The sequence below is a fragment of the Amycolatopsis coloradensis genome, from assembly GCF_001953865.1.
In the GTDB taxonomy this organism is placed as follows: Bacteria; Actinomycetota; Actinomycetes; order Mycobacteriales; family Pseudonocardiaceae; genus Amycolatopsis; species Amycolatopsis coloradensis.
Window position 1 is genome coordinate 220,687 of record NZ_MQUQ01000010.1, and the last position, 54,699, is coordinate 275,385.

General features: G+C 69.2%; 60 protein-coding genes and 2 pseudogenes (1 of these 62 only partly in view). 31 read left to right on the forward strand and 31 right to left on the reverse strand.

The features are described 5' to 3' along the window. Positions 1–36: 36 nt before the first annotated feature. Positions 37–1,377: a crotonyl-CoA carboxylase/reductase gene (ccrA, locus tag BS329_RS19325; RefSeq protein ID WP_076162618.1), complete on the reverse strand. Its 1,341-nt coding sequence runs from the start codon at positions 1,375–1,377 to the stop codon at positions 37–39. Between the two features lie 202 nt (positions 1,378–1,579). Here ccrA and BS329_RS19330 point away from each other — a divergent pair, with 202 nt between their 5' ends. Together BS329_RS19330 and BS329_RS19335 are read left to right on the forward strand one after the other, a co-directional pair. After that, positions 1,580–1,948 (forward strand): SPW repeat protein, encoded by a 369-nt coding sequence (locus BS329_RS19330; protein ID WP_076162619.1) that lies wholly within the window; start codon positions 1,580–1,582, stop codon positions 1,946–1,948. 16 nt (positions 1,949–1,964) lie between these two features. Then, positions 1,965–2,543 carry a TetR/AcrR family transcriptional regulator gene (locus tag BS329_RS19335; protein WP_076162620.1) on the forward strand — a complete coding sequence of 193 codons (579 nt, stop codon included), beginning with the start codon at positions 1,965–1,967 and terminating at the stop codon, positions 2,541–2,543. A gap of 34 nt (positions 2,544–2,577) precedes the next feature. Here the strand turns inward: BS329_RS19335 and mce are convergent, their stop codons facing one another. Next, complete coding sequence (gene mce / locus BS329_RS19340; protein ID WP_076162621.1) at positions 2,578–3,021, reverse strand: methylmalonyl-CoA epimerase; 444 nt, start codon at positions 3,019–3,021, stop codon at positions 2,578–2,580. Positions 3,022–3,152: 131 nt separating this feature from the next. On the opposite strand from mce, the gene BS329_RS19345 reads away from it, so the two are divergent. Then, a complete protein-coding gene (locus tag BS329_RS19345) occupies positions 3,153–4,334 on the forward strand; it encodes an acetyl-CoA C-acetyltransferase (RefSeq protein ID WP_076162823.1) in 1,182 nt (393 codons plus the stop codon). 5 nt (positions 4,335–4,339) lie between these two features. Then, positions 4,340–5,305 carry a methylmalonyl Co-A mutase-associated GTPase MeaB gene (gene meaB / locus BS329_RS19350; protein ID WP_076162622.1) on the forward strand — a complete coding sequence of 322 codons (966 nt, stop codon included), beginning with the start codon at positions 4,340–4,342 and terminating at the stop codon, positions 5,303–5,305. Positions 5,306–5,447: 142 nt separating this feature from the next. Here meaB and BS329_RS19355 read toward each other — a convergent pair whose 3' ends face one another. Both BS329_RS19355 and BS329_RS19360 read right to left on the reverse strand, forming a co-directional pair. Further along, positions 5,448–5,801 carry a beta/gamma crystallin domain-containing protein gene (locus BS329_RS19355; RefSeq protein ID WP_076162623.1) on the reverse strand — a complete coding sequence of 118 codons (354 nt, stop codon included), beginning with the start codon at positions 5,799–5,801 and terminating at the stop codon, positions 5,448–5,450. 131 nt (positions 5,802–5,932) lie between these two features. After that, entirely contained in the window at positions 5,933–6,520 is a 588-nt protein-coding gene (locus BS329_RS19360) for a hypothetical protein (protein ID WP_076162624.1), read from the reverse strand. A 145-nt stretch (positions 6,521–6,665) separates the two neighbouring features. Between BS329_RS19360 and BS329_RS19365 the strand changes: the two genes are divergently transcribed. Continuing rightward, complete coding sequence (locus BS329_RS19365; protein ID WP_076162824.1) at positions 6,666–7,346, forward strand: peptidylprolyl isomerase; 681 nt, start codon at positions 6,666–6,668, stop codon at positions 7,344–7,346. Between the two features lie 85 nt (positions 7,347–7,431). On the opposite strand, the gene pdxR is transcribed toward BS329_RS19365, so the two are convergent. Further along, positions 7,432–8,811: a MocR-like pyridoxine biosynthesis transcription factor PdxR gene (gene pdxR / locus BS329_RS19370; protein WP_076162625.1), complete on the reverse strand. Its 1,380-nt coding sequence runs from the start codon at positions 8,809–8,811 to the stop codon at positions 7,432–7,434. A 46-nt stretch (positions 8,812–8,857) separates the two neighbouring features. On the opposite strand from pdxR, the gene BS329_RS19375 reads away from it, so the two are divergent. Both BS329_RS19375 and BS329_RS19380 read left to right on the forward strand, forming a co-directional pair. Further along, the gene (locus tag BS329_RS19375; RefSeq protein WP_076162626.1) at positions 8,858–9,322 is read left to right on the forward strand and encodes a carboxymuconolactone decarboxylase family protein; all 465 of its coding nucleotides are present in this window, start codon (positions 8,858–8,860) and stop codon (positions 9,320–9,322) included. Then, entirely contained in the window at positions 9,319–10,062 is a 744-nt protein-coding gene (locus tag BS329_RS19380) for an isocitrate lyase/PEP mutase family protein (RefSeq protein ID WP_076162627.1), read from the forward strand. The genes BS329_RS19375 and BS329_RS19380 overlap by 4 nt, the downstream gene beginning before the upstream one ends. A 66-nt stretch (positions 10,063–10,128) precedes the next feature. On the opposite strand, the gene BS329_RS19385 is transcribed toward BS329_RS19380, so the two are convergent. The 6 genes from BS329_RS19385 to BS329_RS19410 form a co-directional block, all read right to left on the reverse strand. Next, positions 10,129–11,592, reverse strand: a complete 1,464-nt coding sequence (locus BS329_RS19385) for a solute symporter family protein (protein ID WP_076162628.1) — start codon at positions 11,590–11,592, stop codon at positions 10,129–10,131. Continuing rightward, a complete protein-coding gene (locus tag BS329_RS19390) occupies positions 11,589–11,930 on the reverse strand; it encodes a DUF485 domain-containing protein (protein WP_076162629.1) in 342 nt (113 codons plus the stop codon). The genes BS329_RS19385 and BS329_RS19390 overlap by 4 nt, the downstream gene beginning before the upstream one ends. Before the next feature lie 121 nt (positions 11,931–12,051). Next, positions 12,052–13,731, reverse strand: coding sequence for a sodium/solute symporter (locus BS329_RS19395; protein WP_076162630.1), 1,680 nt, complete (start codon positions 13,729–13,731; stop codon positions 12,052–12,054). After that, on the reverse strand, positions 13,731–14,078 hold the full coding sequence (locus tag BS329_RS19400) for a hypothetical protein (RefSeq protein WP_076162631.1): 348 nt from the start codon (positions 14,076–14,078) through the stop codon (positions 13,731–13,733). Before BS329_RS19400 ends, BS329_RS19395 begins: the two co-directional genes overlap by 1 nt. Next, positions 14,075–14,845 (reverse strand): LytR/AlgR family response regulator transcription factor, encoded by a 771-nt coding sequence (locus tag BS329_RS19405; RefSeq protein ID WP_076162632.1) that lies wholly within the window; start codon positions 14,843–14,845, stop codon positions 14,075–14,077. Before BS329_RS19405 ends, BS329_RS19400 begins: the two co-directional genes overlap by 4 nt. Continuing rightward, positions 14,842–15,888, reverse strand: a complete 1,047-nt coding sequence (locus BS329_RS19410) for a sensor histidine kinase (RefSeq protein WP_076162633.1) — start codon at positions 15,886–15,888, stop codon at positions 14,842–14,844. Before BS329_RS19410 ends, BS329_RS19405 begins: the two co-directional genes overlap by 4 nt. 71 nt (positions 15,889–15,959) lie before the next feature. Between BS329_RS19410 and BS329_RS19415 the strand changes: the two genes are divergently transcribed. Then, on the forward strand, positions 15,960–16,415 hold the full coding sequence (locus tag BS329_RS19415) for a hypothetical protein (protein WP_084749935.1): 456 nt from the start codon (positions 15,960–15,962) through the stop codon (positions 16,413–16,415). Positions 16,416–16,586: 171 nt separating this feature from the next. Here BS329_RS19415 and BS329_RS19420 read toward each other — a convergent pair. The 3 genes and pseudogenes from BS329_RS19420 to BS329_RS19430 form a co-directional block, all read right to left on the reverse strand. Continuing rightward, positions 16,587–16,918: pseudogene (locus BS329_RS19420) on the reverse strand (ATP-binding cassette domain-containing protein); the annotation flags it as partial. A gap of 8 nt (positions 16,919–16,926) precedes the next feature. Continuing rightward, positions 16,927–17,997, reverse strand: a complete 1,071-nt coding sequence (locus tag BS329_RS19425; RefSeq protein ID WP_076162634.1) for a class I mannose-6-phosphate isomerase — start codon at positions 17,995–17,997, stop codon at positions 16,927–16,929. Further along, positions 17,994–18,980, reverse strand: coding sequence for a LacI family DNA-binding transcriptional regulator (locus tag BS329_RS19430; RefSeq protein ID WP_076162635.1), 987 nt, complete (start codon positions 18,978–18,980; stop codon positions 17,994–17,996). The genes BS329_RS19425 and BS329_RS19430 overlap by 4 nt, the downstream gene beginning before the upstream one ends. Positions 18,981–19,152: 172 nt before the next feature. On the opposite strand from BS329_RS19430, the gene BS329_RS19435 reads away from it, so the two are divergent. The 3 genes from BS329_RS19435 (at position 19,153) to BS329_RS19445 (ending at position 22,574) form a co-directional block, all read left to right on the forward strand. Further along, positions 19,153–19,518: a hypothetical protein gene (locus BS329_RS19435; protein WP_076162636.1), complete on the forward strand. Its 366-nt coding sequence runs from the start codon at positions 19,153–19,155 to the stop codon at positions 19,516–19,518. A 93-nt stretch (positions 19,519–19,611) separates the two neighbouring features. Then, positions 19,612–22,005, forward strand: a complete 2,394-nt coding sequence (locus BS329_RS19440) for a GH92 family glycosyl hydrolase (RefSeq protein ID WP_076162637.1) — start codon at positions 19,612–19,614, stop codon at positions 22,003–22,005. A 203-nt stretch (positions 22,006–22,208) separates the two neighbouring features. Then, a complete protein-coding gene (locus BS329_RS19445; RefSeq protein ID WP_076162638.1) occupies positions 22,209–22,574 on the forward strand; it encodes a DUF3817 domain-containing protein in 366 nt (121 codons plus the stop codon). A gap of 80 nt (positions 22,575–22,654) precedes the next feature. Here the strand turns inward: BS329_RS19445 and BS329_RS19450 are convergent, their stop codons facing one another. Beyond that, complete coding sequence (locus BS329_RS19450) at positions 22,655–23,155, reverse strand: MarR family winged helix-turn-helix transcriptional regulator (protein ID WP_037341773.1); 501 nt, start codon at positions 23,153–23,155, stop codon at positions 22,655–22,657. 199 nt (positions 23,156–23,354) lie between these two features. Between BS329_RS19450 and BS329_RS19455 the strand changes: the two genes are divergently transcribed. Beyond that, positions 23,355–23,654, forward strand: coding sequence for a thiamine-binding protein (locus BS329_RS19455; RefSeq protein ID WP_076162639.1), 300 nt, complete (start codon positions 23,355–23,357; stop codon positions 23,652–23,654). Position 23,655: 1 nt separating this feature from the next. Here the strand turns inward: BS329_RS19455 and BS329_RS19460 are convergent, their stop codons facing one another. Beyond that, on the reverse strand, positions 23,656–24,039 hold the full coding sequence (locus tag BS329_RS19460) for a hypothetical protein (protein WP_244197221.1): 384 nt from the start codon (positions 24,037–24,039) through the stop codon (positions 23,656–23,658). A gap of 132 nt (positions 24,040–24,171) precedes the next feature. Here BS329_RS19460 and BS329_RS19465 point away from each other — a divergent pair, with 132 nt between their 5' ends. Then, positions 24,172–25,149, forward strand: a complete 978-nt coding sequence (locus tag BS329_RS19465; RefSeq protein ID WP_076162641.1) for a tetratricopeptide repeat protein — start codon at positions 24,172–24,174, stop codon at positions 25,147–25,149. Between the two features lie 251 nt (positions 25,150–25,400). Here BS329_RS19465 and BS329_RS19470 read toward each other — a convergent pair whose 3' ends face one another. After that, a complete protein-coding gene (locus tag BS329_RS19470) occupies positions 25,401–26,864 on the reverse strand; it encodes a neutral zinc metallopeptidase (RefSeq protein ID WP_076162826.1) in 1,464 nt (487 codons plus the stop codon). A gap of 144 nt (positions 26,865–27,008) precedes the next feature. On the opposite strand from BS329_RS19470, the gene glgP reads away from it, so the two are divergent. After that, positions 27,009–29,549, forward strand: a complete 2,541-nt coding sequence (gene glgP, locus BS329_RS19475) for an alpha-glucan family phosphorylase (protein WP_076162642.1) — start codon at positions 27,009–27,011, stop codon at positions 29,547–29,549. 137 nt (positions 29,550–29,686) lie between these two features. Then, positions 29,687–30,511 carry a hypothetical protein gene (locus BS329_RS19480; RefSeq protein ID WP_076162643.1) on the forward strand — a complete coding sequence of 275 codons (825 nt, stop codon included), beginning with the start codon at positions 29,687–29,689 and terminating at the stop codon, positions 30,509–30,511. A gap of 40 nt (positions 30,512–30,551) precedes the next feature. On the opposite strand, the gene BS329_RS19485 is transcribed toward BS329_RS19480, so the two are convergent. Next, positions 30,552–30,947: a rhodanese-like domain-containing protein gene (locus BS329_RS19485; RefSeq protein WP_076162644.1), complete on the reverse strand. Its 396-nt coding sequence runs from the start codon at positions 30,945–30,947 to the stop codon at positions 30,552–30,554. Beyond that, positions 30,944–31,492 carry a cysteine dioxygenase gene (locus tag BS329_RS19490; protein WP_076162645.1) on the reverse strand — a complete coding sequence of 183 codons (549 nt, stop codon included), beginning with the start codon at positions 31,490–31,492 and terminating at the stop codon, positions 30,944–30,946. Before BS329_RS19490 ends, BS329_RS19485 begins: the two co-directional genes overlap by 4 nt. A 346-nt stretch (positions 31,493–31,838) precedes the next feature. Between BS329_RS19490 and BS329_RS19495 the strand changes: the two genes are divergently transcribed. From BS329_RS19495 to BS329_RS19515, 5 genes are all read left to right on the forward strand, one after another. Then, complete coding sequence (locus BS329_RS19495; protein WP_076162646.1) at positions 31,839–32,651, forward strand: ABC transporter ATP-binding protein; 813 nt, start codon at positions 31,839–31,841, stop codon at positions 32,649–32,651. Positions 32,652–32,750: 99 nt separating this feature from the next. Beyond that, the gene (locus tag BS329_RS19500; protein WP_076162647.1) at positions 32,751–33,530 is read left to right on the forward strand and encodes an enoyl-CoA hydratase/isomerase family protein; all 780 of its coding nucleotides are present in this window, start codon (positions 32,751–32,753) and stop codon (positions 33,528–33,530) included. A gap of 4 nt (positions 33,531–33,534) precedes the next feature. After that, positions 33,535–34,497, forward strand: a complete 963-nt coding sequence (locus tag BS329_RS19505) for a class I SAM-dependent methyltransferase (protein WP_076162648.1) — start codon at positions 33,535–33,537, stop codon at positions 34,495–34,497. A gap of 1 nt (position 34,498) precedes the next feature. After that, positions 34,499–35,668 carry a class I SAM-dependent methyltransferase gene (locus BS329_RS19510; protein ID WP_076162649.1) on the forward strand — a complete coding sequence of 390 codons (1,170 nt, stop codon included), beginning with the start codon at positions 34,499–34,501 and terminating at the stop codon, positions 35,666–35,668. Between the two features lie 158 nt (positions 35,669–35,826). Continuing rightward, a complete protein-coding gene (locus BS329_RS19515) occupies positions 35,827–36,201 on the forward strand; it encodes a DUF427 domain-containing protein (protein WP_076162650.1) in 375 nt (124 codons plus the stop codon). Positions 36,202–36,329: 128 nt separating this feature from the next. On the opposite strand, the gene BS329_RS44645 is transcribed toward BS329_RS19515, so the two are convergent. Then, on the reverse strand, positions 36,330–36,650 hold the full coding sequence (locus tag BS329_RS44645) for a hypothetical protein (RefSeq protein WP_244197222.1): 321 nt from the start codon (positions 36,648–36,650) through the stop codon (positions 36,330–36,332). Next, positions 36,593–37,048, reverse strand: coding sequence for a hypothetical protein (locus BS329_RS44650; RefSeq protein ID WP_244197223.1), 456 nt, complete (start codon positions 37,046–37,048; stop codon positions 36,593–36,595). The genes BS329_RS44645 and BS329_RS44650 overlap by 58 nt, the downstream gene beginning before the upstream one ends. Before the next feature lie 66 nt (positions 37,049–37,114). Between BS329_RS44650 and BS329_RS19525 the strand changes: the two genes are divergently transcribed. The 4 genes from BS329_RS19525 (at position 37,115) to BS329_RS19545 (ending at position 41,126) form a co-directional block, all read left to right on the forward strand. Continuing rightward, positions 37,115–37,891: a helix-turn-helix domain-containing protein gene (locus tag BS329_RS19525; protein WP_076162651.1), complete on the forward strand. Its 777-nt coding sequence runs from the start codon at positions 37,115–37,117 to the stop codon at positions 37,889–37,891. A gap of 28 nt (positions 37,892–37,919) precedes the next feature. Further along, positions 37,920–38,348, forward strand: coding sequence for an acyl-CoA thioesterase (locus BS329_RS19530; protein WP_076162652.1), 429 nt, complete (start codon positions 37,920–37,922; stop codon positions 38,346–38,348). 490 nt (positions 38,349–38,838) lie between these two features. Beyond that, positions 38,839–39,702 carry a nitroreductase/quinone reductase family protein gene (locus BS329_RS19540; protein WP_076162653.1) on the forward strand — a complete coding sequence of 288 codons (864 nt, stop codon included), beginning with the start codon at positions 38,839–38,841 and terminating at the stop codon, positions 39,700–39,702. A gap of 437 nt (positions 39,703–40,139) precedes the next feature. After that, positions 40,140–41,126 (forward strand): acyl-CoA desaturase, encoded by a 987-nt coding sequence (locus tag BS329_RS19545; protein WP_208619233.1) that lies wholly within the window; start codon positions 40,140–40,142, stop codon positions 41,124–41,126. Here the strand turns inward: BS329_RS19545 and BS329_RS19550 are convergent. Genes BS329_RS19550 through BS329_RS19565 form a run of 4 tightly spaced genes read right to left on the reverse strand, consistent with a single transcriptional unit; the run spans position 41,077 to position 44,395 of the window. Next, positions 41,077–42,045, reverse strand: coding sequence for a DMT family transporter (locus tag BS329_RS19550; RefSeq protein ID WP_208619234.1), 969 nt, complete (start codon positions 42,043–42,045; stop codon positions 41,077–41,079). The genes BS329_RS19545 and BS329_RS19550 overlap by 50 nt on opposite strands. A gap of 35 nt (positions 42,046–42,080) precedes the next feature. Further along, positions 42,081–43,109 carry a sigma-70 family RNA polymerase sigma factor gene (locus BS329_RS19555; protein ID WP_076162655.1) on the reverse strand — a complete coding sequence of 343 codons (1,029 nt, stop codon included), beginning with the start codon at positions 43,107–43,109 and terminating at the stop codon, positions 42,081–42,083. A 17-nt stretch (positions 43,110–43,126) separates the two neighbouring features. Continuing rightward, a complete protein-coding gene (locus BS329_RS19560) occupies positions 43,127–43,783 on the reverse strand; it encodes an enoyl-CoA hydratase-related protein (protein ID WP_076162656.1) in 657 nt (218 codons plus the stop codon). A gap of 3 nt (positions 43,784–43,786) precedes the next feature. Beyond that, a complete protein-coding gene (locus BS329_RS19565) occupies positions 43,787–44,395 on the reverse strand; it encodes a TetR/AcrR family transcriptional regulator (protein WP_076162657.1) in 609 nt (202 codons plus the stop codon). A gap of 153 nt (positions 44,396–44,548) precedes the next feature. Here BS329_RS19565 and BS329_RS19570 point away from each other — a divergent pair, with 153 nt between their 5' ends. Further along, the gene (locus tag BS329_RS19570) at positions 44,549–44,896 is read left to right on the forward strand and encodes a DoxX family protein (protein ID WP_076162658.1); all 348 of its coding nucleotides are present in this window, start codon (positions 44,549–44,551) and stop codon (positions 44,894–44,896) included. A 2-nt stretch (positions 44,897–44,898) separates the two neighbouring features. Here BS329_RS19570 and BS329_RS19575 read toward each other — a convergent pair whose 3' ends face one another. From BS329_RS19575 to BS329_RS19585, 3 genes are read right to left on the reverse strand one after another with little or no spacing between them, the layout of a single operon-like run. Further along, positions 44,899–45,240, reverse strand: a complete 342-nt coding sequence (locus BS329_RS19575; RefSeq protein WP_076162659.1) for a VOC family protein — start codon at positions 45,238–45,240, stop codon at positions 44,899–44,901. A 37-nt stretch (positions 45,241–45,277) separates the two neighbouring features. Further along, positions 45,278–45,934, reverse strand: a complete 657-nt coding sequence (gene lexA / locus BS329_RS19580) for a transcriptional repressor LexA (protein ID WP_076162660.1) — start codon at positions 45,932–45,934, stop codon at positions 45,278–45,280. Further along, entirely contained in the window at positions 45,912–46,373 is a 462-nt protein-coding gene (locus tag BS329_RS19585) for a nuclear transport factor 2 family protein (RefSeq protein WP_244197224.1), read from the reverse strand. Before BS329_RS19585 ends, lexA begins: the two co-directional genes overlap by 23 nt. 129 nt (positions 46,374–46,502) lie before the next feature. On the opposite strand from BS329_RS19585, the gene BS329_RS19590 reads away from it, so the two are divergent. Further along, positions 46,503–46,937, forward strand: a complete 435-nt coding sequence (locus BS329_RS19590; protein ID WP_076162661.1) for a hypothetical protein — start codon at positions 46,503–46,505, stop codon at positions 46,935–46,937. Positions 46,938–47,006: 69 nt separating this feature from the next. Here the strand turns inward: BS329_RS19590 and BS329_RS19595 are convergent, their stop codons facing one another. Further along, a complete protein-coding gene (locus BS329_RS19595) occupies positions 47,007–47,462 on the reverse strand; it encodes a MarR family winged helix-turn-helix transcriptional regulator (protein WP_076162662.1) in 456 nt (151 codons plus the stop codon). Positions 47,463–47,519: 57 nt separating this feature from the next. Here BS329_RS19595 and BS329_RS44655 point away from each other — a divergent pair. Next, a pseudogene (locus BS329_RS44655) lies at positions 47,520–47,810 on the forward strand (VOC family protein); the annotation flags it as partial. Here the strand turns inward: BS329_RS44655 and BS329_RS19605 are convergent. Continuing rightward, entirely contained in the window at positions 47,766–48,734 is a 969-nt protein-coding gene (locus BS329_RS19605; RefSeq protein ID WP_076162664.1) for a helix-turn-helix domain-containing protein, read from the reverse strand. The pseudogene BS329_RS44655 and the gene BS329_RS19605 sit on opposite strands and share 45 nt — an antisense overlap. 102 nt (positions 48,735–48,836) lie before the next feature. Here BS329_RS19605 and BS329_RS19610 point away from each other — a divergent pair, with 102 nt between their 5' ends. The 4 genes from BS329_RS19610 to rox all read left to right on the forward strand — a co-directional run bounded on the left by BS329_RS19610 (position 48,837) and on the right by rox (position 54,129). Next, positions 48,837–49,742: an MBL fold metallo-hydrolase gene (locus BS329_RS19610; protein WP_076162665.1), complete on the forward strand. Its 906-nt coding sequence runs from the start codon at positions 48,837–48,839 to the stop codon at positions 49,740–49,742. An 11-nt stretch (positions 49,743–49,753) separates the two neighbouring features. Next, positions 49,754–51,046 (forward strand): carboxylesterase/lipase family protein, encoded by a 1,293-nt coding sequence (locus tag BS329_RS19615; RefSeq protein ID WP_076162666.1) that lies wholly within the window; start codon positions 49,754–49,756, stop codon positions 51,044–51,046. Positions 51,047–51,148: 102 nt separating this feature from the next. Further along, positions 51,149–52,270: an FAD-dependent oxidoreductase gene (locus tag BS329_RS19620; RefSeq protein ID WP_076162667.1), complete on the forward strand. Its 1,122-nt coding sequence runs from the start codon at positions 51,149–51,151 to the stop codon at positions 52,268–52,270. 434 nt (positions 52,271–52,704) lie between these two features. Continuing rightward, positions 52,705–54,129 carry a rifampin monooxygenase gene (gene rox / locus BS329_RS19625; RefSeq protein WP_208619235.1) on the forward strand — a complete coding sequence of 475 codons (1,425 nt, stop codon included), beginning with the start codon at positions 52,705–52,707 and terminating at the stop codon, positions 54,127–54,129. Between the two features lie 312 nt (positions 54,130–54,441). On the opposite strand, the gene BS329_RS19635 is transcribed toward rox, so the two are convergent. Continuing rightward, on the reverse strand, positions 54,442–54,699 hold the 3' portion of the coding sequence (locus tag BS329_RS19635; protein ID WP_076162670.1) for a MerR family transcriptional regulator. 153 nt of this gene lie beyond the right edge of the window; only the last 258 of its 411 coding nucleotides appear in the window; its start codon lies beyond the right edge, outside the window — the gene reads right to left on this strand; its stop codon occupies positions 54,442–54,444.

Consider the following 54,699-nt stretch of genomic DNA (forward strand, 5'->3'; position numbering starts at 1 on the left):
CCCACGCAACGCGCGGCGAAAGCGCGTTCTGGCGCGCTAAACGTTCCTGAACGCGTTGATCCCGTCGATGTGCTTCGCCCGCAATTCGTGGTTCCGGACACCCAGACCTTCTTCCGGCGCAAGGGCGAGCACGCCGACCTTGCCCTGGTGGGCGTTGCGGTGCACGTCCAGCGCGGCCTGCCCGGTGTCTTCCAGCGAGTAGGTCTTCGACAGCGTCGGGTGGATCAGACCTTTCGAGATCAGCCGGTTCGCCTCCCACGATTCGCGGTAGTTGGCGAAGTGGCTGCCGATGATCCGCTTCAGGTTCATCCACAGATAGCGGTTGTCGTACTGGTGCATGAACCCGGACGTCGAGGCGCACGTGACGATCGTCCCGCCCTTGCGCGCGGCGTAGACCGAAGCGCCGAACGTTTCGCGGCCGGGGTGCTCGAAGACGATGTCCGGGTCCTCGCCGCCGGTCAGCTCGCGGATCTTCTTGCCGAACCGCTGCCACTCCTTCGGGTCCTGGTTGTGCTCGTCCTTCCAGAACCTGTAGTCCTCGGCGTTGCGGTCGATGATCAGCTCCGCGCCGAGCTTGCGGCAGATCTCCGCCTTCTCGGGGCTGGAGACCACGCAGACCGGGATCGCGCCGCCGTTGAGCGCGTACTGCGTCGCGTAGGAGCCGAGGCCGCCCGAAGCACCCCAAATCAGCACGACGTCGCCCTGCTTCATGTCGGCGCCGTTGCGCGACACGAGCTGCCGGTAGGCCGTGGAATTCACCAGACCGGGGGACGCGGCCTCTTCCCAGGTGAGGTGGTCCGGCTTCGGCATCAGCTGGTTCGCCTTGACCAGCGCGATCTCGGCGAGTCCGCCGAAGTTCGTTTCGAAGCCCCAGATCCGCTGCTCGGTGTCGAGCATCGTGTCGTTGTGCCCGTCCGGGCCCTCGAGTTCGACGTTGAGGCAGTGCGCGACGACCTCGTCGCCCGGCTTCCAGTTGTGCACGCCGGCGCCGGTGCGCAGCACGACGCCGGACAGGTCCGAGCCGACGACGTGATAGGGCAGGTCGTGGCGCTTCGACAGCGGCGAGAGCCGCCCGTAGCGCTCCAGGAATTTGAACGTCGAGACCGGCTCGAAGATCGAGGTCCAGACGGTGTTGTAGTTGATCGCGCTCGCCATGACCGCGACCAGCGCCTCACCCGGGCCCAGCTCGGGCGTGGGGACGTCGTCCACGTGCAGCGACTTTCGCGGATCCTTGTCCCGGCTTTCGAGGCCCTGGAACATGTCGGCCTCGTCCTTGTGCACGGTGACGCCGCGGTAGGTCTCCGGCACGTCGAGCGACGCCACGGCGCCGAGGTCATCGTTCAGAATGGCCTGCTGGATTTCGCCGAGCTGCGTCATCGGAACCTCCGCGATTGGGTGACGGCGTAGGCGCAACAAATTACTCACCGGTAACCAGGTCCACAACTGTACGAGACGTGGAGCACGTACACCTCCCGAAGTGTTACCGATCAGCCTTGACCGGCTGGCCAATCAAGCGGAGCATGGGTGGTGGAGATCTCTCCGACCTGCAGGTTCAGCCGATTTTCGGAGGTGAGCACGCATGAATGAACCCACGACGCGCCCTTGGAGCCGTCCCCATGACTGGGCGGAGGTGGCCATCGGTGTCGTGGTCGCGCTTTCACCCCTCTGGATGACCACGGACAACACCGCGATGTGGACGCTCGTCGTCCTCGGCGCGCTGATCGCCCTCGACGGCCTCGCGTCGCTTGCGATGCCTGGCATGGTTTACGGCGAAGGCGTCCAGATCGTCCTGGGCGCGCTGCTGTTCATTTCGCCATGGGTGATGGGCTACGCCGGCTTCATGGGCGCGTCCTGGACCGCCTGGATCGGCGGCGTCCTGACCGTGGTGGCCGGGGCGGCGGCGATGCCGATCGCCCAGGCGGCGCACAAGACAGCGGGACAGCACTGACGCGCAAGGAGACCGCGTGAAAGAGGATTCGGCGAAACAGCGCATCCTGCGGGCCGCGGAGGCGCTTTTCGCCGAATCCGGTTTCGACGCCACGCCCACGTCCCGGATCGCCGAACAGGCAGGTGTGCCCAAAGGCCTGGTGCACTACTACTTCCGGCGTAAGTCGGACCTGCTGGCCGCCCTGGTCGCCGAACTGCCGGACGCCCGGATCGAACCGGCCGTCGTGGTGGTCCCCGGCGACCTCGCGGGCAGCCTGCGCGGCCTCGTCGGCGAACTCGACCGGCGGTTCAACCGGTCCTTGGCCTTGTCACACCTGTTGTGGCGCGAGGCCGACACGCATCGCGCGGTCCGCGACGCGCTGGCCGAACGGTTCCAGCAACTCGTCCGCCAGGTGCAGGCGGTGATCGTCGCCGCGACCGGCGGCAAGCTCGCGATCGCCGACGTCGACTCGGCGTCCGGGCTGCTCGCGCGGGCGGTCAGCCACCGCCACGCGACGGCGCGGCACAGCGAAGACGGGGACCCCGCCGAGATCGATCGCGAGGTCGCCTTCATCGCCGAGGCGCTGTCGCGCTCCCGGGAGACGCGCCGTCAGTGACTGTCACCGCATCGCATGCGGGGATGGGTCCCCTTCAGCTCTTCGCGGGCTCGACCAGTTCCACGAGCACGCCGCCGGCGTCCTTGGGGTGGACGAAGTTCACCCGGCTGTTGGACGTGCCGCGCTTCGCCTCGTCGTAGAGCAGCCGGAGTCCCTGCGCGCGCAGCGCGGCCGCGGCGGCGTCCACATCGGACACTCGATACGCCAGCTGCTGCAAGCCGGGGCCGCTCTTCGCGAGGAACTTGCCGATCGCCGAGTCGTCACGCAACGGCGCGAGGAGCTGGATCGCGGTCTCGGTCCCGGCGGTGCCCGGTGCGCGCAGCATCGTCTCGCGGACGCCCTGCTCCTCGTTGACCTCCTCGTGCGCCACCTCCAGGCCGAAATGCTCGGTGTGGAAGGCGATCGCGGCGTCGAGGTCGGGTACCGCGATGCCGACGTGGTCGATGGCGGTCACGAACGGTTTCAGCGCCTGGTTCATGCAGAGCAGGATAGGTCCGCGAGCGGGTGGACCGGCGTGCGCCGCCTCACACTGGCTCCATCAAGAGGCCCGTGCCCCGGGTATGGTCGCGAAGACCGCCTTTGCCCTTGCGCCGATGCTTGGAGGACGCCGTGTCCGGTTCCGTGATCCTGGGTGCCGCCCGTACACCGATCGGGCGATTGCTCGGTTCCCTGAAGGACTTCTCGGGTGCGCAACTGGGCGGGTTCGCGATCAAGGCGGCGCTCGAACAGGCCGGTGTCTCGCCGGACGCGGTCCAGTACACGATCATGGGCCAGGTGCTCACCGCCGGCGCGGGCCAGATCCCCGCCCGCCAGGCCGCGGTGGCCGCCGGTATCCCGATGACCGTCCCGGCGCTGACCATCAACAAGGTCTGCCTGTCCGGTCTCGACGCCATCGCGCTCGCCGACCAGCTCATCCGCGCGGGTGAGTTCGACCTGATCGTCGCGGGCGGCCAGGAGTCGATGACCCAGGCGCCGCACCTGCTGCCGAAGTCGCGTGCCGGCTTCAAGTACGGCGACACCGCGCTCGTCGACCACATGGCTTACGACGGTCTGTTCTGCGCCTTCGACCAGGTCGCGATGGGCTCGTCGACGGAGAAGTACAACAGCCGCTACGGACTCACCCGTGAGCAGCAGGACGAGTTCTCCGCGCGTTCCCACCAGCGTGCCGCCGCCGCCATCGCGGAGGGCCGTTTCGACGCCGAGATCGCGCCGGTGTCGATCCCGCAGCGCAAGGGCGACCCGGTCGTCTTCTCCAAGGACGAAGGCGTCCGCGCCGACACCTCCGCCGAGAGCCTCGCGAAGCTGCGTCCGGCGTTCGCCTCCGACGGCACGATCACCGCCGGTTCGGCGTCGCAGATCTCCGACGGCGCGGCCGCGGTCGTCGTGGCCAGCAAGGCCAAGGCCGAGGAGCTGGGCCTCACCGCGCTCGCCGAGATCGGCGCGCACGGGGTGGTCTCCGGCCCCGACGCCAGCCTGCACGAGCAGCCGTCGAACGCGATCCTGGCCGCGTTGGCCAAGGAGAAGCTGACCGCGGACGCGCTCGACCTCATCGAGATCAACGAGGCGTTCGCCGCCGTCGGCCTGGTCTCCAGCGAGAAGCTCGGCGTCGACGTGGACAAGGTCAACGTCGACGGCGGCGCCATCGCGCTCGGCCACCCGATCGGCGCTTCCGGCGCGCGGCTGGCCGTGCACCTGATCCACGAACTCCGCCGTCGTGGCGGCGGCCTCGGCGCGGCCGCCCTCTGCGGTGGCGGCGGCCAGGGTGACGCGCTGCTGCTTCGCGTTCCGTAAAGCCCTTGCCGGTACAGCTGGACATCGACGAACTGGTCGGTCGCGCGCGGGACGGCGTACCCCGCGCGATCGCCCGGTTGCTGTCGCTGGTCGAGGACGCCCATCCGCGGTTGCCCGAGGTCGCGGCGAAACTCACGCCGCACACCGGCAACGCGCGCGTCGTCGGGCTGACCGGGCCGCCCGGTGTCGGCAAGTCGACATCGACGTCCGCGCTGCTCACGGCCCTGCGGGCGGAAGGTCTGCGGGTCGGGGTACTGGCGATCGACCCGTCGTCGCCGTTCTCCGGCGGGGCGCTGCTCGGCGACCGGATCCGGATGACCGAGCATGCCACCGATCCCGGTGTGTTCATCCGTTCGATGGCCACCCGCGGGCATCTCGGCGGGCTGTCGTGGGCGACCCCGCAGGCGGTCCGCGTTCTCGACGCGGCCGGGTTCGACGTCGTGCTGATCGAGACCGTCGGCGTCGGTCAGTCCGAAGTGGACGTCGTGAAACTGGCCGACACCACGGTGGTCCTGCTCGCGCCCGGGATGGGCGACGGTATCCAGGCGGCCAAGGCCGGGGTGCTGGAGATCGCGGACGTGTTCGTGGTCAACAAGGCCGACCGCGAGGGCGCGGACGGATGCGTGCACGACCTCAAGCAGATGATCTCCCTGGTGCGCCGGGAGCTTCGCGGCCCGAGTTGGCGTCAGCCGATCGTACGAACGGTGGCCTCGCGCGGCGAAGGCGTCGACGACGTCGTCCGCGCGCTGGGCGAACATCACGACTGGCTGGTCCAGCGGGACGAACTGCCGCGGCGTCGGGCGGCGCGGGCTCGCGACGAGGTCGAGGCGATCGCCGTCCAGCGGCTGCGTGCGGAGATCGTCGACCTGCGGCGCGGCGACCGGCTCGCCGAGCTGGCCGAACGCGTGGTGGCGCGGAAGATCGACCCGTTCGCGGCGGCCGCGGAACTGATCGCCGACCTCCACTCGTGAGTGGTGAGGACGGTTATCGAGGGGGTGTCGTGCTGGCGGCCGGGCTCAGGTCGGTTGGGGCAGTGACCGCGGTCATTCATTCAGGACAGCTCAGCGGAGCGCGGCCGCACGCCACGTTGGCCTGGCCCCTCGAGAGGATCGTTCAGAGGATTTCGATGACGCGGACCTTCGGCGGGCGATTCGGGAAACTGATATCCGTCCAGCGGTTGATTCTCACGTCGGAACCATTGCTGTCGTAGTAAATCAGGTCGTTGTTGCCGGTGTAGATCCGATCGATCCACCATCCCCCGAAGCTGATCCTCCCTCTGTTGGCGTAGCAGTCGACGCTGCTCCCGCCGCCGAGGTGTGACCAGATCTTCAGGTAGTTCTCCCCGTCCTTGCAAGGGATGTGGTCGATGGCGAACGAGGTTCCGGTCGGCACGAGCATGCTGAACGTGGCGGCAGCGGCGGCCGCCACGGCCAGGATGCGCCGAGCCTTCTTCTTGCTCGAAATCACAGGTTCTCCTTCGGTAGAAAGCCGAAAAAGGAGCTTCGTCGTCGAGCATCCCGATCACCGGCGACGGTTGTCAATTGATCGCTGTTTCGCGGGTAAGGACGGACAGCCAAGTTTGTCCATCCGTGCAGTGGTCAGAATTCGACGTACATTTTGATGTCGCCGAAGTCGCTGTCGAGATTGTCCAAATGGTTGACGGCGTCCTCTTTCCAGACCTCGAGCTGGTTGGTCTCGCCGTAAGTGAGTTCTTCGCCGTCGGCGACCTTGTTGGCGTAGTTCGTGATCGTGACGGTCTGCCCCCGGCAGAACTCGACGCGCTCCAGGAACCTGTCCGCCATGTCGGGATCGAAGACGCGGCCCATCCGGACGTAGCCGTTGTTGATGTGCTCCTCGCAGTAGAAGTGCGCCGCGGCCGAGGCGATCCACTCGGTCAGTGACGCGTCACCGCGCGGCCACTTCTCGCGGACGTGCGACTTGATCTCCCTGGCGAGCCGGATGACCCGGCGGCGTTCGAGATCGGTCAGCCCGTCCTCCTTGCGGAAGTCGAGGATCATGTCGTCGACGACCTTGGCGAGTTTGAGGACGCGCGGTTTGTCGAGTTCGGCCGGCTTGTCCGGCGGCAGGCTCGCCATGACGCGTTCGTGCACCAGGACGTACTGCGTGTACGCGTACAGGAAGGTCAGCGCGTTCAGCTGCCATTGGTGTCGTTCGGCGATCTCCACGGCTTCGACCCTAACCGCGGACCTACTTCCGGACCTGTGTAAGCGGTGGGGATTCACCCTATGCTCTCTTCTTCGTCCACGGCTGGAGGCAGGAACCGTGCAGAGGATCGCGAAAGTCTTTGGGGCTGTGCTGGGGGCCGGGCTGATGCTCGCGGCCGGTACCGGAACGGCGTCGGCCGAGGCCGTGCCACCGAAGGTCACGAAGGGGCCCTGCCAGTACACGCAGACACCGGATGAGCCCGCCGCGCGGCCCGTTCCTCTGCCGCCGGACCCCCGTCGCACGCCGGATCGGGGCAAGGTGCCGGTGCAGCTCAAGACCAACCAGGGCAAGATCGACTTGACCCTCGATCGGGCGAAGGCGCCGTGCACGGTGCAAAGCTTCCTGCATCTGGCGACGCACCGGTTCTACGACCGCACGACGTGTCACCGGCTGACGGCGTACCCGACGTTGAAGGTGCTGCAGTGCGGAGACCCGAGCGGCACCGGCGAGGGCGGCCCCGGCTACAAGTACAAGGACGAACTGCCCGTCGGCCTGCCGCCCGCGCCGACCGACCCGACGGGCGAGCGGAAGGTGTACTCGCGCGGCGTCCTCGCCATGGCGAACGCGGGCCCGGCGACGAACGGCAGCCAGTTCTTCGTCGTGTACGGCGACTCCGCGCTGCGCCCGAACTACACGATCTTCGGCACCGTCGGCCACGAAGGCCTCGAAACCCTCGACGACGTCGCCGCGGGCGGCATCAAGCCGACGCCGGAAGACCCCGCCCCGGTCGACGGCGCCCCCGTCCGGAAGACCGACATCCTCCGCGCCCGCCCCTGGTACTGCTGACCCCCTACCCCCATCGCGTTTCGTCCTCTAGTTGCGGTAGTTCGTTGCGCGAACCACCGCAACTAGAGGACGAAACGCGGGGGTGTTAAGTGACCTCGAAGATGGCTTCGCGCAGGGCTTGGGTGGCGCCGCCGAAAGCGTGTTTGGCGGCGGCGCCGTAACCGATGATGAGCCCTTCGCGTTGTGGCTCGCCGATCCAGTAACCGCTGAGCCCTTCGAGCCCGATCGCGCGACGGCGGCAGGCGGCCATCACCTCCATCTCCCCGGGAACGTCACCGGGAAACTGGAGCACCAGATGCAGCCCCGCCGAGATGCCTTGCGGCAGCACGGAATCCGGCAGGGCGGCGAGCAGCCGGTCGCGCCGCGAGCGGTACTCGGTGCGGCAGCGGCGGATGTGCTGGTCGTAGGCGCCCGATTCGATCAGTTCGGCCATCGCCAGCTGGTCCAGCAGCGCGGGCCGGGCGCCGCTCGCGACCATCTCCGCGCGCACCGGTTCGACCAGAAACCGCGGCAGCACCATCCATCCCAGGCGCAGCGACGGCGCGAGCGTCTTGCTCGTCGTCCCCACGTACACGACCCGCTCGGGCGCCAGCGCCTGCAACGCGCCGACCTGCTGGTGGTCGAACCGGAACTCGCCGTCGTAGTCGTCTTCGATGACGATGGCGCCGGTTTCCGCCGCCCAGCGGGTGAGTTCCGCCCGTCGCGTGGCGGCGAGGGTGACGCCCAGCGGGTACTGGTGCGCCGGGGTGACCACCACCGCCGGACTGTCCAAAGCGGACACCGTGATCCCGTGGTCGTCGACGGGGACGCCGACCACCCGTGCCCCGTTCGCCGCGGCGATGTCCCGGTAGATGTGCAGCGACGGGTTCTCGAACGCGATCTCTTCCGCGCCGCGTGCGCGCAGGACCCGCGCCAGGATCGCGATCGCGTGCGAGAAACCGGAGCACACCAGGATGCGCTCGGGATCGGCGACCACGCCTCGGCTTCGGGCCAGGTACGCGGCGAGCGTCTCCCGCAGTTCCGCCGCGCCGGCCTCGGCCGTGTAGTCGAAGGCCGACATCGGCGCCTGGTGCAGCGCCCGCCGGGTCGCCGCGAGCCAGGCCGACCGGGGGAAAGCGGACAGGTTCGGCCTGCCCGGGCGCAGGTCCCAGCGTGGTGCCGGGTCACGGGGGACGGGCCTCGGTGGCGAGGCGGGCAGCGCGCCCGCCGTCGCGACGCGGGTCGGGGCGCCCTGCGCGGTTCGCAGATACCCCTCGGCGGCGAGATCGGAGTAGACGCGGGTGACCGTTCCCCTGGCGACGCCGAGGTCCTGGGCCAGCGCCCGGGTGGAGGGCACGGCCGCGCCCGCCTGCCAGCGGCCTTCCCGGATGGCGGCGCGGATCGCGGCGGCGAGCCCGGTCCTGCCGCTTTCGGGGTGCCAGTCGAGGTGGACGTCTATTCCCGAACTGGACCATGATTCTGCCATGTGACTGGACCATACTCGTGGGCCAGTTGGCGCTAGATTCGACCGTATGACCGAACGAATCCACGTGGGCAAACGAGTGCCCGAGATCTACCAGGCGATGGCGAAACTGCAGGCCGAGGTCGAGAAGGCCGCCACCAACGCCGGGGTCGACCAAAAGATCCTCGAACTGGTGAAGATGCGGTCGTCGCAGATCAACCACTGTGCGTTCTGCCTCGACATGCATTCGCACGACGCGGTGCAGATGGGCGAGTCACCTCGACGGCTGTTCGTGTTGCAGGGCTGGCGCGAGACGGAACTGTTCACCGAGCAGGAGCGGGCCGCGCTCGCGCTCACCGAGGCGATCACGAACGTGGCGACCCTGCACGAGGTGCCGGACGACGTCTACGACGAGGCCACCCGCGTCTTCAGCGAGGAGCAGTACCGCGCGATCGTGTGGGAGGCCATCGCGATCAACAGCTGGAACCGCATGTGCGTGACCAGCCACGCGCCGCTGCCCGAGCGCGCCGAATGACCGCGACGCGGCTGCGGGAACTGCACGTCGCGGGCACGCCGCTGCTCCTGCCGAACGCGTGGGACGCCGACAGCGCGCGTCTGGTGGAAGCGGCCGGTTTCCCCGTGGTGGCAACGAGTTCCTTCGCCATCGCCAAGGTGCTCGGGTACGAGGACGGCGAGGCCGCGCCCGCCGCCGAGATGTTCGCCGCGGCCGCGAGGATCGCCCGTGCGGTCTCGGTGCCGGTGACCGTCGACGCGGAATCCGGCTACGGCCTCGAAGCGGGGGCTCTCGCCGAGAGACTGGCCGAGTCCGGCGCCGTCGGCTGTAACTACGAGGACACCGACCACGCGAACGGCGGGATCCGCCCGCTGGAGGAGCAGGCGGACCGGGTCGCGGAGCTGCGCAAGGCCGCCGGGGACGCGCTGGTGATCAATGCCCGTGTCGACGTCTTCCTCGGCGCGCCCGACGAGCGGGCGGTTCTCGACGACGCTGTCGCGCGGGCCAAGGCCTATCTCGAGGCGGGGGCGGACTGCGTCTACCCGATCCTGGTGAAGTCGCCGGAGGTGCTGGGCGAGTTCGTGAAGGCGGTCGCGCCCGGCGCGGTCAACGTCTCGCCGCTGCCGGGTGGCCCCGATCTCTCCGCGCTCGCCGCACTGGGGGTGGCGCGGATCTCGCTGGGCACCGGGCTGTGGAAGTCGGCTCGCGCCGACATCGAGGCGAAACTGGCCGGGCTGGCAGCGGGGAAGCTGCCGTACTGACGGGAGGGGGAACCGGGACGGTGCGGCCGGGGGGCGTTGGATGCCCGGCCGCACCGTCCCGGCGACCTAGTGGGAAACCGCCTTCTCGGCGCCCACACCGGTGAGGGAGCGGACCTCCATCTCGGCGTGCTTCTTCTGGTTGTGTTCTGTGGACAGGACGGTGCCGAGCCAGCCGAGGAAGAAGGCGATGGGGATGGAGATGATGCCGGGGTTGTCGAGGGGGAACCAGTGGAAGTCGACGCCTTNNTTCGCCGACGCCGCCACCGCGAACGCCAGCGCCACCAGAAAGGCGATGTTCTGCCCGTTGGCGAGGATGCCACCGAGGATCGCGACCGCGCCGATCACCAATGCGGTGATCCGGGCGACCTTCACCTCCGAAGCAGGCGACGCCTTGCCCTTCTTGATCACGCTGGCGTAGACGTCATGGGCGAACGACGCCGACGCCGTGATGGTCAGGCCCGCGACCACCGCGAGGATCGTCGCGAACGCGATCGCCGCGATCAGGCCGAGCAGGATCGGGCCGCCGAGTTCGAGCGCCAGCAGCGGTGCGGCCGAGTTCACGCCACCCGGCGCGGCCTTGATCGCGTCCGGGCCGACGAGCGCGCCCGCGCCGTAGCCGAGCACCAGGGTGAACAGGTAGAAGATGCCGATGAGCGCGATCGCCCAGACCACCGATCGGCGCGCTTCCTTGGCGGTCGGCACGGTGTAGAAGCGCATCAGCACGTGCGGCAGGCCCGCGGTACCGAGCACCAGCGCGATGCCGAGCGACAGGAAGTCCAGCTTGGTGGTGCCGGTCTTGCCGTACTGGTTACCCGGCCCGAGCAGCGCTTCACCGGCCTTCCCCGCCTTGTCCACGGCGCCCTGCAACAATGCGGAAAGGTTGAAGCCGTACATGCCGAGCACCCACAGCGTCATCGCCAGCGCGCCGACGATGAGCAGCGCGGCCTTGATGATCTGCACCCAGGTGGTGCCCTTCATCCCGCCGATGAGCACGTAGGCGATCATGATGATGCCGACGATCACGATGATCGCGGCCTGCCCCGCCTTGCTCTCGATCCCGAGCAGCAGCGCGACGAGGCCACCGGCACCCGCCATCTGCGCCAGCAGGTAGAAGAACGAGACGGCCAGGGTGGACGTCGCCGCGGCGGCCCGCACCGGGCGCTGCTTCATCCGGAACGCCAGCACGTCGCCCATGGTGAACTTGCCGGTGTTGCGAAGGAGTTCCGCGACCAGCAGCAACGCCACCAGCCACGCCACCAGGAAGCCGATGGAGTAAAGGAAACCGTCGTAGCCGTAGACGGCGATCGCGCCCGCGATCCCGAGGAACGACGCGGCGGACAGGTAGTCGCCAGCGATGGCGACGCCGTTCTGCGGACCGGTGAACGCGCGGCCCGCGGCGTAGTAGTCCGACGCCGTCTTCGTGTTCCGGCTGGCCCGGAACACGACGAACAGCGTGACCACCACGAAAAGGCCGAAGATGGTGATGTTGAGTGCGGGGTTGCTTCCCTCGACTCCGGCGGCGAGCGTCATTTGGTCTCACTCTCGATGTCCGTGCGGATCTTTTCCGCGAGGGGGTCGAGTTTCTTGTTCGCGTAGCGGACGTAGAGCCCGGTGATCACGAAGGTCGAAACGAACTGCAGCAAACCGAAGACGAGGCCGACGTTGATGTTGCCGACGAGCTTCGTGCTCATGAAGCCGTGCGCGTAGTCGGCGAGCAGCACGTAGAGCAGGTACCAGACGAGGAACAGCGCCGACACGGGGAACACGAACCGGCGCAGCCGCGAACGCAGCTCCTTGAACTCGGGGCTGTCGTGGGCTTTGTCCCAGTCCGTTTCAGGCGGACTCGGAGCGTCCGTTTCGGTGCTCATGGTGCTCTCCTTGCGCCGCGAATGTGGTCCGCGACACGTTAAGGAGAGGGCTGGGGGACCGGAACCTTCACCGGTTCAAACGCCTGCCGAGACGACGAACGGCCGACGAACGGTACTCGGATCACGACGAAGGGGCCTCCGCCGTGCGATCGTCCAAATGCAGCCGCAGCATGGCGGCCGTGGACCAGGCCGGTGGCCTGCCCCGTAAGGAAACCACGATCATTACGCCGAATGCCAGCGGGACCGACCATGGCGCGGGCTGCGAAACCAGGATGGCGGGCAGACCGCTCAGCGTGGGGGCGAACAGGGCGACCAGGATCGACCCCGAGGACGCGACGAGCCCGGTGAGGACACCGCTGATCGCGCCCGCCGCGGTGAGCCGGTTCCACCAGATGCCGAGCACCAGCAACGGACAGAACGTCGACGCGGCCACGGTGAAGCCCCAGGTGACGAGGACACCGGCGTCCAATCTGGCCGACGGCAGCGCGAGCAGGACCATCACCGCGGCCGCCCCGAGCACCGACCACCGCAGTCTGCGCAGGCCACCGGGCGCCAGGTCGTGCGCGATCGCGCCGGAGATCACCAGCAGCAGGCCGAGCGACGTCGCCAGGAACGCGGCGAACGCGCCCGCCGTCAGCAGTCCGGTGAACAGGGACCCCGCCCAGCCGTCGTCGACCTGCGCCGGCAGCGCGACGACGACGGTGTCCGTCGCGCCCGAGACGTACAGCTCAGGCACCAGCACCCGGCCGAGGACGCCGTAAACCCCTGGGAACAGGTAGAAAACGCCGAGCAGGGCGACGGTGATCGCCGCGGTCCGGCGGGCGGCGCGGCCGTCCGGGCTGGTGTGGAAGCGCATCAGGACATGCGGCAGGCCCATCGTGCCGAGCATGGTCGCGATCAGGATCGCCCAGGTGCCGAGCAGCGGGTAGCCGTGGTCGCCGAGGTCCAGCAGCGGCCGCTGCCAGTCCGGCCCGCCCAGCGGGGCACCGCCCCGGACGGCGGGAACCGGTGTACCCGCCGCGAATTCCAGCTTCTCCCCGCTGCGGGCCACCAGTTCTCCCGGCGGCACCACGTGTTTTTCCGGGGTGAGCAGGGTGGTCGGCTCACGCAGGGTCAGCGTCACGTCGATCTCGAAGGACAGCTGGGTGTCACGCGCGAAGTGGGTGAATTCCACCGGACGCACCGAAGCCGACCGCTCCTCCGGGGAGACCTGGGAGACCAGCCAGATCGCGGGAACGAGGAACAGCAGCAGTTTCAGCACGAACTGGAACGCCTGGACGTAGGTCGCCGCGCGCATCCCGCCGAGCGCCAGTGTCGCGCTGACGGCGGTGCCCGCGATGACGACACCGACCCAGTACGGCGTCCCGCCCACGGCGGTCAGCACGAGCCCCGCGGTGCGGAATTGCGGTACCAGGTAAAGGGTTCCGATGACGAGGACGACGAACGCGGCGAGACGGCGCAGCGCGGGGGAGGCGAGCCGCGCCTCGGCGAAGTCCGGGACGGTGAGCGCGCCGGAGCGCCGCATCGGTGCCGCGACGAGCACCAGCATCGCGATGTACCCGGCGGTGAACCCGACCGGGTACCAGAGCGCGCCGATACCGTCCTTCACCACCAGCCCGGCGACCCCGAGGAACGACGCCGCGGACAGGTACTCGCCGGAGACCGCGGCGGAGTTGACCAGCGGCGAGATCCGGCGCGAGGCGACGAGGAAGTCCGACGTCGTGCGCATGGCGGCGACACCGCGCAGCCCGATCAGCAGGGTGATCAGCACGACGGGAGCCACCGAGAGCGCCGCGACCACTAGTCGTCCTCGATCTTTTCCGCCCGGCGAAGCTGCCACCACGACAGCAGCGCCATGGCCGGATACGGGAGGATCGCGATCATCAGCCAGGACAGCGGGATACCCAGCAGCCGGACCGAATCCAGCCCGGGGAAGAGCCCGAACACCAGCGGGAGACCGAACACCAGGCCGAACATCCCGGCCAGCGCGGGGAGCCCGCGACGGCGCTGGGCCCGGTAGAGCAGGTCCGCGCGTTCGGCGTCGCCCGCCGCCAGCCGGGGGACCCGCCAGCGTCCGCGCGAACGGCGCCGCGAATGCGCGAGCCGGGTCTGGGGACTCGTGACGGCGACTCGTTTGACGCGGCTCACGGGCGGCTCCCCCGGCCCGGATCGCCGCGTTGCGCGGCGGCGAGGAGCCGGTCACGCAGGTCGCGCGCGTGACGGCGGCTCACCGGGACATCGCCCGCTTCGGTATGCGCCAGCAATCCGCCGGTGGTGTCACTGCGCAGTTCGAGCACCGCGTCCACGGCGAGCAGGAAACCCCGGTGTACCCGGGTGAATCCCGTTCCCTCCCAATATTCTTCGAGCCGGGAGATGGGCATCCGCGTGACGTGGACGCCGGATTTCGTGTGCAGCCGGACGTAGTCGCCGTGCGCTTCGACGAACTGGACGTCGTCGCGCCGGACGTACCGCGTGCGCCCGCCGGATTCGACCGGCAGCGCGGACATCGCGTCCGGCGCCGGTTTCGGCTCGTCGGCCTGAGCACCCACCATCCGGACCACTTTGGACAGTGCGGCGGACAGCCGTTCCGCGCGGACCGGTTTGAGCAGGTAGTCGACAGCACCGATGCGGTACGCGGCGACGGCGTGGCCGTCGTGCGCGGTGACGAACACGATCACCGGTGGTTCGTTGAGCCGCGCCAGCAGTGAGGCGAGTTCGAGCCCGTCGAGGCCGGGCATGGAGATGTCGAGGAAGACGGCGTCGAAATGACTGCCCTGCAACATCTTCAGCGCGTTGAGCGCGTCACCGGCAGCGACCACCTCGGCGACTTCCGGCGCCTCGCGCAGCAGGCTGCACAGTTCGTCGAGGGCGGGCGGGACGTCGTCGACAGCCAGCACCCGGAGCCCGTTCGTCACGGCAGCACCCCCGGCTGGAATCGGGGTACGCGCACCACGACCCTGGTACCCGCGCCGACCTCGGTCTCGACCGTCAGGCCGTACCACGGCCCGTAGACGCTGCGCAGTCTTCTGTCCACATTGGCCAGTCCGACACCGCCGTCGTCCCCGCGCCCGGCCAGGATCGCCGCCGCCCGCGCGGGATCCATGCCGAGACCGTCGTCCTCGACGCTGATCACGCAGTCGTTCCCTTCCGCCACTCCCCGCACCTGGATGAACCCCGCCTCGGAGCGCGGCTCGATCCCGTGCCGGATCGCGTTCTCCACCAACGGTTCCAGCACGAGATACGGCACCGCGACGGCCAGCACCTCCGGCGCCACCCGCACCTGCACCCGAAGTCGCTCGCCGAGCACCGCGCGTTGCAGCGCCAAATACGTCTCGATGGCGCGGAACTCCTCGGCGACCATCGTGTACTCGCCGTGGCGCGCGAGGCTGTAGCGGGTGTACTCGGCGAAGTCGAGCATCAGGTCGCGGGCTCGGTCCGGGTCGGAGCGGACCAGCGAGGAGATCACGGTGAGCGCGTTGTAGACGAAATGCGGCGAGATCTCGGCCCGCAGCGCGCGCAGTTCCGCCTCCGCGGCCTGCTCGGCGGACGCTTCCAGCCGCCCTCGTTCGAGCGCGTGGACCACCAGTTCGGCGGCCTGGCGGGCGACGGTGTGTTTCCCTTCGGTGACCAGGAGCACCCCGGCCAGTTCGTCGTGGACGTGGAGCGGCACTGCCAGCAGCCCGGGTTCGGACACCGGCGTCTCGGCGTGGAGGACCTCGTCGAGCGCCGAGACCACGACGTCATCGGCTGCCGGGCGGCCGGACCAGATGAGCGAACCGGAGAGATCGGTGAGCCCGAGACCGGGGACGCCGAACAGCCGTCGGAGCCCGTGCGTCGCGTGGCGGACGCGAGGCCCGGCGAGGCCGTCCATGAGATCGTCGGAAACGCGCTGGGCGGCGGCGAGCACCGGCACCGGATCCGCGCTCACGGCGGGACGCCAGGGCAGACGGGTGGTCATCCGGCCTCCTCCGCGACGTCGAGGGCTAGATCCTAACGTCGGCGCGGGGTTTCGGCGGTTACGCTCCGGACATGGTCACTGGGGACGCCGTGGTGCTTCGGCTGGACGTCGTGATGCGAAGGCTCGCGTGGGCGGGTTTCGTGGTCTTCGGCGTGGGCGGCGTCGTGTGGCTGTTCTCGCAGGTGGTGTTCGGGCTGTTCAGCCTGGCTTTCGCGGGGCTGATCCTGCTCGCACTGCGCCGGTCGGCCGCTTCGCTGGTGATTTCCGCTACGGGGTTCTCGGCGCCGGGTGTGTTCGAGGTCCGGTGGACCGAGGTCACGCGGCTGCGAGTGGGGCGGGAGAAGCGGCGAGTGGGGCGGTGGACGCACTGGTGGCACTACCGGCTCTCGTGGTCCGGTGCTGGGCCGGAGTCGCTGCTTGAAGACGGCGAGTACGTGTACGCGCTGGGGCACCTTGGTGGGGGCGCTGCGCTGTACGCGGCTCTCGCGCGGTTTGCGCCTGCTGGACTGGTTGAGCCGGCGGAGTGAGCGGGGCGGGCCGCGTCCGTCAAGGGGCGTGAGTGGCAGCGGGGGAAGGCAAAGGGGCGTGTTGCGAAAGCCACTTTCGCGACGTCTGATGTCCTGAAAGTGGCTTTCGCGACAGGCGCACGCGGGGGGAAGCTGGTCGAGCCGCGGGAGTGAGCCGGTCCCGGATGCTGTGCCGAGGATGCCCTTGCGGTGGATTTCCCTGCCCAGGAACAGATCCGCGGCCGGGTCGAGTTCCGGCGCGACCGCGAGGTCCTGGTACACCGTCTCGATCCCCATCCGCCGGCCGGTGGTCGGGGAGTCGAGGTGCGTTTCCTCGCCGTCGAGCAGGATCTCGCCCGACGGGTCGGCTGCTCCGCGCCGGACAGGCATTTGACCAAAGTGGACTTCCCGGCGCCGTTGTCACCGATCAGCGCGGTGACCTCGCCGGCGCGGGCCTGGAACGACGCGCCGCGCAGTGCTTCCACCGAACCGTGGCGTTTGACCAGGTCCTGCGCGTCGAGCAGGAATCAGCTCACGATCGCTCCCTCTTCTCGGGTGCCGGTGGGCGGCAGCGGATGACGGTGACGTCGCCCTCCACGCTTGCCTGACCGGCGTCGTGCGGGACCACGTAGGTGTCGCCCTTGCGCAGTGCGTACTCGCCGCCGTGTTCGGTGCGGAGCGTCCCCGAACCGTCCATGACGACCAGTACCGCGAACGACGGGTCGAGTGACAACGTTGTCGCAGCACTGGGAACAACAGAGCCGGAAACAGCGGGACGGAGCTGGTCGGCACGGAAGAACGCGTCACTGCCGTCGGCGAGGAGGTCCACAGTGGACGCCTCGTCGGCCGCGGTGCGCTTGACGATCGAGCCGAGGCGTTCTTCGTCCCAGCCCGAGGTGTCGAGCGTTTCGATGGCGGTTTCGAAACCGATCCCGAGGTGCGCCTTCTCCGGGTCCGCAAGGAAGTCACGCCATTCCAGGGTCAGCGAGAAGTCGGTCGGCTGCTGGAGTTCGACGACGAACACGCCCTCACCGATGGCGTGCGGGAGCCCGGCCGGGATGTAGACCGTGTCACCGGGGGTGACCGCGACGCTGTTCAGCGCGCCGAGCATGGCGGGGGCGTCCTGGGAACGGGCCCATTCGTTGACCGTCGCTTTGTCGACGGTTTCCCGGAAGCCCGGGTAGACGCGCGGGTCTTCGCCGTAGGTGCCGACCACGATCCACGCCTCGGTCTTGCCGAAGTGCGAGTCGAAATGCCGCTGTGCGAACGAATCCGACGGGTGGAAGTGCACCGGCAGGCGCTGGCCCGCGTCGAGCAGCTTCACCAGCAGGCCGGTCGAGTCGCCGAGTGCCTCGACGTGCTTGGCGCCGAGCCAGGCGGTCGGGTTCTCGCGGACGGCGTCACGCAGCCAGACCCCGCTGGGCAGCTTGGTCAGGCCGTTGGTCTCCTGGCCGAACATCGTGGTGGCCGAGCCGACCCAGTCCTCCGGCCCGAACTTGGTCTCGGAGGTGGCGCCCCGCAACGCGGCGATGGCGTCGCCGCCGCGGTAGAACTGCGGCGGCTGGTTCGCCGGCAGGCGGATCGGTTCGAGGTGACCGCTCATGAAGGCGCGACCTCCCCGGAACCACGGGCTACGAGATGCACGGGCAGAACTACCTTTCTCGGTGCGGATTGATCTCCCTGGACCCTGGCGAACAGCAGTTCCGCCGCCGCCCTGCCCAGTGCGCTCACGTCGTGCGCGATCACGGAGACCGGCGGATCCAGCAGATCCGCCAGTTCGAAGTCGTCGAAACTGATCATCGCGGGCCGCCGGTCGGCGTGCGCCAGCGCGCGCAGCAGGTGCACGGCGACGCGGTTGTTGCCCGCGATCACGGCGGTGGCCGGGTTCGGCCCGGTGAGCAGCCGCTTCACGGCGTCGCCGACGCTCTCGGCCGTCGGCGTCCGCAGTACGACGAGGCTCTCGTCGTAGGGGATCCCGTTGCGGACACAGCCTTCCCGGAACCCGCGCAGGCGTTCGCCAGCGGTGAAGATGTCCGGGCTGTCGGCGAGGAACGCGATCCGGCGGTGGCCGTGCCTGGCGAGGTGGGCGACCGCTTCGACGGTGCCGCCGATGTTGTCGACCAGCACCGTGTCGGCCACGATGTCGCCGGCGGGCCGGTCGAGGAACACCACGGGCGTACCCGCGCGCATCTCGGGAACGAGGTAGCCGTGCTGCATCCCGGCCGGGACGACGAGGATGCCGTCGACGCGGCGGGAGCAGAACTCGAGGACCAGTTCGCGTTCGCGGTCGGAGTTCTCCTCCGACGAACCGGTCAGCACCTGGCGTCCGAACGAGGTCGCGATGCGTTCGACCGCCCGGTTGAGCTCCGAGTAGAAGGGGTTCCCGACGTCTTCGACGATCAGGCCGATCGTCCCGGTCGTCGAGCCGCGCCGCAGGTTCCGCGCGCCGAGGTTGCGCCGGAACCCGAGCTGCTCGATCGCCGCCATGACGCGCTCCGCGGTGTCCGGATGGACGGCGGGCTCGTCGTTCACCACCCGCGAGACGGTCTTGATGCTCACGCCCGCGAGCCGGGCCACGTCGCTCATCGTGGCCCGTCGGCCGGTGGTGCGGTGACCGTTGTCCGGTCCGCTGGAAGACAACGTTGTCATAGTGGCGGAAATTGAACGCGAGCGACGCGATGATGTCAATGCCCGGTTTGCCGAGAAGACGCATTCCGAGTTCGAACCGTTACTGCCGGCCGACCGCGATACTGGGGGAATGAGCGAGTTCTACCGGCCGGTGCCCGCGGGGCCGTCACTCGGCGAGCCGTTCGCGCCTGCCCGGCCGGAGGACTGGCCCGGTACCGAATCGCGGAGGTGGGAGCGCCTGCTGCGGACCTTCGTCACCGCGGGGCGCGTGCGGTTGATCATCGAGACCGTCGCGGGCGCGGGGACTGTCGGCCGGGTCCGGTTGCTGATCGACGGCGATCTGCTGGCGACGGAACTGGGCGCGACCGAAGACGTCTCGCGTGAGGTCGTCGAGCTGGACGCCGAGGAGGAGCCGACCGAGATCGTCCTGGAGGGGTTGAGGCAGTCGGGGGCGGGGACGGTCCGCGTGGCCGCCTTCGTGCTGCCGCTGTCTTGAATCGGACAGGGTTTGGCGGATCTCTTGACCAAGTGGTCTGTTCTTGTCGAAAGTGAACAGGCAGCGACAACGTTGTCAGGAGGCGGCCTTCCCATGCCTGCACGCACTTCGACCCGCGTCGCCGGGTTGCTCACCGCGCTCAGCGTCTTCACCGTCCCCGCCGGGCTCCTCACGCCCGTCGCGGCGGCGGCCGGTGGCGACCCCGTGGACGCGGTCAACACCTTCATCGGCACCAAGGACGACGGGAACACCTTCCCCGGCGCCTCCGCACCTTTTGGGATGACGCAGGTCAGCCCCATTTCCTCGCATTACGCCGGCTACCGCTACGACGACACCGCGATCCGCGGCTTCGGGCATTTCTTCCTGTCCGGCGCGGGTTGCTGGGAGCAGGGCGGTCTCGTGTCGTCCTTGCCCACGACCGGGGCGGTCGGTCCCGGCGCGGCGTTCGACACGACCAAAGCCGACACCTTCGACCACAAGAAGTACGCCTCGCCGTACACGCACGAGGGCGAGGTCGGGAAGCCCGGCTACCACAAGGTGCGGCTCACCGGCTACGGCGGCGTCGACGCGGAGACCACGGCGACCACGCGGACCGGTGTCGAGCGGTACACCTTCGCGAAATCGGGCGACGCGAACGTCTTCGTCAACGTCGGGCAGGCCAACGACAAGGAACCCGTGACGGCGAGCCAGATCCGCGTCGTCGGGGACCGGACGGTCGAAGGAATGGTCCAGGCGCAGGCGTTCTGCGGCGGGAAGTCGTACAAGACCTGGTTCACCACGACGTTCGACAAGCCCTTCAAGTCTTTCGGCACCTGGTCGCCCACCGGTGGTACTCCAGGCTCGAAGGAGTCTGCCGGTGGTGAGGGTCTGCGCGGCGCTTGGCTGACCTTCGGTGACGGGCAGGTCACCGCCACGACGGCGATCTCCCATGTGGACGCTTTCGGCGCCAAGCTCAACCTGGCGTCGGAGAAGAGGCGTTCGTTCGACGCGGTCCGCGACGACGCCCAGCGTGCTTGGCGCAAAGAACTGTCCTCAGTGGACATCAAGGGCGGGACGAGAGACGACCGCACGGTCTTCTACACCTCGCTTTACCACGCGCTGCTGCAACCGCTGACCGGTAACGACGCCGACGGCCGCTATCGCGGCTTCGACGACAAGATCCATCGCGCGCTTGGCTGGACGTACTACGAGTTCTTCTCGTTGTGGGACACGTATCGGACGCAGAACCAGTTGCTCGCCCTGCTGCGCCCGTCCCGCGCGAAGGACGTCGCGAAATCCGTGCTCGCGATCCACGACCAGGGTGGCTGGCTGCCGCGCTGGGCGTACGCCAACCAGGAGACGAACACGATGACCGGCGATCCGGTCACGCCGTTCCTGGTCGACCTGTGGCGCTTCGGTGCGTTGTCCGGCCAGGAACTGAAGGCGTACCAGGCACTTTTGCAGAACTCGCGGGAGATCCCGCCCGCGTCTTCGCCGTTCCAGGGGCGTTCGGGTAACGCGAGCTATCAGAAGGACGGGTTCGTCCAGTACGACAAGGACTTCCCGAAGAAGGGTCAGGACACCGACCCGAACCACGGTGCTTCGGCCACTTTGGAATACGCGCTCGCCGACTGCTCACTGTCCATCATGGCCGATGCCCTCGGTAAGAAGGCGGACGCGAAAGCCTTGGCCGACAAGGGACGCAGCTATCGCACGCTGTGGGATTCGTCGGTGACCGACCGCGGCTTCACCGGGTTCTACCGGCCCAAGCGCGAAGACGGCGAGTGGTTCAGCCCGGTGGGCAAGCCGTTCGATCCGCAGAGCCAGGACGGGTTCCACGAAGGCACGTCGTGGCAGTACCAGTGGCTGACCCAGCAGGACGTCCCCGGTCTGGTCGAGCGCATGGGCGGCAAGGAGAACGTCGGCAAGCGGCTCGACGACTTCTTCGCCTACGGGGATCTGCTGAAGGATCCGGCCAAGACCGTGCGTGAGGAATGGGTCGTCGGCCCGTACAACTACTACAACCAGTTCCGCTACAACCCGAACAACGAGCCGGATCTGCACTCGCCCTGGATGTACACGCTGACCGGGCAGCCGTGGAAGACCTCCGCCGTCGTGCGCGCGGCGCACACGTTGTTCACGAACGCGCCGAACGGCGTCACCGGCAACGACGACCTCGGGACCATGTCCGCGTGGTACGTCTTCAGCGCGCTGGGCCTGTATCCGGCGGTGCCGGGCACCGGGCAGTTCGTGCTCAACGCGCCGCGGTTCGAGAAGTCCGTGGTGCGCCTGGAGAACGGCCGCGACATCACGATCAAGGCCGGCGGCGCCGACGGGTCGAAGCTCCAGTACGTCCAAGGAATGGGAGCCGGTTCGCAGCGGGCGTACGTCGGCCTGGAGCAGTTGACTCGCGGGACCACTTTGGACTTCCGCCTGACGGACGACGCGACGAAGGCGACCTGGGCGACCGGTTCCGAAGGGGCGCCGAAATCGCCGTGCGCGGGGTGATCCGGGTGGTTTAGACCGGTTCGTACCGGGGGTCGTGAGAAGCATCACGGCCCCCGGTGTTCCGGTGAGGGCCGTCACGCCTCACACTGGTATTACCGCGTCCGACAGCGCTGTTGACGTCCTTGGTGAGTCCGCCTTGGACAGTGCTCGTCGGACGTAGTCATGTGTGTACGCATAGTGGTGAGACCCCACAGGAGGAGAAAGTGTCCAGCAAGGCCGCTCTAGTATTCCGCGTGGCCGCGGTAGCCGAAGCCCTCTCCTGGGCCGGGCTGCTGGTCGGGATGGTCCTCAAGTACGCCGTCAAGCTCGGCGAGGGCGGCGTTCCCGTCCTCGGCATGGTGCACGGCGTCGTGTTCGTCCTCTACGTGCTGGTCTCCCTGTCCGTGGCGAAGCCGCTCGGCTGGCGCCCGAAGACCCTCATCCTCGCGCTGCTCTCCAGCATCCCGCCGCTGTTCACCTGGCTGTTCGAGTCCTGGGCGCTGCGCAACGGCAAGCTCGACGGCCCGCAGCGGCTGTCGCACGGCGGTGTCGGCCTGTTCACCAGGACCCCGGAACCCGCCGCCGTCTGATCTTCCGACAGCGCGTGCAAGGCCCCCTTCCCTCGGCTGGTCATTCGAACCCATGGCCGCGGGAAGGGGGCCTTCACGCGCTATTCGGTGAAGTCGCCGGTGGCCTTGCGGACCTTCGTGAGCAGGTCGGTCAGCTGCTCGGTCTGCTTCCCGGTGAGCCCGGTCAGCCCGAAGTCGATTTCCGTGACCGCCTTCGTGGCCTCTTCGCGCCGTGCGCGGCCTTCGTCGGTGATCTCGACCAGCGTGGTCCGGCGGTCGGTCGGATGCGGGACGCGCTTCACCAGCCCGTCCTTCTCCAGCCTGTCGACGATGTTGGTCACGCTCGTCGGGTGCAACTGGAGTCGTTCGCCCATCACGCGCATCGGCAGATGGGACGCGCGGGCGAAGGTCAGCAGGACCAGCGCCTCGTATCGGGCGAACGTCAGCCCATGCGGTTTGAGCGCCCCGTCCACCGCGGACTGGATGATCTGTTGCACGCGCATGATCCCGGTCACCGCCGCCATGGTTTCGGAGGGCCCGATACGGGCTTCCCACAGCTGCGCCGCGCGGGCGATCGGGTCGAACGGCAACGGACGGCTCATGGCGTTCGAAGTTACCAGCGGGTACCCGCGCCACGTCGCACGACCGGGTGTCATGCGCGGGAAAACTGTCTGAATGTCTCTGTGGTGAACCCGCGGCCGCGATCGACGTCGGGACTTCGGGCTGAGGCAGGTTCGCGCGTCCGGTTGGGTTTCAGGTACATCTTTAGCTCCGCCAACAGGCTCTAACGAGGAGCAGAAGATGATCGTGGCTTTCAGTGTCAGCCCGTCCGCGGCCGAGGAAGACGGCGGTGTCAGCGAGGCGGTCGCCCGCGCGGTGAAAGTGGTGCGCGAGTCCGGCCTGCCGAATTCGACCAACGCGATGTTCACCAACATCGAGGGTTCTTGGGACGAGGTCATGGACGTCGTCAAGCGGGCCGTCGAGGCCGCCGGCGAGGGTTCGTCGCGGGTCGGGCTGGTGCTCAAGGCCGACATCCGGCCGGGCTACGAAGGCCAGCTGACCGCGAAGGTGGAGCGCGTCGAGAAGCACCTGGGCCAGTAGGTCAAGGAAGTGGCGGGGTCAACGAGACCATCCACAGCTTGTCCTTCACCGCGATGGCGACCGCGTAGTCGAACGCGCGGCCATCGGCCAGCTTCCCGCTGACGGTCGCCGAAGTCGGCGACAGGTCGTCCGGCGCGAACTTCACCGTGACGTCGTGGGCGCCGTGGCCGGCCAGCGTGTCGACATAGGACTTCGCGAAGTCGTCCGCCGCCGCGGCCGGATAGTCGATGAGTTCGGAGAGGGCCTCGGCGTCGTGCCGGTTGAGCGCGGCGGTGAGGTTCTCCCGGAGCTGTCCCGGACTGTCGACGCCGGGGTCGGGCTGATGGGCGATCAGCAACGTGATCACGCTCACCCAAACGACCGCGACACCGATGGCGAAGGCCACGGTGGCCGTCCTGCGTGTCGGAATGTCGATCACCCCCTTCGGGAGCGAGCCTGCCGGAACGGGCCCGTCCTGCCAAGCGGGCAGGTGGGGGCATGCGGTGAAACACTCGGGGATGCGTGCCAGGATGGAACCGTGACACACCCACGCGGATCAGCAGCGAAGACGGCGGCGATGTCCGCCGCGCTTTCCGGCGCGGTCGACCTTTCCGCGCTCAAGGCGCGTGCCGAAGCGCCCCAGAAACAGCCCCCGGCGCCACCGCGGCCCCCAGCCGACGGTGCCGCGCCCGGCCCCGCTCCGGCCGCGGGCGGCGCCGTGATCGAAGTCACCGAAGCGACCTTCCAGGCCGAGGTCGTCGAGCGATCCCTGCACCAGCTGGTGGTCGTCGACCTGTGGGCCGAATGGTGCGGCCCGTGCAAGCAGCTCAGCCCGGTGCTGGAACGCCTCGCCGCCGAGTCCGGCGGCGCCTGGGTGCTCGCGAAGGTGGACGTCGACGCCAACCCGCGCATCGCGCAGCTCTTCGGCGCGCAGTCGATCCCGACGGTCATCGCCATCGGCGGCGGCCAGCCGGTCGACGCGTTCTCCGGCGCGCTGCCCGAACCCGAGATCCGCAAATGGCTCGGTTCGCTGCTCGACGCGCTCCGTGACCGGCTGCCCGGCATCAAGGCGGCCGAGGAGAACGGCGGCGGTGTCGAGGTGCCGGAGGACGCGCGGTTCACCGAGGCCGAGGAGGCCTTCGAACGCGGCGACTTCGCCGAGGCGCAGGCGGCCTACGAGCGCATCCTCGACGTCGAGCCGTCGAACGAGGAGGCCAAGACCGCCCTCGCGCAGGTCAAGTTCACCGCGCGCGCCGAGGCCGCGGCCCCGGACGCGATCGCGAAGGCCGACGCCGACCCCGCCGACCTCGACGCCCAGCTCGCCGCCGCCGACCTCGAAGTCGCCGGGCAGCAGCCCGAAGCGGGCTTCGCGCGCCTGATCGCGGCCGTCCGGCGTACCGCGGGCGACGACCGCAACAAGGTGCGGGAGCACCTGGTGGCGCTGTTCGAGCTGTTCGATTCGGCCGACGAGCGGGTCATGAAGGCGCGGCGGGACCTGGCTAGCGCGCTCTACTGACGGTTCTGAAGTATGTGAAGGCCCCCTTTGCTTGCGTCTAGCGCAAGGAAGGGGGCCTTCACGTACTCGGGCTGGGGTGCGGAGCGCGGTGGTGGCCGTGAGCGCCGACGTGTCTCGGGTGGCGGTTTCGCGTGTCTGGATGGACGACACGCGTGTCTAGGTGGACGACACGCGACCTGTGCGCTTTCGCAAGCCCTGAAGTGTTATGAACGGACCGTTCATAACACTTCAGGGAAGCGTCACCGGGACGATCAGCCGTACTGGGTCGAGCAGACCGCGGAGCTCTCCAGGTAGCCCTTCCGCAGTGCCTCGACCCGCTCGAAACCGTTGTCCACGCGCTTGCCGTTGACGTCGGCCGAGACCAGGCTCTCCGGGCTCAGCAGGTCCGAGATCGCCTCGTCGAGGTCACCCGCGGAGAGCCGCAGCGTCGCGCCGGGCACCGAGCTGGCCTTCGCCCACGCGCCGACCAGGCAAGCGGTGCGCAGTCCCGCGTTCGCGTTGTCGATCGACGCGCCGACACCCTTCTGGATGCCCATCGCGTAGCGGGACGCGATTTCCGAGAACGCGGCGAAGTCGCCCTTGCCCTCGCTGTGCCCGCTCTTCCATTCGGCCTCTTGGTCGACCGGCTGGGCGAGTTCGCGCAGTTTGGCCATGTCGATGCTGACGGTGTTGTTCGACGGGCAGTACGACGCGGGCGGGGTGCTCGGCCCGCCGGAGCAGCTGCCGTTGCCGTCCTCGGTGATCTCCGGGCCGGGGACCCCGGCGCCCTTGAAGGCCTCGTCGAGGCTCTTCTTCAGGATCCCGATGATCTCGGCGTCGAGCTTCTCGTCGCCCTTGCCCTTGTCACCCTTGTCGAACGGACGCTCGGTGATGCGTGCCTTGATGTTCTCCTCGTTCATCGTCGCGCACTCCTTCGGGCCCTTCTCGAACCCGACCTGGAACGCGTACGTGCGGTCGAACGCCGTGCCGTGCGCGCCCTGTTTGGTCGCGCTGGTGCCCGCCTGGTCGCGGATCAGGAACAGCGACGCCATGACCTGGTTGAGGCCCTCGGAGGTGGAGACGCGGTAGAACTTGCTCTTGTCCTCGGCGACCCAGCGGAAATAGCCGCCCGCGAAGCAGTCGGCCTGCTGCTCCTTGACGATCGACGGGGTGTTCTTCTTGATGCTGGCCTTCTCGCCGAGCCGGTACTGCACGGCGTGCCCGAGTTCGTGCGCGAGCACGACGGCGCCCGCCATCTTCCCGAACCGTTCGCGCAGCATGGGCAGCAGTACGCCGCGGTCCCACGCCACCAGGTCACCCGGCGGGCAGTAGAACGCGTTGACGAGCTTCTTGACGCTGCCGCATTCGGTCTCTTCGTCGTCGGTCTTCGCGCTGTAGGACAGCAGCGACTTCAGCGGCTCGTACGGCTGGCCGAAGTCGCGCGGCATGACCTCGGTCCAGTAGGCCTGCGCGTCGGCGATCGCGGCGATGGCGAGCTGGTCGTCCTCGGAGCCATCCTCGTTGCGGACCTGCAGATCCGGCTTGGGCGCGCCCGGCTTCAAGCCGCTCTCGAAATGCGTGACCGGCAGTCCGGCGATGTCGCCGGCGCCGGGCTGGCTGCCTTCCTTGCCGGTCGAGCTTCCCTTGTCGCCGCAGGCGCTCAGCCCGAGGGCCAGCACCGTCACGACCGCGATCAGAGCCGGGCGGCGAAAGCCCCGCGCTCCCCCTAGGATCATCTTCACTCGCTTGTCGTCAGGGCCCCGACCGGGCCGCGTACACCGGCAAGCAGGGACCCTACCCAGCGCTTATGGCCCGCGTTCAGGTAATCCCCGAAGTGGGTCTTGAGCGGGCCGGAGACCGTGGCGATATGGTCGCTCCTCATGAGAGCTGTCCGCCGGTTCACCGTCCGCGCGAGCCTGCCGGAGTCGCTCTCCGGCCTCGGTGACCTCGCCACGAATCTGCGCTGGACCTGGCATCCGCCCACCCGCGACCTGTTCGCGTCGATGGACGCGGAGCTGTTCGACCGCGTCCGTGACCCGCTGCGGATGCTCACCGCCCTTCCTCCGGCCCGGCTCGACGAACTGGCCGTCGACGACGCCTTCCTCGCCCACGCGCGCGAGGCGGTCGCCGATCTGGACCGCTACCTCGCCGAGCCGCGCTGGTACCAGAAGCAGGACGACCCGGATCTCCCGCCCGCCATCGCGTACTTCTCGATGGAGTTCGGCGTCACCGAGGCGCTGCCGAACTACTCCGGCGGTCTCGGGGTCCTCGCCGGAGACCACCTCAAGGCGGCGTCGGACCTCGGCGTGCCGATGGTCGGCGTCGGGCTGCTCTACCGCGCCGGGTACTTCCGGCAGGCGCTTTCGCTCGACGGCTGGCAGGTCGAGCACTACCCGGTCATCGACCCCAACGCCTTCCCGCTGGAGCTGCTGACCGACGGCGGCGAGCCGGTGCTGGTCGACGTCGCGATGCCCGCCGGCCGCACGCTGCACGCGCAGATCTGGAAGGCGCGCGTCGGCCGGATCCCGCTGTTGCTGCTGGACACCGACACCGAGGCCAACGACGAGGACCTGCGCGCCGTCACCGACCGGCTCTACGGCGGCGACGCCGATCACCGCATCCGCCAGGAGATCCTGTCCGGGATCGGCGGCTTCCGCGCGGTGCGGCGGTACTGCGAGCTGACCGGGCATCCGCAGCCGAAGGTGTTCCACACCAACGAAGGACACGCCGGGTTCCTCGGGCTGGAACGCGCCCGCGAGATCATCCAGGCCGACGGGCTCGCGTTCGACGAGGCGCTGCCCGCCGTCCGCGCCGGCACCGTGTTCACCACGCACACGCCGGTCAGCGCCGGGATCGACCGGTTCCCCGTGGACCTCGTCCAGCGGTATTTCACCGACGGCAGGCTGGTCCCGGACGTCGACCCGCGCCGCGTGCTCGCGCTCGGCGCCGAGGACAACCCGGGCCTGTTCAACATGGCGCATATGGGATTGCGGCTCGCGCAGCGCGCGAACGGCGTCTCGGCGCTGCACGGCCGCGTCTCGCGCCGGATGTTCTCCCGGCTGTGGCCCGGGTTCGACTTCGACGAGGTGCCCGTCTCGTCGGTCACCAACGGCGTCCACGGGCCGACCTGGGTGGCGCGCGAGCTGAGCGCGCTGCTCGGCCGCAACCACGAGGAGTGGGGGCTCGACGGCCATCAGGGCAGACCGCTGCGCGACGGCGTCAGCGACGAGCAGCTGTGGGCGCTGCGGCGGGAGCTGCGGGAGAAGCTGGTCGCCGAGGTGCGGCGCCGGGTGCGGGCCGCGTGGATGCAGCGCGGCGCGTCCGCGCTCGAACTCGGGTGGACCGACACGGTCTTCGATCCGGACGTGCTGACCGTCGGCTTCGCGCGCCGCGTGCCGACGTACAAGCGGCTGACGCTGATGCTGCGCGACCCGGAGCGCCTGCGCGCGCTGCTGCTGGACGAGCGGCGCCCGATCCAGCTCGTCGTCGCGGGCAAGTCGCATCCGGCCGACGAGGGCGGCAAGCAGCTGATCCAGCAGATCGTCCGGTTCGTCGACGATCCCGAGGTCCGGCGCCGGATCGTCTTCCTCCCGGACTACGACATGTCCATGGCGCGCTATCTCTACCGCGGCTGCGACGTCTGGCTGAACACGCCCGTGCGACGGCTGGAGGCGTGCGGGACTTCGGGAATGAAGTCCGCGCTCAACGGCGGCCTCAACCTGTCCATCCGCGACGGCTGGTGGGACGAGTGCTACGACGGCAGCAACGGCTGGGCGATCCCGACCGCGGACGGCGTCACCGACCCGCTGCGCCGCGACGAACTGGAGGCCGCGGCGCTCTACGACCTGCTCGGCCACCAGATCGCGCCGTTGTTCTACGACCGTGACGCCGGCGGCGTGCCCGGCGGCTGGCTGTCGATGGTGTGGCACACGCTGGAGAGCCTCGGGCCGCGCGTGCAGGCTTCGCGCATGGTGCGGGAGTACGTCGAATCCGGCTACCTGCCCGCGTCGCGGATGGTCGCGGAAGCGACAGGTGACGGGTACCGCGGCGCGCTGTCGCTGGCCGACTACCGGACCAAATTGGACGTCTCCTGGCCGCGGGTGCGGATCTTCGACTCCGAACTGCTCGTCGAGGACGCCGCGCCGATGGTCACCGGGACCGAGGTGACCATCCGGGCGCGGATCGACCTCGCCGGCCTCGAACCGTCCGAAGTGGACGTTCAGGCCGTCGTCGGGAAGGTGGGCGACGGTGACGAGCTGAGCGAGCCGGTCACCGTCCCGATGTCCGGCGACGGGATCGGCGCTTTCGCGGCCCGGCTGAAATTGCCGCATCCGGGGTCGATCGGCTACACCGTCCGGGTGTTGCCGAAACACCGGTTGCTCGCCACTCCGGCGGAACTCGCGCGGGTGGTCCACGCCTGAGCGGAAGGGCCCCTGGAACGAGGACTTTGTCAAGCCGGTACCGAACAAAGGAAATCCTCGATCTTCGATTTCTGCCGAACAATGATGACCACGCAGGTGAAATAGACTTTGCCGGGCCGATCCCGAATGACGGAGGAATGGTGGCCTCGGCGAAGGAAACGAAAATGTCGCGCAGGGCCAAGGATCGGTTGCATCACGTCCACGCCCGCGCCGGGATCCGTCAGGTCGGCCTGAGCCGGGCGCTCGGGCCGGAACTGCGTGCCATCTGGGGAATCGCCGACGACGCCGAGCCCGGCAGGGTGCGGGAAATCGTCCTCTTGCGACTGAATCGCGTTCTCGAACGCTTCGCCGATCCGCTCATGCCCGAGATCGTGTGGACCGCCTACAACCTCGGCGTGGACCCGGCCGACGGCGGGGCGGGGATGGTCGGCCGGATCAGGACCATGGTCGGCCGCGGCCGGGTGGCGGTCTCCGAGCGCACCTGCACCCGGCGGTTCTACGATTTCCTGGGGAGTGTCAAGAACAGCCTGGACGGTTTCCAGGAGGACCTCACCGGCGAAGATTTCAGGCTCGCTTCGCGGTGGATCGCCGGGAACGTCCGGCCGGAGCGGGATGAGCCCGCCCGCGGCCCCGAGCCGACGGTGATGCGGATGTTCCTCGACGGCACGGTGTGGGGCCCGGCGGACGAGGCGGGCGCGCCGCTCCCGGCCCGCGTCGGCGGGCAGGGCGACTGGTTCTGTGTCTTCACCGACGAGCGGCTGCTCGCCGAGTACCGCGCGGCCACCGGCGCCGGCTGGATGCGGGTCCGGCATCGGACCGGCCGCGAGGTCGTGCTCGCGGCCGCCAGGCGGGGCGTGGCGACCGGTGTCCTGGTCAACCCCAGTCCGGTGCCGGGAGCCGGGCTCCACGCGGCGCTCCCGCTTTCCCCGGACTCGATCGCCAGGCTGACGGTCCACCGCTAGATGATCGCGCGAAGCTTCACGTGATCAACCGTTCAGGACGTCAGGGAACGGCGGGCGTGCCGCCCTCCCGGATCGGGAGGCCCGCCGAACGCCACGCGCGGAAGCCGCCTTCGAGGTCGGTCGCGCCCGGCAGCCCGAGCCGCCGCAGGTCGGCGGCGGCCAGGCTCGACGAGTACCCCTCGTTGCACACGACGATCACCGTCGAGTCCGGTTTCACCTCCGGCAGCCGCCATTCGCTGTCCGGCGCCAGCCGCCACTCGAGGTGGATCCGCTCGACGACCACCGAGCCGGGGATCTCGCCCTCTTCGAGCCGGTTGGCGTGCGGGCGGATGTCCACGATCAGGGCGCCGTCGCGGTGCAGTCGTTGTGCCTGCTCGGGTTCCGCCCGGTCCAGTCCGGACCGGGCGGCGGTCAGCAGGTCTTCGATCGCGCTCATGCGCCCAGTATCGGGGCCAGCGAGGGGATCTCGGTGGGAACTTCGGCGAGCGTGCCGTATTCGCGGGTCGCGACCAGCGGCGGCGAGTAGGCGTGGACGCTGGCGGCGGGCTCGGCGCCGATGCCGGTCACCTGGTGCGCGCGCCCCGCGCCGAAGCCGATGCCCTCGCCCGCGACGTGCGTGCGACGGCGGATCGGGCCGCCGGGGTAGCGGTACTCCTCGCCGAGTTCGCCCTGCAACACGGTGAACGAGCCGGACGCGCCGCCGTGGTCGTGCGGTTTGGTCTGCTGGCCGGGCAGCCACGACAGCAGCCACAGCTCGACACCGTCGGTCAGCGCCAGCCGCGCCCACCAGCGGTGGTCCCCGTCGAAACGCAGCAAACCACGCAGGGCCGTGGTGAGTTCCGTGGTGACGGTGGAGGTCAGATCGGCCAGTTCCCTCGGCGTCCAGAGCAGGCGCTCGGGGTGCAGCAGTTCCGGGAGCAGCGGGTCGATCAGCTGAGGGTGGATCTCGAAGTCTTGGCGCGGGGAGAGGGATGTGGTCACCGTGAGGCTCCTCATGGGTTCGCGGGCTCGGAAGCGGGGCCGAACGCGGCGCGACACGGATGCCTCGGCACACCGGTGCCGGGGAAAGAGCGGGACTCAGCCGTGTCGCGCGGTGGTACACCCGCACGAGGCGACGAGGAGCAGGTCGATGGTCCGGCGGCGCCAGAAAGACCCCCCGATGACGGGGAAGGCGGCGGACACGGACCTGATCACGCCTTCGATCGTGCCACAGGTCCGGCGGCCGCGGTTATTCCGGACAGCTCCGTCCCACTCCCTGGACCAGCCGCTTTCCGCCGACCGGCGCACCCGGTGCACACGCGCGCGCCCGTGCGGACACAATGGGCGCGTGAGCGAGCCGATCCAGCCCAGCGAACTTGACGACCTCGTGGTGAGGATGACCGGTGTCGGGGTCCGCCGAACAGGCAACGACCTCCTCGCCGACCTCGACTGGACCGTGGAACTGGACGAGCGCTGGGTGGTGCTCGGCCCGAACGGCGCGGGCAAGACCACCCTGCTCCGGCTGGCCGCGGCCGAACTCCACCCGACCTCGGGAACGGTCGACCTGCTCGGCGACCGGATCGGCAAGGTCAACATCTTCGACCTGCGCCCGCGGATCGGATTCACCTCGGCCGCGATCGCCCAGCGGGTGCCGGGCGAGGAGCGCGTCGTCGACGTCGTGGTGAGCGCCGGGTACGCCGTCGTCGGCCGCTGGCGTGAGGAATACGACGCTCTCGACACCGACCGCGCCCGAGAACTGCTGACCGCGCTGGGCATCCCGCACCTGGCCGAGCGCACCTTCGGCACGCTGTCGGAGGGTGAGCGCAAGCGGACGCTGATCGCGCGTTCGCTGATGACCGACCCGGAGATGCTGCTGCTCGACGAGCCCGCCGCCGGACTGGACCTCGGCGGCCGTGAGGACCTTGTCGCGCGCCTGTCCGAACTGGCCCTCGACCCGGAGGCCCCGGCGATGGTGCTCGTCACCCATCACGTGGAAGAAATTCCGCCGGGCTTCACCCACGCGCTGCTGCTGCGCGACGGCCGCGCGGTCGCCTCCGGACTCGTCGACGACGTCGTGACCAGCGACAACCTGTCCAAGACGTTCGACCAGGACCTCCTGCTCGAACGATCGGGTGATCGCTTCTTCGCCCGTCGCCGCTGAGGCTTCCGGAGGATGACCCTTGGGAGGGAAGGGCTGCCCCCGAAGAGGTCGTACTGACCGGTAGCCTGCACTCTGTCTTGGACTGTTAAGGAGGACGGCGTGGGAGAGTTCGTAAGCCTGGAGGTCGAAGGCGGGGTCGGCACGATCCGGCTGGACCGCCCGCCGGTCAACGCGCTGAACAACCAGGTGCAGGCCGAGCTCGCCGAGGCGGCCCGTGAGGCCTCCGAGCGCGACGACGTGCGCGCCGTGATCCTCTACGGCGGTGAGAAGACCTTCGCGGGCGGCGCGGACATCAAGGAGATGGCCGAGCGCACCTACCCGGAGATCGCGAAGTTCGGCGCGGCGCTGACGGCGTCGCTGACGACCATCGCGAACATCCCGAAGCCGGTCGTCGCGGCCATCACCGGCTACGCGCTGGGCGGCGGCCTCGAACTCGCCCTGACCGCGGACCGCCGGATCGCCGGCGACAACGTCAAGGTCGGCCAGCCGGAGATCCAGCTCGGCGTCATCCCCGGTGCCGGTGGCACGCAGCGCCTCGCGCGGCTCATCGGCCCGAGCAAGACGAAGGACCTCGTGTTCACCGGCCGGTTCGTGAAGGCTGAAGAGGCCCTGTCCCTGGGCATCCTCGACGAGGTCGTCGCGCCGGACGACGTCTACGCCGCCGCGCACAAGTGGGCATCACAGTTCGCGAACGGTCCGGCCGTGGCGCTGCGCGCCGCGAAGGCCGCGATCGACGGCGGTCTCGACACCGACCTCGCGAACGCCCTCAAGCTCGAATCCCACCTCTTCGCCGCGCTGTGGGCGACCGAAGACCAGCGCAACGGCATGAAGTCGTTCATCGAGAACGGCCCTGGCAAGGCCACCTTCGAGGGGAAGTAGCGAAGTGACCCAGGTGAACGACCCGGCGCCGAATCCGCACGCCACCGCCGAAGAGGTCAAGGCCGCCTTTGACGACCCCAAGCTCGCCAACCTGCTCTACCACGACTGGGAAGCCGGGACCTACGACGAGAAGTGGTCCATTTCCTACGACGAGCGCTGCATCTCCTACGCGACCGACGTGTTCAACGCCGTCGCCGGTGAGGACGGTCAGCCGTACCCGACCGCGATGGAACTGGGCAGTGGTACCGGTTTCTTCCTGCTGAACCTGATGCAGGGCGGCGTGATCAAGAAGGGGTCGGTCACCGACCTCTCACCGGGCATGGTCCAGGTCGCGCTGCGCAACGCCGAGAACCTCGGCCTCGACGTCGACGGCCGGGTCGCCGACGCGGAGCGGATCCCCTACGAGGACAACAGTTTCGACCTCGTCGTCGGGCACGCGGTGCTGCACCACATCCCGGACGTCCGCGCGGCGTTCGCCGAGGTGCTTCGGGTGCTGAAGCCGGGCGGCCGGTTCGTGTTCGCGGGCGAGCCGACGAAGGTCGGCGACTTCTACGCGCGCAAACTCGGCCAGATCACCTGGTATCTCACCACGAATCTGACGAAACTCCCGGTGCTGAACGGCTGGCGCCGCCCGCAGGAGGAACTCGACGAGTCCTCCCGTGCGGCCGCGCTGGAGGCCGTGGTCGACATCCACACGTTCGACCCGTCCGACCTCGAGTCGATGGCGAAGGGCGCCGGGGCGCAAGACGTCCGCGCGGTCACCGAGGAGTTCGCCGCCGCGCTCGCGGGCTGGCCGATCCGGACCTTCGAAGCCGCCGTGCCGCAGGAGAAGCTGACCCTGCGCTGGCGTCTGTTCGCGTACCGGCTTTGGCTGCGACTGTCCGCTTTGGACAAGAAGCTGCTCGCCAAGGTGCTGCCGCGCGAACTGTTCTACAACGTGATGATCACCGGTACCAAGCGATCGTAGGTTGCCCTATCAGTTCACCCTCGACGACGTCGCCTTCCTGCGCTCCGGCGCGGGAAGCGCGGCGATCGCCGAATGCTCGTCCCTGCCGCTGACCGACAAGACCCGCATCGCCGACGTCGCCGCCGTGCGCCGGATCGCCCCGGACCACGCGGCCGCGGTACTGGAAACGGTGGTGCTGCGGCGGAAGTCGTCGGCCAAACTGGACTCCGCGGGGTCGTGGCTGTTCACCGGCGACGCACTCCAGCAGGCCAGCGCGACCGCGGTCGCCCGGCATCGGGCCTCGCGGCTGGCGGATCGTGACGTCCACGACGTGACCTGTTCCGTCGGCGCGGACCTGATCGAGATCGCCCGCGTCGCGCGCCGGGCGATGGGGTCCGATCTGGACGAGGTCCGGCTGGCGATGGCACGGCACAACTCACTTGAGGCCACTGTCGCGCCGGTGCTGGTGCGGGCGGACGCGTTGCGGCCGGTCAGCCGTTCCTCGGTGGTCGTCGCCGATCCCGCTCGCCGTGACTCGGCCGGTCGCCGGGCGTGGAAACCCGCCGATTTCCTCCCGCCGCTGGACGGCCTCGTCGAGGCTTACGCGGGGCGGGAGCTTTCGGTCAAATGCGCGCCGGGTCTCGATTTCTCCATCGCGCCTTGGGCGGACGAGGTCGAACTGGTCTCTTTGGACGGTCAGGTCCGCGAGGCATGCCTGTGGCGTGGCGCGGGATCCACCGTGTCCCGGCGGGCGACGGTGTTGCGTTCGGACGGTACACAGTGGACGATCACCGACGACGACTCCGACGAAATCCCCGTCCGTGAGCCGGGTGAATGGATCGTCGATCCCGACGGCGCCGTCGTCCGGGCTGGACTTGTGCGGCATTACGCGGCGCGACATGGCTTGTGGCAGCTCGACGAACGCATCGCGTATCTGACCGGCGCCGTTCCACCGCCGGGAATCCGGGCGTTCCGGGTGTTCGAGTACGGACCGTACAGCGAGAAGACTCTGCGCGTGCTGCTGAAAAAGCACGAGGTCGGCCGGCTGGAGATCCTCGTCCGAGGACTTGACATAGATCCGGATGCCCTGCGGCGCAAGTTAAAGCCTCGTGGCAGCGAAGAAGCCACTTTGGTGCTGACCCGAATCGGCCGTTCTGGAGTAGCGTTCCTGTGTCGCGCCCAGCTGACGTGAGGAGTACGGCGGCGCGACCATCGTGATCGGCTTCGGCGAAGACGGTCACGCTGAGTTCCCGGGAGCCGCCGAATCCGGGACAAGTACCGCCGTGACGGAATATCCACGCGGACGGCGTCGCTGTGCCTGGTATCGGAAACCCCCGAGGGAGCTGATCCATGTCTGACAAGAAGGTGCTGAAGCCGAGCGCGAACCACCCGATCACGGTGGCGCCGAACAAGGCGCGCGTGGTCGTCACGGTCGGCGGCAAGGTGGTGGCGGACAGCGCGAACGCGCTCACGCTGCAAGAGGCGGACTACCCGCCGGCGCAGTACATCCCCCGTGCCGACGTCGACTTCGACGTGCTGGAGCGGACGGAACACTCGACGTACTGCCCGTTCAAGGGTGATGCGTCCTATTACAGCATCCGCACCGGCGACGGCGTCGCCGAGAACGCCGTGTGGACCTACGAAGCGCCGTACGACGCGGTCGCCGAGATCAAGAACCACGTGGCGTTCTACCCGGCGAAGGTCGACGCGATCGAAGAGCGCTGACCCCGCCCTGCCCGACGATGCGATGAAGGACGCTTTCATGGCGAAATTTCGCCATGAAAGCGTCCTTCATCGCATCGCGGAGTGGGCAAGGGCGGCACCGGGGTTCTTCCGGGTTGCGGCCTCCGCGGTCACGGAACGTGGTCGACCCGGTCCCCGTCGGCGGCCAGTGAGGTGTCGGGCTCGATCCGCCAGACCTCCGGTCCGGGAGCCTTGAGGAGCGCGTCGATCAAGGCCTCCTCACCGGCGACGAGGGTCGAGTCGAAGTCGATCTCGGTGGCCACGCACCACGCGCGGTCGTCCGGCCAGAACAGGTTGGGCGACTGCGCCTCGAACCAGTTGGGCCGCGGCCGCCAGCCGAGCTTCTTCGCCGAGGCCAGCGGCCCGGCGAACATCAGGTACTCGCGGCCGGGATGCCGCAGGCGCGGCGCGTCGAGCTGCTCGCGGGACAAGGTCGTCTCGTCGGCCCAGCCGTAGCCTTCCCCAAGGCAGAACCAGGTGCCGAAGTGGACGTATGGTCGCCGAGGACGGCCGGCAGGGCGGCGAGACTGTGTGACGGCAGGGTGCCACGTCCTGGCGGGGAGCCCCGCCAGAGCGAGCCGGTGAGGTTCACCGGATCCGGGGAGCCCACGAGCGCGTGCCACTGCATGGCGCCGTGGGCACGCCGACCCGTCTCGGCCGCGGCTTCGCTCCAGTTCGCCCAGCCGCCGCGGTCGCGTTCGGCGGGATGGCAGAGCCGGGCATAGGCGGCGTAACCGCGCGGGACCGTGCGGCAGGCCGCGCCGAACCCCCCACCGAGCCTGGAGGAGATCCACTCGGCGGGGGTCGGGTCGAGTATCGGCCGCAGCACGCCGGCAGTCTTCAGCGAGATCAAGGGGCTCGCATCTTGTCGGTGGGTGGAGGCATACTGCCGGGCGTGGGTGTTCCGCTGCGTCGCCGGTCGGGCCGATCGGTGTACCGCGAAACCACGCCTGCCGCGGCGGTGGCAGGCGTGGTCGAGAGCGCTTGGACGGGTTTGGTGGGGCGCAGCCGTCCGCTGAGGGTGTTCCCGGACGGCTGCGTGGACCTCGTCTGGGACGGGCGGGTGCTCGCCGCGGTCGCCACGGTGCGCGGGGTGCTGTGGCACGAGCTGCCGTCGGCGGACTGGACCGCCGGGCTCCGCCTGCGCTGCGGTGCCGGCGGCGCGGTCCTGGGCCTGCCGATGACGGAGCTGGCCGCGGGCGCCACACCGTTGCGCGACCTGTGGACCGCGAGGGCCCTCGGTGCGGAGTCCCGGCTGGCCGCGTGCGTGACGCCTCGCGAGGCGCGATCTGTGCTGGAAGACTTGGTCGCCGAAAGGCTCCGGGACGTCGAGTTGGACGGGCTGTCCGTCGCGGCCGCCCGCGCGTTGGGCGAGCCCAGCGCCCGCACCGACCGGGTGGCGGCGGAGCTGGGTGTGAGCGAGCGCGGCCTTCGGCGGCACGTGCGGCACGACGTCGGCGTCGGCCCTAAGGAGCTACAGCGGGTGCTGCGGTTCCACCGGTTCCTCAAGCGGGTCGAGGCCGTCGCGCGGGACCACGCGTCGCTCGCCGATGTCGCCGCCGATGCGGGCTACGCGGATCAGTCCCATCTCGGCCGGGAGTGCCGTCGGCTGTCGGGCACCTCGCCCGGTGCGCTCGTGCGGTCCTGGGCTGGCCGAAACGTTCCAGACTGAGACGGCCCGCCGAGGCGAAGATCGGGAAATGGTCGAACCTTTCCGCGTCACCATCGACATCCGCACGGACGATCTCGACCTCAACGGGCACGTCCGCGGCCCCGCCTACCTCGCGTACGCCGATCACGCGCGCTGGGAATGCGTGTGGGCGGCCGGAGTGGATCCGACGGCGCTCAAGGCCGGGAACCTCGGCCCGGTCAACCTCGAAACCACGATCCGGTTCCGCCGTGAGCTTCGCGCCCGCGCGCGGATCGACGTCCTGACCAGGTTCATCTGGCAGCCGGGCAAAGTGTCACGGGTCGTCCAGGAGTTCGTGACACCGGACGGGGCAGTGGCCGCCGAGGTGGAGAGCCTTTCCGGACTGCTGGATCTCGAACGACGGCGCCTGGTCCCGGACCCCGGGCGGCACTGGCGAAAGTACGCCGTGCGGCCGGAAATCCTCGGCCTGGCCTCGTGATCACCCGGTCCTCCGCTGGTACAATTCCGTGGCCTCGCCCCAAAGCTCCGGCTCCGCTTCGAGATCACGCAGGTCGCGATCGGGTCGTCGCGCCGGATGATCAGCAGTGCTTCACCCCTTTCGATCTGGCGGCGGACTTCGTCTCGCGGAAAGCGTCGCGCGGTCGCACACGCGTGTCGTCCGTCTGATCACGCGTGCTGTCCGTCTGATCACGCGTGTCGTCCGAACAGTCACCCGAAACACCCATTCACGACCAAGCCGATCTTGTGCTAGCGTCGATCTCGAGCCCCGTATGGGCCTACGCATGGAGGTAGCGGCTACTCAGCCCCCAGAGATCGGCACACACCGTCTCTCGCATTCAGTCATCCCCGCGTCGTGGGATGACGCCTCCATGCGGTGCGCCCGAAAACGGGCGTCTCCAGACTTGTCGTGCCTTTTTCGGTGGCTGTTCCGCGCCCTCCTGTCGACACATCGATGGGAAAGGATCGCGTTGACCGGCTTCAACGACCAGGTGATCGAGGAATTCAGGCGGACCAAGGGAAAACTCGGCGGCATGTTCGAGGGGTGGGAACTCGTCCTGCTCACCACCACCGGCGCCAAGAGTGGTAGACGGCGCACGAATCCGTTGGGGTACCTCGAAATCGACGGCAAGACCGTCGTCGTCGCTTCGAATATGGGCGCACCCGCGCATCCGGGGTGGTATCACAACATCCGGCACGATCAGCGGGTCACGATCGAGACGGGGACCGAGAGCTACGAGGCGATCGCGGCCGTTCCGCCGTCGGCGGAACGTGACGTGTTGTTCGCGAAAATCGTCGCCGAGGAACCGGGATTCGCCGAGTACCAAGCGAAAACGACGCGGGTGCTGCCCGTGGTGATCCTGCACCGGATCGACGACCGGGTGCGGGGGATGGGGGACTTCCTGGTGGAGGTCCATGAGTGGCTGCGCGAGGAACTCAAGACGTTGCGTGTCGGGATCGACGACCTCGTGGCCGAACGCGCGGATTCGCTGGTCATGGAGAATTCCCTGCGAGCGCACTGTGTTTCGTTCTGCGAGGCGCTGGCCAAACATCATACCGGCGAAGACAGGGGTGCGTTTCCCATGCTGGCGCAACGGTTTCCCGCACTCGCACCGGCCTTGACGAAGCTCGGGGAGGATCACGTCGTCGTCGCGGAGTCGCAGAAGCGGATCCGCGAACTCGTCGAGGGGTACGTCCACGGTGAGAGTGATCCGGTCCGGTTGCGTGACGACTTCGAAGCGCTCGCGAGCAGGCTTGAAGCACATTTCGCCTACGAGGAGGAAACCGTCGTCACGGCGCTCAACGTGACGGCGCCGGCGCCGGATTTCGGCTGAGTGGAGGCGGCGCCCTGGGGTTTCGGCCCCGGGGCGTGTATCATTGGCAGTGGCGACGCCCTCTCGGCGTAACGCCGCTCCAGCGCGAGGCGGGTGGAAAACGCCCCCGGCCTCGCCGAAGACCGCCAACGAGCGGTCCCCCTCGAAAGGTCTTACCGTTAAAACTCACAGCACGGACAGTGCGCTGTTCAGCCACCCGCTCGACGCCCAGGTCGAGCGGCACGATCACGCGACTCCCCAAGGAGAGCGATACATGGATCTTTTTCGCGAACCCTCTTATCCCGCACCGGAACCTTCGGCCGACGCCGTTCGTTGAACGGGATAGATCAACGTTTTGGGTGTCGTGTTGTCCAAGCACGCTCGCGCAGAATTCGTCGCGACGCCTTTCGTGCGCCGTGGCGTGAAACATGCCCTGGCCATCGACAAGAGACAACAAAATGACTTCAGTTCTAAGACGCCCGGACAGCGAAGAGCGGCAGCAGCCGCAGCCGCTGTTGTCCGGGGAGCAGTCCAACACCGAAAACTTTCTCGTCAAACTGTTCGCGGTGGTGCCACTGCTGGCACTCGCCGCCTCCGTCCCCTTCGCCTGGGGTTGGGGACTCGGCTGGGTGGACCTCGGCCTGGCCGCCGGGTTCTACTTCCTGACCGGACTCGGCGTGACCGTCGGGTTCCACCGCTACTTCACCCACGGCGCCTTCAAGGCCAATCGCGGCCTGCGGATCGCGCTCGCGGTCACCGGCAGCATGGCCATGCAGGGCCCGGTCATCGGCTGGGTGGCCGACCACCGGCGCCACCACGCCTTCTCCGACCGTGAAGGCGACCCGCACTCCCCTTGGCGCTTCGGCACCGGCCCGGCCGCGCTGGCCCGCGGGTTCTGGCACGCCCACATGGGCTGGCTGTTCGACCGCGAGAAGACCAACGCGCAGCGTTTCGCGCCCGACCTGCTCGCCGATCGCGACATCGCCCGGATCGACAAGCTGTTCCCGGTGCTCACCGTCGTCACGCTGCTCGCGCCCGCCGTACTCGGCGGCCTGATCACGATGTCCTGGTGGGGAGCGCTGACCGCGTTCTTCTGGGCGAGCCTGGTCCGCGTCGCGCTGCTGCACCACGTCACGTGGTCGGTGAACTCGCTCTGTCACCTGATCGGTGACCGCCCGTTCGCCGCCCGCGACAAGTCCGCGAACTTCTGGCCGCTCGCCATCGCCTCGATGGGCGAATCCTGGCACAACTCCCACCACGCCGACCCCACCGGCGCCCGGCACGGCGTCCGCCGTGGCCAGCTCGACATCTCCGCGCGGCTGATCTGGCTGTTCGAGAAGGCGCGCTGGGCGACCGACGTCCGGTGGCCGAAGGCCGACCGCCTCGGCCGCAAGCTCAACCCCGGCCACTCCTTGTCACCGCACCGGAGCGCGCGACGAGCATGACGGCGGCGAGGGTGAGCGCGGCGCCGATCCAGGTCAGCGCCGTGGGACGCGGACCGGGCGCCACCAGGTCGATCACCACCGCGCCCAGCAGCTGACCCGCGACCCCGGCCAGCCCGAACACCAGCACCCCGAGGTACCGGACGACCAGCGTCGCCACCGTGATGGCGGCGACGCCGAGTAGTCCGGCGAGGTAGAGCCGTGGTTCGGCCGGGAGCGCCCCGGCCGGGCCACCGCCCAAGGCCAGTTCCACCAGCAGCACCACGCTCAGGGTGATCGCGGCGACCACGAAGTTCAGCAGCGTCGCGGGCCACGGCGAGCCGGTGGCGGCCGCCACCCGTCCGTTGACCGCCGACTGGAGAGCGATCCCCGCGCCCGCCAAGACCGGCAGGAGCAGCAGAACCGGCGATACCGCGCCGCTCATCCGGTCGAAACCCGCGAGGGCGACGGCCGCGACACAGGCCATCGCGCAGCCGACGCGGACGGCGGTGATCGGCTGGTGCCCGGCCGGCCCGAGCCCCCGGTGGTCGACGGCGAGGCTGCCGACGGCGGTGCCGCCCACGACGGCCACCGTGAACACCGCGACGCCGAGCGCGCCGACGCTGATACCTTGCCCCGCGACGAACAGCGCGCCGCACACCCCGCCGGCGCAGTGCCACGGCCGCAGGCCGCCGTTCCGCAGAGCCGAGAACAGCATCCGTGTCCCGCGTCTTCCGGCCGGGAGCGCGGGCACGAGGGTCAGCAGCAAGAACATTCCGATCGACGTCGAAATCAGCGACGCCGTCACCCCGTCGCCGAGGCGCGTGCCCAGTTCACCGGTCAACCGTGACTGGAGGGCGAGCCCGGCCCCTGTCGCCACCGCCGCCCCGGCCCCCATCGTGCGTCTCCGCCTGCTTATTCCGGCGCGCTCATCGATACTCACGTACGAGGATCATGCCAAGAAGAAGGCGAGTCTGGTCAGGGTTTCGTCGGGGGGAGGCCGAAGCGCGCGAACAGGGCCGGATCGAGGAACGAGGTGATCGCGGAGATCCGCTCGTCACGGAGGGACAGCACGTTGAGCGACCACGCGTGGTGCTCGACGTCGGCCGATTCACCGACGTAGCAGGCGACGGCGGGCTGGCCGTTGGCGGTGATGATCTCGTTGCGCCAGCTGGGGCACCGGCTGATCGGGACCTCGACGGCGAAGTCGGAGACGGCCTCGATGCCGCGGTACCAGTGGGCGAGCGGCGGCATGGACCAGGTGACGTCCTCGGTCAGCAACGCCACGAGCGCGTCCGCGTCGCCCCGGTCCAAGGCGGAGGCGAAGTCCGCGGCGATCTCGCGGACCCGCGCGTCTTCGAGTTTCCGCAGTGTCCGCTGCTGGCTCGGCGACGGGACCTTCTCGGCCACGATCGCCCGCGCGCGTTGCAGCGCGCTGTTCACCGCCGCGACCGAAGTGTCCATGGTGGACGCGATCTCGGCGGCGGAGAAGCCGAGGACGTCAAAGAGCAGCAGCGCCGCCCGCTGATTGCCCGGCAGGTGCTGCAACGCCGCGACGAACGCCAGCTCGACGGCCTCACGCTGCTCGTACCGGGTGTCGGGCCCCGCCGGGCCCCGGCCGAGGCTCCCGTCGGGATACGGGCCGAGCCACGCGACCTCGGTCACCGGGGCGTGTTCGAGCACGGCCCGCTCGCTCGACGGGCCGAGGTCCATCGGCAGGGCCCGCTTGCCGCGCGCGGCGGCGGTGTCGAGGCAGGTGCGGGTGGCGACGGTGTAGAGCCAGGTGCGCATCGAGCTGCGCCCCTCGAACCGCTCCAGCCCCCGCCAGACCCGCAGGAGCGCGTCCTGCAAGGCGTCGTCGGCGTCGTGGGTCGAGCCGAGCATGCGGTAACAGTGGGCGTGCAACTCGCGGCGCAACGGCTCCACCAGGCGGTTGAACGCCGCGTCGTCCCCGTTACGGGCTTCGGCGACGTCCGGGTCGTCGGCGCGCAGTATATCTTCGCTCACAATCGATGATTGTGCACTCAGTCGCCGCGAAGTGCCGTGACGGCGGGGGTGAACATCGTCATCTTGATCGCGGAAAGCGTGCCGCGGTCCTTCCCGGCCAGCGGGCGGACGAGGTCGGCGGCGTACTCGATCAGCGCGGGTTTCTCGGCGACGGCGTCCACGAGACCCAGATCCCGCGCGTCCGTGCCGCCGAACCGGCGTCCCGTGGTCATCGACGCGATGGCGGCCGCGGGGGTGATCTTGCCCTGGATCAGCCCCGCCATCCCCCGCGTGAAGGGGATGTTGATGTCCGCCTCGGGGAAGCAGAAGTACCCGCGGTCGGCGCGCATCACCCGGAAGTCGTGCGCCATCGCGAACATCGCCCCGGCACCGAAGGCGTGCCCGTTGATCGCGGCGACCGTGTGCACGCCGAGGGTGAGCACACGGGCCAGCAGTTCGTGGACGTCACCGACGTACTCCGCGGCCTGGGCGGCGTTGCTGGTGAGCCAATCGAGGTCGAGGCCGTTCGAATAGAACTTCCCGGAGCCGACGGTGACCAGCACCGCGGGATCCGGATGCGCGACGACGGTGTCCAGCAGGGAATGGACGGTTCGCAGCCAGGACGGCGAGAAGCGGTTCTCGTCGTCGCCGAGGTCCAGCAGGAACACCGGGGCGTCGTAGCGCAGAGTCGGCATTTGTCAGTCCTTTCGTGGGGGTGGGAGCAGGAGAACGGCGCGGACCGCGGCGGAGAGCCTGCCACGTGTGTCTTCGGAGATCGGCCCGCCCTCGGTGAACGGTCGAAGGAACAAGGCGGTCGGCAGATCGACCACACAGGTCGTGAGTATTTCGACGGCCCGGGCGTCCCGCCTGCCCCAAAGGCGGCCGGCGAGCCTGACCAGAAGCGTGACCAGTCGTTTGTCGAGCGCCACGACAGCGCCGGCGAGGTCTTCGGGGACCCGCGGGCCGAGCAGGTGCTCCTTCTTGACGGTGATGAGCAGCCGGGCCGCCTCCGGCCTTCGGGCGGCGAAGGCGGCGGGCGCGTCGGCCGCGGCGATGGTCGCCGCGACCGGGTCCACCTCCTGGTCGGCCAGCTCGGTCTGGAGGTCGAGGAAGTCGCTCGCCGCGCGGAGCCAGACGCGGGCCAGTAACGCGCCGAGCGAGCCGAAGGCGTGATAGATCGTGCCGTTGGGGACTTCCGCGGCGGCCGCGAGGGACCGGACGGTGACGCCGCGCGGCCCCACGTCGGCGACGAGGCGTTCGGCCGCGTCGAGCAGCCGATCCAGGTCGTGCACGCGGGGGCGGGCCATGCGGCGAGAATAACAGAGCGCTTGCTCTAAAACTTGCCGACGCTGGTTGTGACGGGCTTCACGCGCCGCGCTGTCACATCGGTTCGGTGGCCGGGGTCAACCCCGCGAACCACCGAGAAGCAGAACCAGCGCGAACCTTAGGGAGAAACCGAAATGTCCACTGCTTACGTCATCGTCACCAGCGTCGGAGCGTTCATGGCCGCTTTCTCGGCCGCCTCGATCTTCTTCCGCGCCAAGTGGGTCGTGCAGCCGCTGGCCGACTACGGCGTCCCCCACGCGTGGTGGAACTGGCTCGGCGTCGCCAAGGCCGCGGGCGCGCTCGGCCTGATCGCGGGCCTGTGGCTGCCCGCGATCGGCGTCGCGGCCGGAATCGGCTTGGTGCTCTACTTCGCCGGCGCCGTGATCACCGTGCTCCGCGCGCACTGGCCGTCACACGTCGCGTTCCCGCTGATGTACCTGGCGCCTGTCGCCGCCTCCCTGGTGCTCGGATTCGCCGCCTGATGTCAGGCGTCCGGGGACCACACCGCGAGTTCGGCGCCGCCGGGCTCGCGGAAGTGGAACCGGCGCCCGCCGGGGAACGAGAACGGCTCGACCGTGACGACTCCGCCCGCGGCCTCGACGGAACCCCTCGCCCGCGCGAGGTCGTCGGTGCGGATCGTCACCAGCGGCGCGGCGGTCTGCCGCGGGGTGTCCTCCTGGAAACCCAACGAGACCACCCCGCCACTCCGGACGTCGGCGTATGTGGGGCCGTAGGCCGTCGCTGTCCAGCCGAAGGCCTTCTCGAAGAAGCCGCTGGAGCCCGCGGCCGAACTCGACGGGAACTCGACGAAGTCGATTTCGTACATGGGCCGGAAGGTACCCCGGCCCACCGACAGAAACTCCTCAGACGCTGCGCAGCACCGAAACCACGACGCCCAGCACGGCCGCGCGGTCCCCGTCGATGACGTCGTAGGCGGGGTTGCGCGGTTCGAGGTACACGTGGCCGTCGCGGCGGCGGTACACCTTGACGGTGGCCTCCTCGTCGATCATCGCGGCGACGATCTGGCCGGAGTGCGCCTCCTGCTGCTGCTTCACCACGACGATGTCGCCGTCGCAGATCGCCGCGTCGATCATCGAGTCGCCGCGCACGCGCAGCCCGAAGACGTTGCCCCGCCCGGTAAGTTCCCGCGGAAGGGTCATCACGTCGTCGACGTGCTCGACGGCCGAGATCGGCGTTCCCGCGGCGATGTCACCGACGACGGGGACCGGCACGGAGTCCTCTGTGGATTTTCGCGACGTGGTGCCGTGCAGGAACGCGCGGACGTCTATCGGGCGGGAAATCGAGCTGCTGCGACGGAGGAAACCCTTCTCCTCCAAGGCGGCGAGATGTTTCGACACCGAGGACGTCGACCGCAGCCCGACCGCTTCGCCGATCTCACGCGTGCTCGGCGAGTACCCGTGCTCCACCACCCATTCGCGGATGGTCAGCAGGATCTTCTGCTGCCGCTCCGGCAGGGAAGCGGCTTCCTCGAACACGTCAAGATCGTGGTAGGCGGTCATCCGCGGAATGGTAGTTCGTGCAGGCCGCCGCGATCGCCGCGGTGTCCCAGTAGAACGGCCGCACCTCGGTGATGCGCCCGTCCTCGACGGTGATCGTCTGCAGGATCGGGAAGTCCAGCTCGCGGCCGGTGGCCCTGGCCCGGACGTGCACGTGGGTCAGGACGACCAGCGGGCTGGTCTCGCTCAGGAAGCTCTGCTCCACCATGTCGAAGACGTCCCAAGTGCCGCTCATGGCGAGGAAGAACCGCTCCATGCCCTCGTGGCCGCGCCAGATTCCGCCGTACGGCAGACCTTTCGCCTGGTGCAGCACCACATCGGGGGAGAAGAACGGCGCGAGCGGCGCGAAGGACGACTTGCCGGGCCCGCCCGCGGCGAAGTAGTCGGCTTCCGCCGCGTACATGCCTTCGAGGACGGACAGGGCAGCTGGTGACCGGGTCATGGTGATCACTCTTGTGCGTGACGAGTACGGGCGCTGGCGGTTATCCGTCGTGAAGATCGGCCGGATGGCCGCCCCGGCCGGACCGAAAGTCCGATCCCCCGGAGGCTTTCGCGAGGTTGACTCGATCGTATGAACAGGAAGATCACGGCCGCGGCGCTGACCGCGGCGACGGCCACCTTCGCCCTGACCGGATGCGGTCTCAAAGAGGGACTGACCGAACGGGCGAACGGTCACGTCAAGACGGTCGGCTACTCGACCGGCGTGGAAGGCAAGCGGGACAAGGACGCGCGGGTGCCGGACTGGGTGCCGGACCGGGCCGTGTCGATCACGGAGGTCATCCGGACCACGGGTTCGGAGCGGCTCTTGCGGTTCACCGGCGGGACACTGCCCGCCGAATGCGTGCCGGGTCCTGCCGCGACGCGGGCGGCCACGCTCGTCGCCCAGTGGTGGCCGCGGGGTCAGGAAGGCCGGACCGACAAGGTCTGCGGGGAGTGGCACGTGCTCGTCCAGGACGACGCCGTGTACGCGTTCAAGCCGGAGACGCTGGTGAGCACGAGGTCCTGAGCCGTCCGGCCTGTGCCTGAATGGCGATCACGCGTGCTTGGACGGCGATCACGCGTGATGGGACGGCGATCACGCGTCGTCGGGGGGTGTGAGGGCGTCGGCGCAGGCGACGAGGTCGGCCAGTAGCCGGTCCTGCTGGGCCGAGGTGAAAGGTTCGAGCATGCGCTTCTCGACCGCGCGCACGAGACCGCTGGCGGTGCGGAGCTGGGCGCGGCCTGCGGGGGTGAGCGTGCTGGGCAGGGCGCGGCCCTGTGGCGCGGTCGCCGGGCGGGTGACCAGTCCGCGGTCCTGCAATCCGCGCAGCACCAGGTTCATCGACTGCCGCGTGACGAACACGGCTCGCGCGAGTTCCGCGTTGGACAGTCCCGGCCGTTGCGAAAGCACTTCGAGGCAGGAGTACTGCGGCACGGTGAGTTCGAGGGGACGCAAGGCAGTCTCCATGGCCGCGCGAAGCGCCGTCGCCGCACGTTTGAGCATGTACCCCACCGCCAGGTCCAGCGGGCCGACCGTCTCGCCTTGACTCATGTCAGCATCATGACATACCTTGTCGATGTCAACACACTGACATTCATGGAGGACGAAATGACCGTGACCGGACCCGACTTCTTCTCGCTGCAAGTCCGCGACCTCGATCGCGCGGCCGGGTTCTACGAGACCCACCTCGGGCTGCGCAGGCTGCCCGTCGCCCCGCCCCACGCGGTGGTCTTCGGCACCGCGACGATCCCGTTCGCGGTGCGGGAACCCGTGCCGGGGATGGACCTGGACGCCATCTCCCCGCAGCCGGGGGCAGGCGTGGCGCTGTGGCTGCACGCCGACGACGCGCAGGCGCTACACGACCGGCTGGTCGCGGCGGACGTCCCCATCGTCACGGAACCGTTCGACGGGCCGTTCGGCCGCACGTTCGCCCTCTCCGACCCGGACGGCTACACGATCACCGTGCACGACAAGGCCTGAACCCGCCTGCCGGAGCAACTCGAGGGCCCGCGCGTCGGTGGAGCCGGCCGTCGTCGTGCACACGATCAGCAGCTGATCCGGTGAGCGGGCGATCGACAGGGTCTGCTGGGTCACCGTCACCGTGCCGACGACGGGATGGTGCAACTCGTAGGCCGCGGCGTCGCAGGGCTGCACGCGGTGGTCGCCCCAGAGCGCGACGAACTCCGGGCTTTTCATCGTCAGCTCGCCGATCAGCTCCGCGAGCAGCGGATCGTCGGGATGCCTGCCGACGGTGATCCGCAGATTCCCGACCACCGCGCGGATCTTCCGCTTCCAGTCCACGTAGAGCTCGCGGTTGTGCGGGTCTAGGAACAGCATCCGGCCGATGTTCGGCCGTCGCGCCGGATCCTCCGGGGCGTGGAAGTCCAGATGACCGGCCAGCAGGGCGTGTCCGAGGCTGTTCCACGCCAGGACGTCCGAGCGGCGGCCGAGCACCAGCGCGGGGGCCTCGACGGCGCGCAGGAGATCCCGCGTCTCGTCGTGGAGCTTCTCCGGGCGAGGGCGGCGTGCCCGTGGCTTGTGGCGGGCGATGCCGGCGAGGCGGCCGAGGTGGTCGCGTTCGTGATCGTCGAGCAGCAGCGCGCGGGCGATGGCGTCGAGCACTTCGGCCGAGGCGCCGCGGGACATGCCCTGCTCCAGCCGCGTGTAGTACGAGACGCTGACGCCCGCGAGCTGGGCGAGTTCCTCGCGCCGCAACCCGGCGACCCGGCGGCGCGGCCCGAAGTCGCGCAGGCCGACGTCCTCCGGTCGCAACCGCGCCCGCCGCGCCCGAAGGAAGTCGCCGAGCGGTCCAGGTCCGTCCATGATCCGAGTATCCGCCGCCGCTGCCCGCCTCAGCCACACCCCGCCAGTGGTAGGACAACCGGGGCGTGGTCCCCGCTCGCCCGCGTCGCCAGGCTCGGTCACATGGATGAGATCACCATCGGCGACGTCACGGTCACCCGTGTCAAAGAGTTCTACGGTTCGGTCGAGATGACACCGGCCGAGTTCCTGCCGGAAAGCCCCGAAGGCTCGTGGGACGAGCACCGCGGCTGGCTGGCGCCCGACTTCTGGAATCCCGAGACGGACGAGTGCCACTCGGCGATCCAGTCCTGGCTCCTGCGCAGCGAAGGACGCACGATCCTCGTCGACACCGGCGTCGGCAACCACAAGGACCGGCCGTACGCGGCGGTGTGGAACCGTCTCGACACCCCTTACCTCGACAACCTCGCGGCCGCCGGTGTGCGGCCCGAAGACGTCGACGTCGTGGTCAACACCCACCTGCACATCGACCACGTCGGCTGGAACACCCGGCTCGACGGCCGCCACTGGGTGCCGACCTTCCCCAACGCCACCTACCTGATGCCGAAGCGGGACTTCGAGTTCTGGGATCCGGCCAACGAGCACAAGTCCGTGCTGGGCCGGGGCAACCAGAACGTTTTCGAAGACAGCGTCGCGCCGGTCCGCGAGGCGGGCCTGGCCCGGCTGTGGGACGGCACGCACCGGATCGACCGGAACCTGCGGCTCGACCTCGCCGCCGGCCACACCCCCGGCTCGTCCGTGCTCACCCTGGAATCGGGTGGCGAGCACGCGGTGTTCGTCGGCGACCTCGCGCACTCCGCGCTGCAGATCGTGGAGCCGGACACCAACTCCGCCTTCTGCGAGGACCCGGCCGAATCCAGGGCGACCCGGCAGCAGGTGCTCGGCCGCGCCGCCGACCACAACGCGCTCGTCTTCCCGGCGCACTTCGGGGCCCAGGGCGCCGTGCGGGTCGAACGCAGGGGCCCGAAGTTCGCGATCAAGGAGTGGGCAGGCTTCTCCCGCCTGTCCTGAATGGAGTTTCCGTGTCTCCACGAGTAGAAATCCCGGCGGGCGCCGTACGCGGCCTCCGCGACTCCTTCGGTGAGCTTTACCGCGCGATCCCGTACGCGGCGGCCCCGATCGGTGCCGGGCGCTTCGCCCACCCCGAACCGCGTCCGGGCTGGTCGGGCGTCCGCGACGGGACCCAGCCGTCGCCGACGGCTCCTCAGCCGGTCCGCGACTTCGGCGGTCTCGACATGACGCCGTACTTCGGACCGGGCTGGGTCCGGGGCGAGGAATACCTGACCGTCGACGTCCGCACGCCCGCCGCGGACGACGGCAGGCGCCCCGTCATGGTCTTCGTGCACGGTGGCGGATTCGTCACCGGCTCGACCCGCGCCGCGCTCTACGACGGAAGGGCGTTCGCCCGCGACGGCGTCGTCCTGGTGACGGTGAACTACCGCCTCGGCGTCCCCGGCTTCCTCGACCTGGACGGCGCGCCTGCCAACCGGGGGCTGCTCGACGTACTCGCCGCGCTCGGCTGGGTACGCGAGACGATCGCGGCGTTCGGGGGAGACCCGGGCAACGTCACCGTCTTCGGGCAGTCCGCGGGCGCCACGCTCACCGGAGCACTGCTGGCGGCGCCCAAGGCCAAGGGACTGTTCCGGCGGGCGATCGTCCAGAGCGGCAACGGGACCGGAGCCTTCACCCGGGAGCAGGCACGCCGGGTCACCGTCGCGGCGGCGTCCGCGCTGGGCGTGGACCCGACCGCCGAGGCGTTCGGCGCGATCCCGGACGAGCGGTTCCTGGAGATCCTGCCCGCGCTGGCAGCCCTCGATCTCCGGACGGAGACCGCGACGGACCCGCTGGCCGGGCTGAGCCCGTTCAGCCTGGTGCTCCCGGTCCAGCCGGCCGACGCTCTCGCCGACGGTCCGGCGGGCGACGTCGAGCTGCTCATCGGCACCAACACCGAGGAAGGAAACCTTTACACCGCAACGAAAGAAGAAGCCGAAGTGCTCGGGAAAACCCTGTTCGAGGCCGGTACCGCGCGCCTGGCGCGGGCCCACGCGCGGATCTCGGGCGGCCGCACCCACGTCTATTCGTTCGGGCACCGGTCGACGGCGCGGGACGGGTGGCTCGGCGCCGCGCACACCGTCGAGCTGCCGTTCGTTTTCGACGTCGCCGACGAGCCGTGGCTGCACGGGGACACCGGCCTGCTCGGACCCAGCCCCGCCCCGGACGGTCTCGCGACCAGGGTGCACGGCGCGTGGATCGCGTTCGCCAAAACCGGCGACCCTGGTTGGGCCGGGTACGACGAGATCGAGTTCCTCGGCTGACAGGGCGTGTCAGGCCGGTGCCAGCGCCGTGTGCGCCGGCTGCCAGTGGCTCGGGACAGTCTCTGGAATGTCATTCCAGTCGCGAACTTCCGAGGAGTCACCATGAACACCACTGTCTCGATCATCGGCGCCGGGCTCGGCGGCCTCACTCTCGCCCGCGTCCTGCACGTCAACGGGATCCCGTCCACGGTCTACGAAGGGGAGGAGTCGCCGATGGCGCGGGCGCAGGGCGGGCTGCTCGACATCCACGACTACAACGGCCAGCTCGCCGTCGAGGCGGCCGGATTGATGGAGGAGTTCCGCGGCCTCGTCCTGGAGGGCCATCAGGCGCTGCGGGTCCTCTACCGGGACGGGACCGTTCTGTTCGAGAAGGGCGACGACGGCACGGGTGGCCGTCCCGAGGTCTACCGTGGTGAGCTGCGGCAGATGTTGCTCGACTCGCTCCCGGACGGCACCGTCCAGTGGGGCCGCAGGGCCGTCGACGCCAGGACACTCGACGACGGGCGCCACGAGGTGACGTTCGCGGACGGCGCCACCGTCGTCGCCGATCTCCTGGTCGGCGCTGACGGCGCGTGGTCGCGGATCCGGCCGCTGCTCACCGCCGCCACTCCCGAATACACCGGCGCGTCCATTGTCGAGACCTACCTGTACGACGCCGACACCCGGCACGCCGCCGCGGCGAAGGCGGTCGGCGGCGGATCGATGTTCGGGAACGGGTCCACGCCAGGCAGGAGCATCAACGCGCACCGCGAACGGGGCGGCACCCTGCACACCTACACGGAGGTCACCGAACCGCTGGACTGGTTCGCGGCCATCGACTTCACCGACACCGCCGCGGCCACCGCGCGGATCGCGCGCGAGTTCGACGGCTGGGCCCCGGAACTCACCGCGCTGATCACCGAAAGCGACGTCGCGCCGATCCACCGGCCCTTCTTCGCCCTGCCTGCCGGCCGGTGGGGCCGGGTGCCGGGGACGACCCTCGTCGGCGACGCCGCCCACCTCGGGGCGCCGAACGGCGAAGGCGCCAACCTCGCCATGCTGGACGGCGCGGAACTCGGCAAGGCCCTCGCCGCGCACCCCGGCGACGTCGAGGCAGCCCTCACCGAATACGAGCAGGCCATGTTCACCCGCTGGGAAACCCCCGTCGACGAGGAATTCCTTCTCGAGACTCTGTTCGGCGACGACGTCCCTCCGCGGCTGGCCGCCTTGTTCGACGCCGAGTGAGCGGAGCCGCCCTTTGTGCTGCCCGGTCGGCGGGTCCTCAAGGGCGGTGATCCGGTGACGATGGCCTTCATGCGTGGAATTCCCGAACGATAGAGGCGCTGGCGTTGACGATCGGTGTCACGCTCCCGGCGGAGCGCCGTCGACAGCCGCCCCATCCGCAACGCGGCCAGTAATCCCACGACAAGTTGGTGCTCTGGGACTGCCACCTGCACAGCGACCAGAGGTGGGTCTGACCCGACGTCCACTCCTTTCCGCCGGAAAGGAGTGGACGGAGGAGGCCCGTCCTTGTACCTTGCGGTGGACCGTGACACCGCCCGAGGAGGTGAGACCCATGAACGCTGTATCGCTGTGGGTGCTCCCCGTTTTGTCACGGCAGGGCGGCTGACCGAGGTGTCGCCGGGAGCGCCATCAAGGCACTCCCGAAAGGCACACCTGTGGATTCACCGAATTTCGACGTGATCATCGCCGGCTGCGGGCCGGCAGGCGCGACGCTGGCCGCCGAACTGCGGCTGCACGATGTGCGCGTACTCGTACTGGAGAAGGAAACCGAGCCCGTCTCGTTCGCCCGCATAGTCGGGCTGCACATCCGCAGCCTCGAACTGCTGGCGATGCGCGGGCTGCTGGAACGCGTTCGTGAACACGGAAGACAGCGTCCGGCGGCCGGTTTCTTCGCCGCCATCGCCAAACCCGCGCCCGAGGGCCTGGATTCCGCGCACGCCTACCTGCTGGGCATCCCGCAGCCGGTCATCGTCCGCCTTCTCGAAGAGCACGCGATCCAGCTGGGCGCGGAGGTCCGGCGCGGTCGCGCGGTGGCTGGTTTCGAGCAGGACGACGACGGGGTGACCGTCGAGCTGGCCGACGGCGAACAGCTGCGGACGCGCTATCTCGTCGGCTGCGACGGCGCACGCAGTACGGTGCGCAAACTGCTCGGCGTCGGCTTCCCCGGCGAGCCCTCACGGACCGAGACGCTCATGGGCGAGATGGAAGTGAAGGCGTCGCGGGAGGAGATCGCCGCCAAGATGGCCGAACTCGGCGGGATCCATAAATCATTCTGGCTCCGGCCCGTCGGCGAAAAGGTCTACAGCGTCGTCGTTCCCGCATCAGGAGTCAGTGATCGCGCGGAATCGCCCACCCTCGGAGATTTCGAACAAGAGCTGCGTGCCATCGCCGGAACCGATTTCGGTGTGCATTCCCCGCGCTGGTTGTCCCGCTTCGGGGACGCCACCCGGCTGGCTGAAAGTTATCGGGTCGGGCGGGTGCTGCTGGCGGGCGACGCGGCGCACATCCATCCACCCACCGGGGGACAGGGCCTCAACCTCGGCGTGCAGGACGCCTTCAACCTCGGCTGGAAACTGGCCGCCCGGATCCGTGGCTGGGCCCCGGAAACACTGCTGGACACCTACCAGGCCGAACGCCATCCCGTCGCCGCGGACGTACTGGACAACACCCGCGCCCAGATGGAGCTTTCGTCCCCCGAACCGGGCCCGCGGGCCGTGCGCAGGCTGCTCACCGAGTTGATGGACTTCACCGAGGTGAACCGCTACCTGATCGAGAAGATCACCGCCATCGACATCCGGTACGACTTCGGCGAAGGTCCCGACCTGCTCGGCCGCCGCCTGCGCGACATCGACGTGAAACAAGGCAGGCTCTACGACTTGCTGCGCCACGGCCGCGGTCTGCTGCTGGACCGCACCGAACGCCTGACCACCGGCGGCTGGTCGGATCGGGTCGATCACGTCGCGGATCCCACCGCGGGGCTGGACGTCCCGTGCGTCCTGCTTCGTCCTGACGGCCACGTCGCCTGGATCGGTGACGACCAGCGGGACCTGGACGAGCACCTCGCGCGCTGGTTCGGCTGATCCCGGCAAGTGTTCCAAGTCCGTGAAGGACTCTGGGTCCCTCAAGGAGTCCTTCACGGACCGCGAGTTCCGAGCGAGCCGAAACGCCACTCACGTCAGTTGTGCGACTTTGCCGGAGCCTTTCGGCCTCACCCCGCGGAATCGGCTTGGGCGTCGCCGACGACCTCGCCGGTCACGTCGTCCAGGATTGCGGCCACATCATTCCGCTGGACCGGCCCCAGGAACTGCTCCGCATCCGCCGCTGGCTCTCCGTGGTAGCCGAGTGCCGGTTTCGCTCTCGAATTCGGCCGCTAACCGCTGCTCAGCCGCCCGTCACGATGGCGTGGCACCGGTCGTCATCGCGAGGCAGGCGTCCGGCTCGACGCTGTCGTGCGGCGGCGTGGCCGCGATGATGGTGTCCAACACGGCGCGCGCGGCCGCGAGATCGGCCACCGCGCTGTCGATCCGTTCACGTTCGCGGTACAGGTCGGGAAGCATGTCGGGGCAAGCCGGGGCCAACCCCTGGCCTTCGTCGACCATGCAGGGCAGCAACTCGGCGATCGTGTGGGTATTGAGGCCGGCGGCCAGCAG

Bases quoted from the DNA above. Each gene is read 5' to 3' on its own strand.
- ccrA (WP_076162618.1), bottom strand. From the start codon at position 1,377: ATGACGCAGCTCGGCGAAATCCAGCAGGCCATTCTGAACGATGACCTC.
- BS329_RS19330 (WP_076162619.1), top strand. From the start codon at position 1,580: ATGAATGAACCCACGACGCGCCCTTGGAGCCGTCCCCATGACTGGGCG.
- mce (WP_076162621.1), bottom strand. From the start codon at position 3,021: ATGAACCAGGCGCTGAAACCGTTCGTGACCGCCATCGACCACGTCGGC.
- BS329_RS19365 (WP_076162824.1), top strand. From the start codon at position 6,666: ATGCTCGCGGCCGGTACCGGAACGGCGTCGGCCGAGGCCGTGCCACCG.
- pdxR (WP_076162625.1), bottom strand. From the start codon at position 8,811: ATGGCAGAATCATGGTCCAGTTCGGGAATAGACGTCCACCTCGACTGG.
- BS329_RS19375 (WP_076162626.1), top strand. From the start codon at position 8,858: ATGACCGAACGAATCCACGTGGGCAAACGAGTGCCCGAGATCTACCAG.
- BS329_RS19380 (WP_076162627.1), top strand. From the start codon at position 9,319: ATGACCGCGACGCGGCTGCGGGAACTGCACGTCGCGGGCACGCCGCTG.
- BS329_RS19390 (WP_076162629.1), bottom strand. From the start codon at position 11,930: ATGAGCACCGAAACGGACGCTCCGAGTCCGCCTGAAACGGACTGGGAC.
- BS329_RS19410 (WP_076162633.1), bottom strand. From the start codon at position 15,888: ATGACCACCCGTCTGCCCTGGCGTCCCGCCGTGAGCGCGGATCCGGTG.
- BS329_RS19415 (WP_084749935.1), top strand. From the start codon at position 15,960: ATGGTCACTGGGGACGCCGTGGTGCTTCGGCTGGACGTCGTGATGCGA.
- BS329_RS19425 (WP_076162634.1), bottom strand. From the start codon at position 17,997: ATGAGCGGTCACCTCGAACCGATCCGCCTGCCGGCGAACCAGCCGCCG.
- BS329_RS19430 (WP_076162635.1), bottom strand. From the start codon at position 18,980: ATGAGCGACGTGGCCCGGCTCGCGGGCGTGAGCATCAAGACCGTCTCG.
- BS329_RS19435 (WP_076162636.1), top strand. From the start codon at position 19,153: ATGAGCGAGTTCTACCGGCCGGTGCCCGCGGGGCCGTCACTCGGCGAG.
- BS329_RS19440 (WP_076162637.1), top strand. From the start codon at position 19,612: ATGCCTGCACGCACTTCGACCCGCGTCGCCGGGTTGCTCACCGCGCTC.
- BS329_RS19450 (WP_037341773.1), bottom strand. From the start codon at position 23,155: ATGAGCCGTCCGTTGCCGTTCGACCCGATCGCCCGCGCGGCGCAGCTG.
- BS329_RS19455 (WP_076162639.1), top strand. From the start codon at position 23,355: ATGATCGTGGCTTTCAGTGTCAGCCCGTCCGCGGCCGAGGAAGACGGC.
- BS329_RS19470 (WP_076162826.1), bottom strand. From the start codon at position 26,864: ATGATCCTAGGGGGAGCGCGGGGCTTTCGCCGCCCGGCTCTGATCGCG.
- glgP (WP_076162642.1), top strand. From the start codon at position 27,009: ATGAGAGCTGTCCGCCGGTTCACCGTCCGCGCGAGCCTGCCGGAGTCG.
- BS329_RS19480 (WP_076162643.1), top strand. From the start codon at position 29,687: ATGGTGGCCTCGGCGAAGGAAACGAAAATGTCGCGCAGGGCCAAGGAT.
- BS329_RS19485 (WP_076162644.1), bottom strand. From the start codon at position 30,947: ATGAGCGCGATCGAAGACCTGCTGACCGCCGCCCGGTCCGGACTGGAC.
- BS329_RS19515 (WP_076162650.1), top strand. From the start codon at position 35,827: ATGTCTGACAAGAAGGTGCTGAAGCCGAGCGCGAACCACCCGATCACG.
- BS329_RS19530 (WP_076162652.1), top strand. From the start codon at position 37,920: ATGGTCGAACCTTTCCGCGTCACCATCGACATCCGCACGGACGATCTC.
- BS329_RS19545 (WP_208619233.1), top strand. From the start codon at position 40,140: ATGACTTCAGTTCTAAGACGCCCGGACAGCGAAGAGCGGCAGCAGCCG.
- BS329_RS19560 (WP_076162656.1), bottom strand. From the start codon at position 43,783: ATGCCGACTCTGCGCTACGACGCCCCGGTGTTCCTGCTGGACCTCGGC.
- BS329_RS19565 (WP_076162657.1), bottom strand. From the start codon at position 44,395: ATGGCCCGCCCCCGCGTGCACGACCTGGATCGGCTGCTCGACGCGGCC.
- BS329_RS19570 (WP_076162658.1), top strand. From the start codon at position 44,549: ATGTCCACTGCTTACGTCATCGTCACCAGCGTCGGAGCGTTCATGGCC.
- BS329_RS19575 (WP_076162659.1), bottom strand. From the start codon at position 45,240: ATGTACGAAATCGACTTCGTCGAGTTCCCGTCGAGTTCGGCCGCGGGC.
- lexA (WP_076162660.1), bottom strand. From the start codon at position 45,934: ATGACCGCCTACCACGATCTTGACGTGTTCGAGGAAGCCGCTTCCCTG.
- BS329_RS19585 (WP_244197224.1), bottom strand. From the start codon at position 46,373: ATGACCCGGTCACCAGCTGCCCTGTCCGTCCTCGAAGGCATGTACGCG.
- BS329_RS19590 (WP_076162661.1), top strand. From the start codon at position 46,503: ATGAACAGGAAGATCACGGCCGCGGCGCTGACCGCGGCGACGGCCACC.
- BS329_RS19595 (WP_076162662.1), bottom strand. From the start codon at position 47,462: ATGAGTCAAGGCGAGACGGTCGGCCCGCTGGACCTGGCGGTGGGGTAC.
- BS329_RS19605 (WP_076162664.1), bottom strand. From the start codon at position 48,734: ATGGACGGACCTGGACCGCTCGGCGACTTCCTTCGGGCGCGGCGGGCG.
- BS329_RS19610 (WP_076162665.1), top strand. From the start codon at position 48,837: ATGGATGAGATCACCATCGGCGACGTCACGGTCACCCGTGTCAAAGAG.
- BS329_RS19620 (WP_076162667.1), top strand. From the start codon at position 51,149: ATGAACACCACTGTCTCGATCATCGGCGCCGGGCTCGGCGGCCTCACT.